At 39.5% G+C, this 57,671-nt stretch carries 58 protein-coding genes, 4 tRNA genes and 3 pseudogenes (1 of these 65 running past the window's edge); 14 read left to right on the top strand and 51 right to left on the bottom strand.

Annotation, left to right across the window (positions count from 1 at the left end; translation table 11 throughout):
• The 5 genes from DXB43_RS07785 to DXB43_RS07765 form a co-directional block, all read right to left on the bottom strand.
• Positions 1-157 carry the 5' portion of an ATP-binding cassette domain-containing protein gene (locus tag DXB43_RS07785; protein WP_117698866.1) on the bottom strand. It extends 488 nt beyond the left edge of the window, so the window shows 157 of its 645 coding nt (coding positions 1-157); its start codon is at positions 155-157; its stop codon lies beyond the left edge, outside the window.
• A 2-nt stretch (positions 158-159) separates the two neighbouring features.
• Entirely contained in the window at positions 160-1,002 is an 843-nt protein-coding gene (locus tag DXB43_RS07780; protein ID WP_117698865.1) for a hypothetical protein, read from the bottom strand.
• Complete coding sequence (locus tag DXB43_RS07775) at positions 999-1,796, bottom strand: hypothetical protein (protein ID WP_117947278.1); 798 nt, start codon at positions 1,794-1,796, stop codon at positions 999-1,001. The genes DXB43_RS07780 and DXB43_RS07775 overlap by 4 nt, the downstream gene beginning before the upstream one ends.
• A 4-nt stretch (positions 1,797-1,800) precedes the next feature.
• Positions 1,801-2,985, bottom strand: a complete 1,185-nt coding sequence (locus tag DXB43_RS07770) for a hypothetical protein (RefSeq protein WP_147343679.1) — start codon at positions 2,983-2,985, stop codon at positions 1,801-1,803.
• Positions 2,986-3,638: 653 nt separating this feature from the next.
• Entirely contained in the window at positions 3,639-3,848 is a 210-nt protein-coding gene (locus DXB43_RS07765) for a DUF1858 domain-containing protein (protein ID WP_117699346.1), read from the bottom strand.
• Positions 3,849-4,065: 217 nt separating this feature from the next.
• On the opposite strand from DXB43_RS07765, the gene DXB43_RS07760 reads away from it, so the two are divergent.
• Positions 4,066-4,236 (top strand): DUF362 domain-containing protein, encoded by a 171-nt coding sequence (locus DXB43_RS07760; protein WP_022242564.1) that lies wholly within the window; start codon positions 4,066-4,068, stop codon positions 4,234-4,236.
• A 109-nt stretch (positions 4,237-4,345) separates the two neighbouring features.
• Here DXB43_RS07760 and DXB43_RS07755 read toward each other — a convergent pair whose 3' ends face one another.
• A complete protein-coding gene (locus DXB43_RS07755; protein WP_117947276.1) occupies positions 4,346-4,924 on the bottom strand; it encodes a MerR family transcriptional regulator in 579 nt (192 codons plus the stop codon).
• Between the two features lie 391 nt (positions 4,925-5,315).
• Between DXB43_RS07755 and DXB43_RS15775 the strand changes: the two genes are divergently transcribed.
• From DXB43_RS15775 to DXB43_RS07730, 5 genes are all read left to right on the top strand, one after another.
• On the top strand, positions 5,316-5,432 hold the full coding sequence (locus DXB43_RS15775; protein ID WP_334294170.1) for a hypothetical protein: 117 nt from the start codon (positions 5,316-5,318) through the stop codon (positions 5,430-5,432).
• 103 nt (positions 5,433-5,535) lie between these two features.
• Positions 5,536-5,727 (top strand): hypothetical protein, encoded by a 192-nt coding sequence (locus DXB43_RS15280; RefSeq protein ID WP_117842360.1) that lies wholly within the window; start codon positions 5,536-5,538, stop codon positions 5,725-5,727.
• 234 nt (positions 5,728-5,961) lie between these two features.
• Positions 5,962-6,606, top strand: coding sequence for a hypothetical protein (locus tag DXB43_RS07740; protein ID WP_117947275.1), 645 nt, complete (start codon positions 5,962-5,964; stop codon positions 6,604-6,606).
• Positions 6,607-6,643: 37 nt separating this feature from the next.
• Positions 6,644-8,278 carry a cytidylyltransferase domain-containing protein gene (locus DXB43_RS07735; RefSeq protein ID WP_117699179.1) on the top strand — a complete coding sequence of 545 codons (1,635 nt, stop codon included), beginning with the start codon at positions 6,644-6,646 and terminating at the stop codon, positions 8,276-8,278.
• A 3-nt stretch (positions 8,279-8,281) separates the two neighbouring features.
• Positions 8,282-9,355 (top strand): N-acetylneuraminate synthase family protein, encoded by a 1,074-nt coding sequence (locus DXB43_RS07730; RefSeq protein WP_117699178.1) that lies wholly within the window; start codon positions 8,282-8,284, stop codon positions 9,353-9,355.
• Positions 9,356-9,452: 97 nt separating this feature from the next.
• On the opposite strand, the gene DXB43_RS15015 is transcribed toward DXB43_RS07730, so the two are convergent.
• The 24 genes from DXB43_RS15015 to DXB43_RS07610 form a co-directional block, all read right to left on the bottom strand.
• Positions 9,453-9,635 (bottom strand): hypothetical protein, encoded by a 183-nt coding sequence (locus DXB43_RS15015; RefSeq protein ID WP_147343897.1) that lies wholly within the window; start codon positions 9,633-9,635, stop codon positions 9,453-9,455.
• A gap of 213 nt (positions 9,636-9,848) precedes the next feature.
• Positions 9,849-11,180: a replicative DNA helicase gene (gene dnaB / locus DXB43_RS07720; protein WP_117699176.1), complete on the bottom strand. Its 1,332-nt coding sequence runs from the start codon at positions 11,178-11,180 to the stop codon at positions 9,849-9,851.
• 16 nt (positions 11,181-11,196) lie between these two features.
• Entirely contained in the window at positions 11,197-11,643 is a 447-nt protein-coding gene (gene rplI / locus DXB43_RS07715) for a 50S ribosomal protein L9 (protein ID WP_117842217.1), read from the bottom strand.
• The gene (locus DXB43_RS07710) at positions 11,640-13,691 is read right to left on the bottom strand and encodes a DHH family phosphoesterase (protein ID WP_117947274.1); all 2,052 of its coding nucleotides are present in this window, start codon (positions 13,689-13,691) and stop codon (positions 11,640-11,642) included. Before DXB43_RS07710 ends, rplI begins: the two co-directional genes overlap by 4 nt.
• Before the next feature lie 90 nt (positions 13,692-13,781).
• Complete coding sequence (locus tag DXB43_RS15105; RefSeq protein ID WP_158564748.1) at positions 13,782-13,958, bottom strand: hypothetical protein; 177 nt, start codon at positions 13,956-13,958, stop codon at positions 13,782-13,784.
• Positions 13,959-14,072: 114 nt separating this feature from the next.
• Positions 14,073-15,473: an alanine/glycine:cation symporter family protein gene (locus tag DXB43_RS07700; protein ID WP_117842215.1), complete on the bottom strand. Its 1,401-nt coding sequence runs from the start codon at positions 15,471-15,473 to the stop codon at positions 14,073-14,075.
• Between the two features lie 172 nt (positions 15,474-15,645).
• A complete protein-coding gene (locus DXB43_RS07695) occupies positions 15,646-16,434 on the bottom strand; it encodes a polysaccharide deacetylase family protein (protein ID WP_243006658.1) in 789 nt (262 codons plus the stop codon).
• Complete coding sequence (pgmB, locus tag DXB43_RS07690) at positions 16,431-17,072, bottom strand: beta-phosphoglucomutase (protein WP_117947272.1); 642 nt, start codon at positions 17,070-17,072, stop codon at positions 16,431-16,433. Before pgmB ends, DXB43_RS07695 begins: the two co-directional genes overlap by 4 nt.
• A gap of 1 nt (position 17,073) precedes the next feature.
• A complete protein-coding gene (locus tag DXB43_RS07685) occupies positions 17,074-17,895 on the bottom strand; it encodes an alpha/beta hydrolase (protein WP_117947271.1) in 822 nt (273 codons plus the stop codon).
• 28 nt (positions 17,896-17,923) lie between these two features.
• Positions 17,924-20,233, bottom strand: a complete 2,310-nt coding sequence (locus DXB43_RS07680; RefSeq protein WP_117947270.1) for a glycoside hydrolase family 65 protein — start codon at positions 20,231-20,233, stop codon at positions 17,924-17,926.
• Between the two features lie 15 nt (positions 20,234-20,248).
• The gene (locus tag DXB43_RS07675; RefSeq protein WP_117842211.1) at positions 20,249-21,097 is read right to left on the bottom strand and encodes a carbohydrate ABC transporter permease; all 849 of its coding nucleotides are present in this window, start codon (positions 21,095-21,097) and stop codon (positions 20,249-20,251) included.
• Positions 21,097-21,966 (bottom strand): carbohydrate ABC transporter permease, encoded by an 870-nt coding sequence (locus tag DXB43_RS07670; protein WP_117947269.1) that lies wholly within the window; start codon positions 21,964-21,966, stop codon positions 21,097-21,099. Before DXB43_RS07670 ends, DXB43_RS07675 begins: the two co-directional genes overlap by 1 nt.
• A 65-nt stretch (positions 21,967-22,031) precedes the next feature.
• Positions 22,032-23,294: an ABC transporter substrate-binding protein gene (locus DXB43_RS07665; protein ID WP_117842209.1), complete on the bottom strand. Its 1,263-nt coding sequence runs from the start codon at positions 23,292-23,294 to the stop codon at positions 22,032-22,034.
• A gap of 327 nt (positions 23,295-23,621) precedes the next feature.
• Positions 23,622-24,578 carry a LacI family DNA-binding transcriptional regulator gene (locus DXB43_RS07660; RefSeq protein WP_117947268.1) on the bottom strand — a complete coding sequence of 319 codons (957 nt, stop codon included), beginning with the start codon at positions 24,576-24,578 and terminating at the stop codon, positions 23,622-23,624.
• Between the two features lie 277 nt (positions 24,579-24,855).
• On the bottom strand, positions 24,856-25,851 hold the full coding sequence (locus DXB43_RS07655; RefSeq protein ID WP_117947267.1) for a LuxR C-terminal-related transcriptional regulator: 996 nt from the start codon (positions 25,849-25,851) through the stop codon (positions 24,856-24,858).
• 342 nt (positions 25,852-26,193) lie between these two features.
• The gene (locus tag DXB43_RS07650; protein ID WP_055237874.1) at positions 26,194-26,394 is read right to left on the bottom strand and encodes a hypothetical protein; all 201 of its coding nucleotides are present in this window, start codon (positions 26,392-26,394) and stop codon (positions 26,194-26,196) included.
• A 112-nt stretch (positions 26,395-26,506) separates the two neighbouring features.
• Complete coding sequence (locus DXB43_RS07645; protein WP_117691176.1) at positions 26,507-26,701, bottom strand: hypothetical protein; 195 nt, start codon at positions 26,699-26,701, stop codon at positions 26,507-26,509.
• Between the two features lie 69 nt (positions 26,702-26,770).
• On the bottom strand, positions 26,771-27,199 hold the full coding sequence (locus tag DXB43_RS07640) for a hypothetical protein (RefSeq protein ID WP_055291182.1): 429 nt from the start codon (positions 27,197-27,199) through the stop codon (positions 26,771-26,773).
• Between the two features lie 182 nt (positions 27,200-27,381).
• The gene (locus tag DXB43_RS07635) at positions 27,382-27,570 is read right to left on the bottom strand and encodes a hypothetical protein (RefSeq protein WP_117699007.1); all 189 of its coding nucleotides are present in this window, start codon (positions 27,568-27,570) and stop codon (positions 27,382-27,384) included.
• A gap of 251 nt (positions 27,571-27,821) precedes the next feature.
• A complete protein-coding gene (locus DXB43_RS07630; protein ID WP_117699006.1) occupies positions 27,822-28,133 on the bottom strand; it encodes a hypothetical protein in 312 nt (103 codons plus the stop codon).
• Positions 28,133-28,531, bottom strand: coding sequence for a hypothetical protein (locus DXB43_RS07625; protein ID WP_117947266.1), 399 nt, complete (start codon positions 28,529-28,531; stop codon positions 28,133-28,135). Before DXB43_RS07625 ends, DXB43_RS07630 begins: the two co-directional genes overlap by 1 nt.
• Before the next feature lie 57 nt (positions 28,532-28,588).
• On the bottom strand, positions 28,589-29,695 hold the full coding sequence (locus DXB43_RS07620) for a lysylphosphatidylglycerol synthase transmembrane domain-containing protein (RefSeq protein WP_117947265.1): 1,107 nt from the start codon (positions 29,693-29,695) through the stop codon (positions 28,589-28,591).
• Positions 29,637-30,188: a hypothetical protein gene (locus DXB43_RS07615; RefSeq protein ID WP_117947264.1), complete on the bottom strand. Its 552-nt coding sequence runs from the start codon at positions 30,186-30,188 to the stop codon at positions 29,637-29,639. The genes DXB43_RS07620 and DXB43_RS07615 overlap by 59 nt, the downstream gene beginning before the upstream one ends.
• A gap of 92 nt (positions 30,189-30,280) precedes the next feature.
• A complete protein-coding gene (locus tag DXB43_RS07610; RefSeq protein WP_117947263.1) occupies positions 30,281-31,306 on the bottom strand; it encodes a glycosyltransferase family 2 protein in 1,026 nt (341 codons plus the stop codon).
• Positions 31,307-31,964: 658 nt separating this feature from the next.
• Between DXB43_RS07610 and tyrS the strand changes: the two genes are divergently transcribed.
• Positions 31,965-33,191: a tyrosine--tRNA ligase gene (gene tyrS, locus DXB43_RS07605; protein ID WP_117947262.1), complete on the top strand. Its 1,227-nt coding sequence runs from the start codon at positions 31,965-31,967 to the stop codon at positions 33,189-33,191.
• A 106-nt stretch (positions 33,192-33,297) separates the two neighbouring features.
• Here tyrS and DXB43_RS07600 read toward each other — a convergent pair whose 3' ends face one another.
• The 13 genes and pseudogenes from DXB43_RS07600 to DXB43_RS07540 form a co-directional block, all read right to left on the bottom strand.
• On the bottom strand, positions 33,298-34,197 hold the full coding sequence (locus DXB43_RS07600; protein WP_117947261.1) for an Rpn family recombination-promoting nuclease/putative transposase: 900 nt from the start codon (positions 34,195-34,197) through the stop codon (positions 33,298-33,300).
• A 323-nt stretch (positions 34,198-34,520) separates the two neighbouring features.
• A complete protein-coding gene (locus DXB43_RS07595; protein ID WP_158567206.1) occupies positions 34,521-35,279 on the bottom strand; it encodes a putative ABC transporter permease in 759 nt (252 codons plus the stop codon).
• On the bottom strand, positions 35,273-35,743 hold the full coding sequence (locus DXB43_RS07590) for a phosphohydrolase (RefSeq protein WP_117947259.1): 471 nt from the start codon (positions 35,741-35,743) through the stop codon (positions 35,273-35,275). Before DXB43_RS07590 ends, DXB43_RS07595 begins: the two co-directional genes overlap by 7 nt.
• 128 nt (positions 35,744-35,871) lie before the next feature.
• Positions 35,872-36,120, bottom strand: a pseudogene (locus tag DXB43_RS07585) (Gfo/Idh/MocA family protein); the annotation flags it as partial.
• A 156-nt stretch (positions 36,121-36,276) separates the two neighbouring features.
• On the bottom strand, positions 36,277-37,503 hold the full coding sequence (locus tag DXB43_RS07580; RefSeq protein WP_117947258.1) for a hypothetical protein: 1,227 nt from the start codon (positions 37,501-37,503) through the stop codon (positions 36,277-36,279).
• Complete coding sequence (locus tag DXB43_RS07575; RefSeq protein ID WP_117947257.1) at positions 37,493-37,975, bottom strand: RNA polymerase sigma factor; 483 nt, start codon at positions 37,973-37,975, stop codon at positions 37,493-37,495. Before DXB43_RS07575 ends, DXB43_RS07580 begins: the two co-directional genes overlap by 11 nt.
• Positions 37,976-38,121: 146 nt before the next feature.
• On the bottom strand, positions 38,122-39,090 hold the full coding sequence (locus DXB43_RS07570) for a PfkB family carbohydrate kinase (protein ID WP_117947256.1): 969 nt from the start codon (positions 39,088-39,090) through the stop codon (positions 38,122-38,124).
• Between the two features lie 119 nt (positions 39,091-39,209).
• Positions 39,210-40,691, bottom strand: a complete 1,482-nt coding sequence (locus DXB43_RS07565; protein ID WP_117947255.1) for a glycoside hydrolase family 32 protein — start codon at positions 40,689-40,691, stop codon at positions 39,210-39,212.
• 24 nt (positions 40,692-40,715) lie between these two features.
• Positions 40,716-41,822 (bottom strand): glycoside hydrolase family 172 protein, encoded by a 1,107-nt coding sequence (locus DXB43_RS07560; RefSeq protein WP_117947327.1) that lies wholly within the window; start codon positions 41,820-41,822, stop codon positions 40,716-40,718.
• Positions 41,823-41,842: 20 nt separating this feature from the next.
• Positions 41,843-42,670, bottom strand: coding sequence for a carbohydrate ABC transporter permease (locus DXB43_RS07555; RefSeq protein ID WP_117947254.1), 828 nt, complete (start codon positions 42,668-42,670; stop codon positions 41,843-41,845).
• Positions 42,667-43,599, bottom strand: coding sequence for a carbohydrate ABC transporter permease (locus DXB43_RS07550; RefSeq protein ID WP_117947253.1), 933 nt, complete (start codon positions 43,597-43,599; stop codon positions 42,667-42,669). The genes DXB43_RS07555 and DXB43_RS07550 overlap by 4 nt, the downstream gene beginning before the upstream one ends.
• An 87-nt stretch (positions 43,600-43,686) precedes the next feature.
• Positions 43,687-44,976 (bottom strand): ABC transporter substrate-binding protein, encoded by a 1,290-nt coding sequence (locus DXB43_RS07545; protein WP_117947252.1) that lies wholly within the window; start codon positions 44,974-44,976, stop codon positions 43,687-43,689.
• A 1-nt stretch (position 44,977) separates the two neighbouring features.
• Positions 44,978-46,438, bottom strand: a complete 1,461-nt coding sequence (locus DXB43_RS07540) for a glycoside hydrolase family 32 protein (RefSeq protein WP_117947251.1) — start codon at positions 46,436-46,438, stop codon at positions 44,978-44,980.
• A 260-nt stretch (positions 46,439-46,698) separates the two neighbouring features.
• On the opposite strand from DXB43_RS07540, the gene DXB43_RS07535 reads away from it, so the two are divergent.
• Positions 46,699-47,748, top strand: a complete 1,050-nt coding sequence (locus DXB43_RS07535; protein WP_117947250.1) for a LacI family DNA-binding transcriptional regulator — start codon at positions 46,699-46,701, stop codon at positions 47,746-47,748.
• Positions 47,749-47,774: 26 nt separating this feature from the next.
• Positions 47,775-48,041, top strand: a pseudogene (locus DXB43_RS15895) (DUF624 domain-containing protein); the annotation flags it as partial.
• A gap of 125 nt (positions 48,042-48,166) precedes the next feature.
• On the opposite strand, the gene DXB43_RS15450 reads toward DXB43_RS15895, so the two are convergent.
• Positions 48,167-48,367: a hypothetical protein gene (locus DXB43_RS15450; RefSeq protein ID WP_118542276.1), complete on the bottom strand. Its 201-nt coding sequence runs from the start codon at positions 48,365-48,367 to the stop codon at positions 48,167-48,169.
• A 48-nt stretch (positions 48,368-48,415) separates the two neighbouring features.
• Positions 48,416-48,486: transfer RNA gene (locus DXB43_RS07525), tRNA-Cys, on the bottom strand.
• A 189-nt stretch (positions 48,487-48,675) separates the two neighbouring features.
• Here DXB43_RS07525 and DXB43_RS07520 point away from each other — a divergent pair.
• Positions 48,676-49,245 (top strand): hypothetical protein, encoded by a 570-nt coding sequence (locus DXB43_RS07520; RefSeq protein ID WP_117947249.1) that lies wholly within the window; start codon positions 48,676-48,678, stop codon positions 49,243-49,245.
• 76 nt (positions 49,246-49,321) lie between these two features.
• Here DXB43_RS07520 and DXB43_RS07515 read toward each other — a convergent pair whose 3' ends face one another.
• The 3 genes from DXB43_RS07515 to DXB43_RS07505 are packed head-to-tail and all read right to left on the bottom strand — an operon-like array spanning position 49,322 to position 52,987.
• Positions 49,322-50,704 (bottom strand): NCS2 family permease, encoded by a 1,383-nt coding sequence (locus DXB43_RS07515; protein WP_117699227.1) that lies wholly within the window; start codon positions 50,702-50,704, stop codon positions 49,322-49,324.
• A gap of 26 nt (positions 50,705-50,730) precedes the next feature.
• On the bottom strand, positions 50,731-52,437 hold the full coding sequence (locus tag DXB43_RS07510) for an adenine deaminase C-terminal domain-containing protein (protein WP_117947248.1): 1,707 nt from the start codon (positions 52,435-52,437) through the stop codon (positions 50,731-50,733).
• Entirely contained in the window at positions 52,421-52,987 is a 567-nt protein-coding gene (locus DXB43_RS07505) for a phosphoribosyltransferase family protein (protein ID WP_117947247.1), read from the bottom strand. The genes DXB43_RS07510 and DXB43_RS07505 overlap by 17 nt, the downstream gene beginning before the upstream one ends.
• A gap of 675 nt (positions 52,988-53,662) precedes the next feature.
• On the opposite strand from DXB43_RS07505, the gene DXB43_RS07500 reads away from it, so the two are divergent.
• Entirely contained in the window at positions 53,663-54,541 is an 879-nt protein-coding gene (locus tag DXB43_RS07500; protein ID WP_117842179.1) for a LysR family transcriptional regulator, read from the top strand.
• Positions 54,542-54,679: 138 nt separating this feature from the next.
• Here DXB43_RS07500 and DXB43_RS07495 read toward each other — a convergent pair.
• A tRNA-Cys gene (locus DXB43_RS07495) sits at positions 54,680-54,750 on the bottom strand.
• A 69-nt stretch (positions 54,751-54,819) separates the two neighbouring features.
• Positions 54,820-54,891, bottom strand: a tRNA-Glu gene (locus DXB43_RS07490).
• A 246-nt stretch (positions 54,892-55,137) separates the two neighbouring features.
• On the opposite strand from DXB43_RS07490, the gene DXB43_RS07485 reads away from it, so the two are divergent.
• From DXB43_RS07485 to DXB43_RS15890, 3 genes and pseudogenes are all read left to right on the top strand, one after another.
• Positions 55,138-56,031, top strand: a complete 894-nt coding sequence (locus DXB43_RS07485; protein ID WP_117947246.1) for an ABC transporter ATP-binding protein — start codon at positions 55,138-55,140, stop codon at positions 56,029-56,031.
• A 1-nt stretch (position 56,032) separates the two neighbouring features.
• Entirely contained in the window at positions 56,033-56,827 is a 795-nt protein-coding gene (locus DXB43_RS07480) for an ABC transporter permease (RefSeq protein WP_117947245.1), read from the top strand.
• 282 nt (positions 56,828-57,109) lie between these two features.
• Positions 57,110-57,280 (top strand): annotated as a pseudogene (locus DXB43_RS15890) (IS91 family transposase); the annotation flags it as partial.
• A 211-nt stretch (positions 57,281-57,491) separates the two neighbouring features.
• On the opposite strand, the gene DXB43_RS07470 reads toward DXB43_RS15890, so the two are convergent.
• Positions 57,492-57,564 (bottom strand) — tRNA-Asn (locus tag DXB43_RS07470).
• Between the last annotated feature and the right edge of the window lie 107 nt (positions 57,565-57,671).

Below are 57,671 nucleotides of genomic sequence, written 5' to 3'. Positions count from 1 at the left end.
ATCCACTAATGCACTTAAAAAGTACTGATTTTCCTGAACCATTATACCCTACAATTCCATATATTTTTCCACTTTCACAAGTCAATGATACATCCTTTAATACTTTATGCTTTTTAAAAGATTTCTCAATATGTTCTACTTTAATAACCTCTGCCATAGCTATTCCTCCCTGCTTATCCAGTCTATTCTCTGAATCTGTCTCTGACCTGCAACCACCAGCAGAAACAGAATCAGAAAATAACCTACATAGATATATACAAAATTTGGTTTACTCAAATCATATCCATATCTCCAATTTCCCACATTTTCCCATGAAAATGGTGAAAAATATATAAGTCCTAATTTTGCACCGGCATCCAGATAGTTTACCATTGTAGAAAAGAAAATAAGCAGAATAGTGACTATATATGCACCTACTCTTCTAACATAAAGACTCAATGTATATAATAGCATTCCAATTACTGCAAATGCTAATATATCCATTAAAATTACATGCCCTATCATCTGGTAGGGTGTAAATGCTGACATTACTTTTGTATCCACAATCAGCGGAATCTGATATTTTTCCATACCATAAACAGAAACCGTCCTGTACAGACTTCCCCATGAATTGCTAAAATCAACTGCCGGAAAGTTCAATAAAATGCTTAATAATACCAGTATTACAGCTAATAAAATACTGCTTCCGAAAATATAAAAAATATTTCGACTTCCCCACCGCTTTTTTCCTATACGCTGTACAAAATATAATTCATTTCTCTCCATAAATGGAGCATTCGAATAAAAACATAACACACTTAAAAGTACAACCTTCATAAAGAAATCATCATTTTGAATAAAAGGTAATATTGCAAAACTGTCTTTTACGTTCAATTCCATTGCAAGATTCCGGTAGAGTCTTAACATATCATCTACCATAAATCCCCAAATGATAAGTAATGTCAAAAAACGCATGGACTTCATTCTACAATAAAGATTCTGTATTTTTGACTGCAAATTCACATACTTTCCCCCCTTATCTCTTTTGTTACTCTGGCTGCAATTAAATTACCCAATACGATAACACAAAGTATTGTCATTAAGAATATGTATCCAAGACTTATCCATGCATTTCCAAATACATCTGTAGAAAACATAAACAGAGAATTCCAATCCCAAATACCACCTTGTGGAAATAATACGCCAAGATATGTAACTATAAAATAATAACCAGCCATAGGAATGCAAATTGCAAACATCTGATTCTTAGCCAATAGAGACAGCAGCATGGATACCAAACACAGAATGCCTCCTAACAATCCAAATATAATTGCAGAAAAAACCAAATATAATATTGGCATTCCATGCATTGCAAACCATCCAAAACAATTTCCACGCAAATCGACACCATTTGCTGTAAAAAATTCATCCTCTAACATCAGCAGGGGATGCCAAAAACTATCCTGCTGAAAAAAGAGTAACTGTCCTGCGAAAACAGTAATATCTGCTGCCAGAAATCCGCTTAATACTTTTGACCATATATAACTCTTTAAATCTCCACGCAAAATTTCATTCTGCCAAAAATGATGTTCCTGATCTTCTCTTAATGCATTTCCATATGCAAAGCTGCTAAATGCAAATATTGCAATTGTAACACTCTGAAATTTCATAACTTTATATCTGCTAATAACATCTATTGCCGGTTGTCCAACCTTCGCCATTAGATTCATCGTAATATATACCCCTATCACTCCAAGCCAAAATGGTGCTGAAGTAAATACCCTGTATAAATCCATTTTTAAATATTTTTTCAGCATATTACTACTCTACCTCCAGTTCAACCATCTCTTCTCCTGTGACAGCATTAATTGGTATATAATTATATGATTCATTCCGTCCTTCTCCCTGATATTTCCCAATCTGACATATCCATACCGGCACCATATCATATACCCCGTTCTTCTTTTGTAATGGATACATTACAAGCTGACATTTCCGAACAGTTATTGGTTCTTCCGTAATAACACTTCCATAGTTCTTTTCTAAAACCTCTGCAATTTTATCAAAAGAAACCAGTGATAACTTCTTTTTTTCTAATTTGCAGGAATATAAAACAGGAATCTGAAGTTCCCCTAATCCATCTTTCATTACATACACCTGCATATCACCATACATTCCCGGATAATCCCTGATATTTTCATACCGGAAAATTTCGATTCCCTGTAAAGTCTGAGAAAAATAGAATAAATAACCCTCCTCGTCCTTTGACCAGCTTTCTTTTGCATCCTGTGCAGATAAACTGCCATCCTTTAATAATCTTTGCGTCTGCTCCTCTAAATCTTCTATGTGCATACAATAACTTTCCTTGTATTGTAAATTACCTTCCTCTATTCCAAGCTGATTCATTTGTTCACATGCGCTTTCCCACGCCTGCGTTCTGTCAAAACCAGATAAATCATCTGCATCCCTAAATACAGCCTCATTATCCATTGGATCCTCTGCCCCATATTCACCATTCATATGCAGTACCTGCACTAAATATCTCATTAACGGTTCTTTCCAGTAAAGTCCCTGTTCGGCATCTAAACGTAAAAATCCCTCTAATTCATTATCGTAAACTTCGGCATTCAACCTATCCCCATTTCGGCTTTCTGTTTCAAAACAGCTTTCTTCATAGTTTAAATTATCCTTTAAGAACATTGTTTTCCACTTATCCGCATCCGGATAAACAATGCTTGCTGTTGATGCATATAAATTTTCATAATCAATATTTTCCCCTGTAATTATCTTTGCATCAAACGCAAAACTATCGTTCACTGTTTTTTTATATTCTTCCGGAAAAGATACTGAACTCTGTTCCTTTTCTGTGTCATTTTCCGCTATCTTCTGATATTCTGTTCGTTCATATGGCAGATGAGCCTGCTGCCATAAAATTGCTATGCATATTATTACTACTGTATAAAAGGCAATTATTTTAATAACTTTTTTGCAGTTATTTATTTTCATATCTACTCCTTTTACAGGTGGGGCTAACCCCACCTGCAATATATATAAGTTCTTTCCATTCTTTAAGATGTGTACCTTCCAGATATTGTTATGGTATGAGAATGTGCTGCGCGCCTGTGATTCATTTTTTACAGAAACAGCAAACGGACTTGCATCATTTGTCAATTTCCAATATTTTGGAAATAAATTTAAATATCACAAAATAGAATTCTCTTTTCTTTACTTAAAGAACCGGAATCCTCTGCTTACATTTCTCTATATGATTTTATTCTGGAAAATTTGATATCCAAGACTTTGAATATCAAATATAGCGATAACCGCAACTAAGAATTTTCTTGTCATCATAACTCCCTCTCCTCTTGTTTTCAATAATTATTAAAAGCTTAGTATTTTTCATTTTTTCTGTCAATATCAATTATTATCAAAACGAATTATAAATATTTGTATATTTTATACAATCTTACCTGTATATTTTAACTTCAAAACTCACTTTTTCTATCACACTATTTCTGTATCATTATAATCTGCAGAACCTGTCACTGACAGCTTCTTACGGATGCACGACTACAAAAAAAGACCAGAACGCACGATATCTTCAAGCCTTACGGCATTCGATTATCGGACTGTTCTGGTCTTTTATTTGTCTCTATTTCTTACTTGCCGTCTTTTGCAAGGAAATCATTGATTTCATCAACTAAAGACTGTGGCTCGATTCCATGAACCATTGCTGCCTGTTCAATTGTCTCCATCTGTGAAGATGGGCATCCTAAACAATGCATTCCTATGTTTAAAAGAATCGGTGCAATATTCTCATCGATCTGAAGTAATTCACCAATCATGGTATCCTTATTAATCTGTGCCATATTTTTTTCCTCCTTCTTGTTTTCAATGGTGTTATTATAATCCCTCCCGGCAAAATATGCAATTAGTTTTCCCTTTTGTCCACGATTATATACACGATTGCTTTTTCTTTAGTACATGATGGAGAAGTATTGTAAATCGCAATTTTTTGTATTAAAATAATTGCAAGCTAGATTCTAGCCTATACATTGTTTATTATTTTTAAAGGAGGACGATAAAATGGCATATGTAATTTCTGATTCATGTGTAAGCTGCGGTACTTGCGAAGGCGAATGCCCAGTTGGAGCTATCTCTGCAGGAGATGGAAAATACGAAATCGCTGCTGATACTTGCATCGAGTGTGGAACTTGTGCAGGTGCTTGCCCTACAGGAGCTATCAGCCAGGAATAATTTTCGTACTTAATTCAAAAGAAGCTGTTGGTTTTGCCACACAGCTTCTTTTTTTACGCGGGAAACTCGCAAAGCGAGAATCTCGTAGTTATGCCCTCATTTGTGAAGGCTATGCTTCATTCGGTTTCCATTCCTGTTTCTTACGAAACAGCTTCTTCTCTTTCTTTCCCTTTGCCTTCAGGCTCTGGCGAATCAGCTCGTCCAGTTTCTTATAGCGTTCCTCTTCTGCCTCATCCTGCTCACGCATTAGATAATTCATTTCTTTCAGTACATAATCTCTTACCCTCTCACTGACTTCTTTGCCAAGTGCCTGATTATTTTCTGCAATCGCACCCTTTACAATCTGCGACATCATATGCTGAAACTGTTCCAGCCGCCTTGTGTTGTCCTCTACCTCCGTGGAAAGGGTCTGCTTTGCCGGCTCCGATGCTGCTGCCGCCAAAAGCTCCGGTGCATCTTCCCTGCCACCATTATGTATCAGAAGCTTGATTGCTTTTAACTGATATCCCTGCTCTTTCCATTCTTTTATCTTCATGAATTGCTCAATATTTTCTTTTGTATAATAACGGTGTCCCATTTCGTTGCGGGGTACCGTAAGTTCTAACTCTTCTTCCCAGTATCTAAGTACATGGGATTCTACATTTACAAGTGCTGCAGCATCTGAAATCATATACCGTTGCTTGTCCATAATTGCTCCTCCTTTGCCACTGCTTCTTCCTTAAAATTATAACGCTGCGGCTTTTGTCAGTGCAATTATTTTCCATCGTATTATTCCGACATATTGTGCGTATTGAATGGCTTCTCCTACGCCGTTATGGTCATTATCTGCAGTTACAAGTTTATATCATTCTTTTATCTCTTCACCGGCATTCTGCTAAATGATTAAGCTCGATTGCCTCTTCTTTCATATTTTATCTTCTTTTTACGCTACACTGATGGCAGATTTTTTAAATTCCTTAAATGAAAAACTCATTGCAAAATCGGAAGGTTTTCCAATACATTAATCATTGTATTTTCAGTTTTCGCAGTATTTTATGTGATATAATACGATTAAAACTGTTGAAAAAGTGATTGTAGCAATGGATTTGTTTGGTCAACCAGCTGATCATATAGAATTAAGAAATATAGCTAATCCATATGGAATGAAGATATTAGAAGATGGCGCACAAGGATTACGTTCATTAAGTGTACATTGAAAAGGAAATATGATAATATAAGAATTGGTGTAAATTCAAGATTAGATACTATTCAAACAGCAATATTATTAATTAAATTAGAGGCTTTTAAAAAGTATGAGATGTGTTACAAGAAGTTTTAAAGCAGAATGAAAATGAATATAATAGAGATGTTTGCGGATGCAGAAAGGAGTTTTGGACATTAAAAATAAAAAGGGGAGAACATATAGGACAAGCACATCCGGATCATAATTTGGAAATGTCATTTAAAGAAAAGCAAGAGTGGGCTTTACGTTTTAGTGAATTCTTTGTTTAGGCACCCTCTAGTAAGATTTAGAAAAGATATAGGGAGAAGATGTCTTGCCTATTCTGATTATATGGAAATTAAGCGTTTGATAAATTTGAAAAAAAGACATTTTTTTATGAAGAAGAAAAAACATAGTAAAAAGGCAGGTGGCTATTCTAAATAAGAAGTTGGGTACAGATTTAACTGACGCAGAGGTTATAGATTGTATTAATAGAAGTCTAACGGGCTATTTTACATATTATAATGAATATACAGTATAATATTCCCCAAAAAGATAATTTTATTCCTGATGAAGTGCTTACATTTGGAGAATATTGGAACCAGACAACCTGTTATCCGGGGAAAATGGTGGCGATAGGAAATCCCCATCTTGAGGAATGTGTTACTACAATGAAAACAATAAAGTATTTCCCAACTATTTTAATTCTTTCTCAAGGGCCAGTAGGAGAAGCATTGGTTAAATTAGCAATAGAATTAAAAAATTTAGTTAGAAAAAAAGGAATTCCTGCAAGAATTATTTATAAATTACATCCAAATGAATATATAAGTTGGAAAAAAATATATCCAGAATTAGTTGGTTCAGAAATAGAAGTGGTTGATAATAATGAAAAAGATCTGTATTACTATTTCTCAATATCCACGCATCAAATAGGGGTATTTAGCACAGCTATTTATGAAGGAATGGCATTTGGTGTGAAAACAATTATATATAAGGCATATCGGTATGAAACAATGAAAGACATTATTGAAGCTGGTTATGCTAAACTTGCTGATGATGGAAATTCTGTGCTAAATGAAATCATGAACAAGGAAGAACAAAAAGTCCCAACAGAGATGATATGGAAGTCTAATGCATTGAGTAATCTGAAGAAAGAACTGATGGGGTAATATATCAAAATATTAGATTGGAAAGAGAGGAAGGACAATGGTCTTGGCAGTAATACCGGCTCGTGGCGGCTCAAAAGGAATACCACGGAAAAATGTCCGTTTGATGAATGGAAAACCACTTATTTATTATGCAATTCATAATGCAAAGAATTGTCCGAGCATTGATGATGTTGTAGTTTCATCGGATGATGAAGAGATTTTGAAAATAGCTTCTTCTTATGGTGTAGAGACCATGACCAGAGATAGTGAACTGGCAAAGGATGCCGTGACATTAGACCCGGTTATCTATGATGCAGTCTGCACTATGGAAAAGAAGAAAGGGATTCAGTATGATGTGGTAATTACCTTACAGGTAACATCACCGTTACTTTCTTCTGATACCTTGGACAAGGCGTTGGAAAGCTTTTTGGCTTCTTCCGATGATACTTATATCAGTGTGGTAAATAAGCCACATTTATCCTGGACGAAGAAGGATGGCTGCTATGTACCGAATTATGAGAAACGTCTGAACCGTCAGCAGTTACCGCCGAACTATCTTGAGACAGGTGCATTTCTGATTACAAGAAGAGAATGTATGGAGGTAAACAGCCGTATTGGAAAGAAGGTTTCTGTCTATGAGATGCCGGAGCGTGAGGCGGTGGATATTGATGCAGCTTCCGACTGGGTATTGTGTGAGCATGAACTGAAAAAGAAACGGATTATTCTTCGGGCAGACGGATACAAAGAGCTTGGAATGGGACATATTTATCATTGTCTGACACTGGCATATAATCTGACTGGACAGGAGCTTCTCTTTGTAACAAAAGAGCAGCATGAGCCGGGACTGAAGAAACTGCAGGAAGCAAATATGCCGGTACATACCATTAAGAGTGACGAAGAATTCATGGAATTCGTGCAGGAATGGAAGCCGGATGTTGTAGTAAATGACTGCCTGAATACCGAAGCAGATTATATCAAAGAATTAAAAAAATATGTGAAACGTGTCGTAACCATAGAAGACCTTGGAGAGGGCGCCGATTTTGCAGATGCAGTGATCAATGCGCTGTATGAAGACCATACCAGAGGAGATAATTATTATTGGGGAGCCAATTATGTATGCCTCCGGGATGAATTTTTCTGTGCTGCACCATCTGTATTTCATGAGCAGGTGCAGAATGTAGTGGTTATCTTCGGTGGAACAGACCCATCGAACTTTACCAAGAGAATCTATGAAATGGCAAAACGGATTCATAAGGATTATCCGGAGATTAAATTCCATTTTGCACTGGGTGTAGGATATGACCAGAAAGCAAATCAGATTGAAACAGACGAGGCAGCAGGCATCTATGTAGAACAGAATTTAAAACACATCAGCGACCTGTTTGGTAAGGCAGACCTGGCATTTACTTCTCAGGGCAGAACCGTCTATGAGCTTGCAACCATGGGCGTACCTGCAGTGGTTATGGCTCAGAATGAGCGTGAGATGAAGCACACCTTTGCACAGATGAACAATGGTTTCTTAAATCTTGGACTTGGAATCAATGTGGCAGATGAAACCATTGAGACAACCTTCCGCTGGCTGGTTGAGACACCGCAGATTCGAAAGGAAATGCAAAGCCTGATGATGCGTCATGATTTGAAGTCCGGTATTAAGCGGGTAATTGGATTGATTTTAGAGGATGAGGAGATATAATTTATGAGCAAAATTATCGAACGTGCTCTGGCACATAAAGTAGTACTGATTGCAGAAATTGGTGTAAATTATTATGACATTGCAAAGAAAATGAACATTTCCAATATGGAAGCTGCAAAGTTAATGATCAAAGAAGCAAAGGATGCTGGAATTCATGCGGTAAAATTCCAGACCTATAAAGCTGATACGCTGGCAGCAAAGGATTCTCCATCTTACTGGGATACCACGGAAGAGACAACAACATCCCAGCATGAGTTATTTCAGAAATTTGACCAGTTTGGTGAAGAAGAATATCAGGAACTGAAAGATTATAGCGATGAGATTGGAATTGAATTCTTATCCACAGCATTCGATATCGAATCCGCAGATTATCTTGATAAGATGATGGATGTTTATAAAGTATCTTCATCCGATATGAACAACCTTCCGTTTGTGGAATATCAGGCAAAAAAGAATAAGCCAATGCTTATTTCGGTAGGTGCAGCCAATGAAGATGAGATTGACCGTATGATAGCAACAATCCGTAAGGTAAATAACCAGCCACTCTGTATTCTGCATTGTGTACTGGAATATCCAACACCATATGAGCATGCCAATCTGAATAAGATAGCAAGTCTGAAAGAGAAGTATCAGGATTTGATGATCGGATATTCAGACCATACGAAGCCGGATGTTTGTGCAGATGTGATTAAGACAGCATATAATCTGGGCGCAGTAGTAATAGAGAAGCATTTTACACTGGACAAGACTTTAAAAGGAAATGACCATTATCATGCCATGGACCCGGATGATGCAAGAAAGATTCTTGCTGGACTTGAATTTATTGATACCATCCGTGGTAAAGGTGATTTATGCTGCTTAGAGACAGAACAGATTGCCAGAAAGAATGCAAGACGTTCTCTGGTAACGACCTGTGATATCGCAAAAGGAACTGTGATCACAAGAGAAATGCTGACCTTCAAGAGACCGGGAACTGGAATTTCACCGGAACGGATGGAAGAAATTATCGGACGCACACTGACGGTGGATGTGGCAGAGGATACGATTTTACAATGGAGTATGATGAAAAACGACTAGAAATAGAAAGGGATAACTATTATTTTACCTTCTTTTTACGCTACCCTGATGGTAGATTTTTCTTAACTTTAATATTGTAATTGCATCAATTCATTATTCAAAGAAGTGTTTTTATGAGAAATCCAAATCTTTGCAGATATATCATGCTCATTTTTATTATGCTGGGTTTAATACTTTCAGGAATTTCCGGACTGATATTCGGAATAAAGACCCTGCATCCCCTTTTTATTATCGGTATTCTTATTTCTTTTGTATCTCTTATTTTTGGTATTCTTAGCATCCGCTGTCCCATCTGCCATCGGCAGTTACATTTAACGGGTATTACGCCGGATGATTTCTGTCCATTCTGTGGGGAAAAGCTGTAAATTAATTTCTATATGTACTTGTTTTTTGCCGATGAAAACAAAAAACTACGAGAAACATGCCTTGTGTGTTTCCCGCTACTCGTATAAAAACCCCGGATGCTGCTTTTTCAGGCAACACCCGGGAATGCTTATTTCTCCATATTGGCAAATCTCGTGTACTGAGGCAGCCATACCAGGTTGACGGTTCCGATAGGACCGTTTCTTTGCTTGGCTACGATGATTTCGGAGATTCCTTTCATTTCACTGTCTTTGTTGTAATAATCATCACGGTAAATGAACATTACAACGTCGGCATCCTGCTCGATAGCTCCGGACTCTCGAAGGTCGGATAACATTGGTCGATGGTCAGGACGCTGTTCTACGGCTCGGCTCAACTGGGACAGTGCCACTACCGGCACATTCAGCTCACGGGCCAGCGCTTTTAAGGAACGGGAAATATCTGAGATTTCCTGCTGACGGGATTCGGAATGTCTGCCGGAGCCGGACATCAACTGTAAGTAGTCGATGATGATTAATTTCAAATCGTGCTCTAATTTATATTTACGGCATTTACTTCTAAGCTCGGATATGGAAATACCCGGCGTATCATCAATGATTAATTTGGAACGGCCCACGTTGCCTGCTCCTTCAATCAGCATTTCCCAGTCTGCATCCGTCAGGTTACCGGAACGCAGCTTCTGGGCATCTACTCTTGATTCCAGAGAAAACATACGGTTTACCAACTGTTCCTTACTCATTTCCAGAGAGAATATTGCTGTTGTCTGCTGGGAATGAATGGCTACATACTGTGCGATATTTAATACAAACGCCGTTTTACCCATGGAAGGACGGGCTGCAATCAGAATCAAATCGGAAGGCTGCAGACCTGCCATCTGATAATCCAGATCCACGAAGCCGGTAGCAATTCCGGTTACGGAGCCTTTTTGCTTGGATGCTTTTTCAATCTTATCCAGCGCATTGATTACGACCTGCTTAATCGGGACATAATCTCCACCGCCACGATTCTGCACCAGATTAAAAATACTCTTCTCGGTATCTGCCAGAATATCTTCAACACTTTCTTTTCCAAGATAACATTCATCTTCAATGGACTGGGTGGTCTTAATGAGCTTACGCAGAACTGCCTTCTCTTTGACGATATTGGCATAATATTTTACATTGGCGGATGTCGGTACGGATGTTACTAAGTCTCTTACAAATTCCAGGCTGCTGATTTCCGCCGGCACATCCTTTTCTTTTAACTTATTCTGCAATGTAATCAGGTCAACCGGTTCTCCTGCATTAAACAAATCCAGCATGGATTCAAACAGAATTCCATACTGCTTGTGATAGAAATCCTCTTCAATGAGAATCTCTCCGGCTGTCATAATTGCTTCTTTATCCATAATCATGGAACCGATAACTGACTGCTCGGCTTCCAGACTGTTTGGCATAATCCGCTTTACCAGTGCCTCTTCCATGGAGGTTCCTCCTAATCTACTCTTCCGTTACTTTTACACGTAATGTTGCAGTTACCTTTGGATGAACCTTAACCGGCACTTCATATACACCAAATGATTTGATGGCTTCTTTTAACTGCATTTTCTTCTTGTCTAACTCAAGACCCAGCTGATCATGCGTTGCCTGGGAAATCTCTTTGGTGGATACAGAACCAAAGGTTCTTCCGCCTTCTCCGGCTTTCATTTTCACTTCTACGGTCTTATCCTTTATCTCATCTGCCAGCTTTAATGCTGCCTGATAATTCTCTTCTGCAACCTTATCTGCATGTTTGTTCTGCAGCTTTAAGTCATTTAAGGTCTTGTTGTTTGCCTCAACTCCCAATTTCTTCGGAATTAACTGATTTCTTGCGTAAGCATCACTTACATTTACTACCTCACCTTTTTTTCCAAGGGATTTTACATCTGCTAATAAAATTACTTTCATTCTTCTATATCTCCTTCCTCAAGCATTTCGTCTATGGTGTCTTCTATGATGCGTTTTGCCTGGGACACGGTACAGTCACGAAGCTGGCAGCCCGCCATGTTCAGATGTCCGCCGCCCCCAAGACGTTCCATGATTTTCTGCACATTGATTTCATCAATGGAACGGGAACTTACATATATTTTGCCCTGATATTCGGTTAATACAAAGGACGCTTTGATTCCGACAATATTTAACAGCTCATCTGCCGCCTGGGCTCCTACGATGGTAGGGCTTTCAATCTTATCTGCCGGACAGATGGAAATGGCAAATGCACCGCGGTATACTTCCGCATGGCGGACCACTTCTGCTCTGGCTTTGTAGGCATCCATATCATTTCGAAGCATTTTTCTTACACGGGTTACTTCCGCTCCGCAACGTTTCAGATAAGCAGCTGCTTCAAAGGTACGGACACCGGTCTTAGTCATAAAGTTGCTGGTATCGATTAAGATTCCCGCATAAATACAGTCTGCTTCGTGGGGTGCCAGCTTGATATTTTCTGTAAAATACTGCAACACCTCTGCTACCATTTCACAGGTAGAAGATGCATACGGCTCAATATAGGAAAGTACCGGATTGGAAATGACCTCACTGCTCTGGCGGTGATGGTCAAATACTACGATACTGTCGGTCCGCTTCAAAAGACCCGGACACTCCGTATGGCTCGGACGGTTTACATCCACCACCATAACCAGTGTGTTATAATCCGTCAGCTCCAGCGCACGTTCACTGGAAACAAACATATCCGGCGGATAACCCTTCTCTGTGGTAAAACCTTCCTTCAACGGACGAAGGGAGGAAGTTACCTGGTCTAAAACAATCTGCGCTTTCTTTCCTAATACTCTTGCGGCGCAGTAGATTCCGATTGCCGCACCAAAAGCATCCGTATCGGAAATGGAATGTCCCATAATCATAACATGCTCACGGCTCTCGATAATCTCCCGCAACGCATGGGCTTTGACCCTTGCTTTTACACGGGTGTTCTTCTCTACCTGCTTGCTGTTTCCACCATAGTAGACAACATTTTCACCCTCTTTAACCACAACCTGGTCACCACCACGGCCCAGTGCCAGATCGATTGCCATACGGGAATATTCATAATTCTGATTATAAGTATCACCGCCGACACCGATTCCGATACTTAAAGTCACCGCCATTTCATTTCCGACTTTGACGGTCTTAACATCTTCAATCAGGCTGAACCGGTCGCTCTGCAGCTCCGCAAGATATTTATGCTGGAATACCACAAAGTATTTATCCTTCTCAATCTTACGCACCAGCGCATCCATTTTCGTAAAATACTGGTTTACCTTCCGGTCAATCAATGCCACTAAAAGTGAACGTTTTACGTCTTCAATACTGTCTAACGCCTCGTCATAGTTGTCTATGTATACAAGACCTGCCACCAGCTTCTGTTCTTCATTTTCACGGATGTAATTATAAAGCTCTGTCTCATCAAAAAGGTACAGCGCTGTCAGATACTGTTCATCCTCTTCAATAGATACAATGCTGCTGTTTTCCGCCATTTCCTCAAAATAAATCTTGCTCATTTCAATACGGAAATTATGCTCCTGCCAGACCATATTTACATCTTCCACGAACTGCTCCTGCTGAATCAGCTCTCTGGTAATGCCCGGGAAAATGCTGGTGATGGATTTATGGAAATTCTTGGTCTTTCCGGTAATCTCCGTAAATTTCTCATTGACCCAGAGAACCTTTCCGTTATAGTCCAAAAGTGCATACGGTATTTCGAATTCATTGAGCAGCTTCTTCTGCACCGTTCCGTACTGAGTGGCAAAATTAATCAGCTCATTCACCAGCACCGGTTTATTAACATTATAAGATATCACCACAACAATGAGATAAATCCCAAGGAAAATGGATACCAGTAACGCTGCCCCTTCATTTACAAAATACATCGGCACGTTCATGCATGCCAGCAAAATAGTAAGCATCAGCGGCCAGTACATATAATTTTTCAGATGACCCTTCAGCTTGATTTTTTTCTTCATAAATTTCTCCTATATAAATGCGGATATTTTTACACAATTGTTACGACCACATACATATACAGAGTGTATTATAGCATTGTTTTATCTGTTTTACAATTCGCTTCCGGCATGAATCTTCTTTTCGTAGGATAAAAGCAGGTTTTCTATCTGTAATGCAACGCTTTCCGGGAAAGTTCCGGCATACTTCAGTGGTATTTTTATCCAGAAATCAAGATTCTGATAACGTTTCTGTCCTCTGGTATTCGCCCTGTCCTGTTTTGCTGCCACCCGGATTTTCACCTGCGCCCGTTTCTGCTCCAGCAGCGGCACCAGAATATAATAAAGCCGGTCATCTTTTAATGAAAGATAACCGGCTGCCTCGCTGGACTGCTTCTTTATTTCTTATTGGCTTACTTCTTCTTTGCCATCAAAATAATCTTTTACCATCTTCACTACGACACCGGACAATAAGAATACGGCAATCAGGTTCGGGATTACCATAAGTCCGTTAAAGGTCTCTGCTATACTCCACATCAGTCCCAGATTCATAGTTGCACCCACGATGGCAACCAGTGAATAAAGGAGCATAAATGGCTTATTGGCTCTGCTTCCAAACAGGAATTCTATACAGCGGGTTCCGTAAAGTCCCCAGCCGATAATCGTTGAAAATGCAAAACAGCACATGGCAACTGCAGTAAAAATAGACACCCAGCCGCCATATACAGAAGTAAATCCACTGATGGTAAGTTCTGCGCCTGCTGCCGCACCATATCCAACCGGAACTCCACTGCAAAGAATGACAAGTGCAGTTAAAGTACAGATTACAATGGTATCTACAAATACTTCAAAAATTCCAAAGAAGCCCTGTTTTACCGGTTTTCTGGTGTCTGCACAGGCATGTGCAATAGAGCCGGTACCAAGTCCTGCTTCATTGGAAAAGATTCCACGGGATACTCCTTTTTTCATACTCATAAAGAAACTTCCCACTGCACCGCCTGTTACGGCTGCCGGGTCAAATGCGCCCCGTATAATAGAAGAAAATACGGTCGGAATGCTTCCTATATGTACTACTACGACACCTACTGCCAGCAGAATATACATAATTGCCATAAATGGCACCAGTTTCTCTGTCACCTGTCCGATTCTCTTGATTCCGCCCAGGAGAATCAGTGCAATCAGAACCGCCAGTACGATTCCGATAACAAGATTTAAGGTTGCTGCTCCATCTTCTGAGAGTAGATTATAATTATATAATGCAGAATCAATTGCTGTTGTAATGGTATTGACCTGTGTGGCATTACCGGTTCCGAATACCGTCAGCACACCAAATGCAGAAAACAGATATGCCAGCCAGTGCCAGTGTTTCTTTAATCCATTTTTGATGTAATACATTGGTCCGCCAACGTAATCGCCCTCTTTATTTCTTTCCCGGAAATGCACCGCAAGGGTTACTTCCGAGAATTTGGTACACATTCCCAGCAATGCGGATATCCACATCCAGAATACAGCTCCCGGTCCACCAATGGCTATCGCACCTGCCACGCCGGCTACATTTCCGGTTCCTACTGTTGCCGCCAGTGCCGTACAGACTGCCTGGAATGGAGTCAGTGCTCCGTCAGAGGCTTCTCTTTTCTTGAGCATCCGCCCTAATGTAATTTTCATCGCATATGGGAATTTACGAATCTGTAGAAAGTTGGTCCGGATACTCAAATAAAGTCCGACCCCGATAATGCAGATCATGGCTGGAACGCCCCAGATGAAATTATTCACTGCACTGTTGATGGATTCAATCATTGCTAACATTATGTGTTCCCCTTTTATCTTATTTTCCGGTGGGATGGAGGGGGAAAAACATATCCGGAGAGAAGATTATGAAAATCAGGTTTTCGGATGTCTCCTTTCCACCCTTCATCCCACCTGTAAAGTCAGTGTAACGCATGAATTATAGCATAATTTTTCTCAATTTACCATGACTTTAAACAGAATATAAGCCCGGGTGAATGCAGATTTTCTCTCCGTTGCGGAGAAGATAAATATCCTGTCCGCTTCCGTTAAATAATATTTTTTCATCCACGCTGGTATATACGCTTTTTACTGCCATAAGATAATGGCAGACCTCTGCATTGGTAGCATACCAGATATCTTCCCTGCCGCCTGTCATTTTGCAGAATTCTTCTATCACATCCCAGTTCTTATCCCGGTCAAATTCATAGCTGTGTCCCCAGACATAGAAAAGATACTGGAACTGTGGCAGATCAAAGGCAAGAAATTCTTTCGCATGTTCGAGCAGTCTGTTGTTATGGTGACAGGTAGGATTCCATTCATAGAAATCCTGCGGATGCGTGTATTTTCCGCTGTCCGTTGCTGTTCTGGCATAATGGATGCCAAGGGAGGGAAGAAGTGTTTTTATTTCATGGCTGTAGGAACCATTCGGATAAGCATGACCGCAGACGATTTTTCCGGTCAGTTCTTCCAATGCCTCGCGGTCTTTTAATATTTCTTTTACTACATCTGTCATAGGACAGCGGGCTATGGTCAGATGTTCCACGCCATGGGTTGCAACTTCATGTCCCTTATAAAGCTCTGCTATCCTGTCTTTTCCAATTCTTCTCTCTTCCTGCATACAGCCGGAATTCAGGTTGAAGGTTCCCCGGATTCCATAACGGTTGCATATTTCCAGTAAATGCACATCTGACCATAAGCCATCATCATAGCTTATGGTCAGTGCTTTATTCCGGAAACCCGGATATGTATAATAAATCACAATGCAATTTCCTTAAGATCAGCAAATGTTGTCATCGGATAATCCGTTTTCTCATAGAAAGCGGCATCTCCGATTCCGGCAGCCTTCATTCCACCGCATTTTGCTGCTTCAATTCCGGCAACTGCATCCTCAACTACCAGACACTCTTCTGGTGGAAGTCCGATATACTCTGCCGCTTTTAAGAATACTTCCGGGTCAGGTTTGGATTTTGTAATATTGGTGCCGTCAGAAACTGCATCAAATACATCATCCAGTCCTACCTGTTTTAAAATAAATTTGGTATTCTTGCTGGAAGAACCAATCGCAACTTTTATGCCTGCTGCCTTTAATGCAGCTAAGGTCTCCCGGACTTCACCTGTTACATCATCCGGTGTCATGCTCTTTAATTCTTCTTTATAGTAATTATTTTTTTCTTCTGCCAGTGCTTCCTTTTCTTTCTGGGAAAGTGCCGGTCCATGGTAGTTTCTTAAAATAATTTCAAGGCTTTCCATTCTGCTTACACCCCGCAGCAGATTGTTAATCTCTTCATTAAAGAGAATGCCGCATTCATCAGCTATTTTCTTCCATGCACGATAATGGAGCTTATCGGTATGAACCAGTACTCCATCCAGGTCAAATAAAATTCCTTTAAATTTCATCTTATCCCTCCAAATCTGCCACCCATTTTCCAGCTAATTTTATCCAGTCCTGACAACGTTTCTGAATACCGAATCCTGTCTCCGTAATCTGCGTTTCTTCATTGGCAAGCGAAAGTCCATGCAGTCCTTCCGGGAAAATGTGAGCTTCCACGGAAACCTGATTCTTTACCAGTGCTTCCGTAAACATCAGTGTATTCTGGATTGGCACCGACTGGTCCGTTAAGGTATGCCAGATAAACACCGGCGGCACCTGCTTTCCTACCTGATGCTCCAGACTTAAAAGCTCTTCTAATTCTTTGCTCTTTTTCGTTCCCATCAGGTTTTCAATGCTGCCGTGATGTGCATATGTTCCAGATGTAATTACCGGATAAGAAAGCAGTAATCCATTTGGTCGCATCTGCTCTGCGGTAAGTCCTGTTTCTTTTGCAAGCCAGTCTTTGTCCCAGAACACACCAAGGCTTGCTGCCAGATGACCGCCTGCTGAGAAACCGGCTACGATAATCTTATCTTCTTTGATGCCATATTCCCCGGCATGTTCTCTTAAATATGCAACGCTCCATGCCAGTTCGCATAAGGACTGTGGAAATTCTGCCGGTGCCACGCTGTAACGCAGGACACAGGCATGAAATCCTCTGGCAATATACTGCACCGCAACTGCCTCGGCTTCACGGTCAGAAGTAAATTCATAGCCGCCGCCCGGGCAGATAAGTACCAGCGGGCGGGTACGATTGCTGTCAATCTCTTCAAAATTATCTAAAATATAAGTATACAATTTTGCATCGGTCGCCTTTGGCGTCTGAACCGGTATTACGTTATATTTCATAACTTCACCTTCTTTTTTCTATTCTTTACTAATTCTCCTGATAAGATAATTCTGCCTTCCGGCTGCCTGCATCCATCGTATACTCCTGTCCATAGATGCAAAGTGAAACCGCTTCGCCTTCTAACAGTTCTACACTGCAGGTTTCTTTATTTACGCATATCTCTAACAGGCTTCCATGATAACGGACACGGAAATGATATCCCTGCCACTTTTCCGGTATAGATGGTGCTAAGAAAAGTGTCTCTTCTTCTGCCCGTAATCCGGCAAATCCATTGACAATTGCCATATAGCTTCCACCCATATTTGCTGCATGTATTCCATCCTTGCTGTTCTTGTGGGTATTCAAAAGGTCCATCTTGGCAGAGTCGCCAAAGTAATAGTATGCCTTATCCTTTAAGCCCAGTCGGGATGCCATGATACTGAATACACAGGTGGAAAGGGATGAATCATGGGTTGTAATTTTCTCATAATAGCGGAAAGAGTTCTCTTCTGTTTCTTTGTCCTGATAATCCGGAAAAAGATAATGTGCTAACACTGTATCTGCCTGTTTACATACCTGATAACGGTATAAATGTAACGGATGATAATGCAGTAACAGAGGGAATTCTTCCTGTGGTGTGTGCTCTAAATCCCAGATTGGTTTCTGCAAGAAGGAGTCATCCTGCGGATTGATGCCAAGGGTTTCATCATATGGAAGATACATTTTCTCCTGCGCTTCTTCCATTGCCTCGATTTCCTGCTCTGTCAGGTCATTTTCTTTACAAAATTCCTGATAAGCTTCTTTTTCTTCTGCCAGCCGTTTTGCAAATTTCAAAAACCACTGCATGCTGTATTTTGCGCTGGCATTGGTATAATAATTGTTGTTTACAATACAGGTATATTCATCCGGTCCGGTTACATCATTGATTACAAAGCGGTCTTTATAGTAGTTTCCTACATCAAGCCACAGCCGGTTGGTCTCTAAGAGAATCTTTAAACCCATTTCCTTGATGAATTCCCAGTCACCGCTGGTCTTATAATATAAAATAACTGCGTATGCAATATCTCCATCAATATGATACTGGGCTGTTCCGGATGGGAAATAACCGGAACATTCTTTGCCGGTAATGGTACGCCATGGATAGAGTGCACCTTTTTTATGTCCTAATAAAGCCGCATTTTCTTTGGCTTTTCCCAATGTCTTATAGCGGTATTCCAAAAGCTTTCTAGCGATTGCCGGATTGGTCATGGCAAAATACGGTACCATAAACATTTCCGTATCCCAGAAATAATGTCCTTCGTAGCCTTCACCACTTAAGCCTTTCGCCGCAATGCTGGAATATCCGTCGTAACCGGCTGACTGCAGAAGCTGATACATATTAAAGCAGAGGGATTCATTTAAGTCTCTGTCTCCCACGATTTCCATGGAAGAGTTGTTCCAGAACTCTTTTAAATATTCCTGCTGTTTTTTATAATAAGAAGCAATTCCCTGCTCCACTACTTTGGAAAGCTTCTCGTCTGCGGCTTTTCTGCAATCCTCTTCCCGGATAGAATCTGTAAAAATACTGTATTTTATGATTCTTACTTCATCTCCCGGCCGTATATCAAAGCGGTAGCTTACGTCCATTGCATGTGCGGTCTCATCATAGGTTACTACTTCTGATGGCTGGCGCTTCTGGTTAACAGTGACTATATTTGCCACTGCACTTGCCACCTTAAGATGGCTCTCTACGGTAGAACTTACGAGACATGCACAGGATTCACATATGTGAACATCTTCTTTTTTCAAATGATTGTGGCTTTCCCCTGCCAGTCTTGGGTCCTTTGGATTAAAATAATTTCTGACCAGTCCGAAATGTCTGGAATGTATTTCTACCGTTCCGGAAAAATCAATGGACTGGAAGCAGTAATCAATGGTAAAAAGGGAACGTTCTTCAAAGGAAGCCATTCTTGTAATATTAAAATGAAGCTGCTTTCCTTCCTTGTTGCTCCAGTCTACTTCACGTCTGGTAATTCCTTTTTCCATATCCAGTGTTCTTACATAACGGCAGTCTGCGTCATCCGCCATGGAAAATTTCTGCCCGTCAAAGGACACCTCTATGGTCTGGGTATCTGCCACATTCAGCATGCTCTCTTTATCTTCCACGAGATTGCACAGTTTTTCCGCCTGCTTCATAGGTGCAATATCATAAAAGCCATTAATATATATGCCCCGCATGGTGTCGAAATCTGCCGGAACGCCTTCTTCCAGAGTGCCGCGTACTCCGATATAGCCATTGGCATTATGAAAAATGGTTTCCTGCAGCTGCAGGTTCTTCTCATTTAATCCAATTCCTGTTACCTGATAAACTTTATTCATAAGTGCTCCCTTTCCTTAACCCTTTACTGCACCGGCTGCTACACCTTTGATAATATGCTTTTGGCAAAGCAGATAGAAAATGATAACCGGAATAATGGTAAATGTCAGTGCCGCCATTGCCATATTCCACTCGATGGTATACTGTCCGAAGAACAGTGACATTGCCAGCGGAATGGTCTTATTTTTGATACTGGTCAGTGTCAGTGATGGTAATAAGTAGTCGTTCCAGATCCAGATAACATCCAGAATAATTACGGTTACGGTAATGGATTTTAAAATCGGGAATACAATTCTCCAGAATAGCTGCCAGGTATTACATCCATCAATAATTGCGGCTTCTTCTAAGGATACCGGAACGGAGGATTTGATAAATCCATGAAATAAGAACACACCCATGCCGGCACCAAAGCCTACATACATAAAGATTAATCCACCTAAGGAATCTTTAAACGGAATTCCGAAGAATTTGCCGAACTGGTTCATTTCCTGCATCAATGGCATCATGATGGTCTGGAAAGGAATCAGCATGGTAAGAATCAGTACGCCATATAAGAATTTGCTCAATTTATTATTAGAGCGGACAAACATCCATGCTGTCATGGCACTCAGTAATACGATAATTCCTACTGCAATTACAGTTACAATAATGGAATTTTTAAATGCCATTAAAAAATCCATTTTCTTTAAAGCGCCCTGAAAATATTCCAGTGTAAAATGCTTTGGAAATGCAAAGATATTTTCATATAATTCTGCACGGCTCTTGAAGGCATTTACGATTACCATATATACCGGAACCAGCCATACGCAGCACAACAATATTACCAGAACATTTACGATTACTTTTCCAACTGGTCTTTTCTTCATTATGCTGACACCTCCTTATCTCCGGTAATCTTAACCTGAATTAATGTAATCAATGCAATGATGACAAAGAATACGATTGCTTTTGCCTGCCCATATCCGAAATGGCTCTTGGTAAAGATTTCATTAAAAATATTCATGGATACCATTTCTGTTGAGTTGTTTGGTCCACCGCCTGTCAGGGAAACGTTTACATCATAAATCTTGAAACAGTTGGATAATGTTAAGAACAGACATATTGTAATGGATGACATAATCAGCGGAAGCTTAATGTTGATTAAAGTTCTCCAGAAGCCTGCCCCGTCAACCTCTGCAGCTTCGATTACATCATCGGAAATTGCTTCTAATCCTGCGATATATACAATCATCATATATCCTGCCATCTGCCATGTAGATACTACAATCATGGCACAGAAAGCCATTTTCTTATTTACAAGCCAGTTAAAAAATATGTTTGTTAATCCGGTCATATTTCCGATCGTACTCATGGCGTCTCCAAGAACGTACTGCCAGATATAACCTAAAATCAATCCACCAATCAGGTATGGTAAGAATAACATGGTTCTTGCCACATTACGCACCTTCAGTTTGGTTGTTACCAGTACTGCAAATGCCAGTGCCAGTACATTGACAATTACTACGGTAATTAATGTAAATGCTGTTGTTCTTACTAATGATGTCAGAAATTGTTTATCCGAAAAAATCTTTGCATAGTTTGATAATCCTACAAACACCTTTTCACTTTTTGCCAGTCCATCCCAGGATACAAGGGAATAACCCATTCCCGTAAAAAACGGAATGATTACTATAATGCAAAACATAATCATCAATGGAGCGGTAAATAATGCATACCAGCCTTTTTTTATCTTCATCTTTGTCCCTCATTCCTTTTCTAATGTGAACAGGTGCTGCCAGAGACAGCACCTGCAATTAATGTTTACTCATTTGCTGCTGTTACGAATGAATCATTTAATGCTTTTAAAAATTCATCCGTTGTCATATCCGAGGAGAAATATTCCTCTGCGTTCTGTACCAGGTAAGTTGTGATGATACCTGCAGGCCACTCTTCGTTGAATGTCCAAGGAATGATGTTGCCTTCAGCGATTGCATCAGATACTGCCTGTGATAATGGGTCTAAGTTATCAGCTTCCATACCATCTACTACCGGAATAAATCCGAATTTGTTTGTAAGGTAATCAGCTCCTGTTTCACTTGTGTATAACCAGTTTAAGAAATCTTTTGCCAGCTGTTTGTCACTGTCGCTTGCATCTGTATTTACACACCATACAGAAGGAACACCGACTGCGATGGATTTGTTGCCTGCAATTGGTAATGGAGCAATTCCCATATCAAAATCTACATCATAGGATGAGAATAAGGAGTAGCACCAGTTACCCTGATGGATCATCTCTGTCTTGCCGGTTGCGAAGTCACCACAGTTGTCATCATAAGATACTTCCAGCGGATTCTTCTGGTTCTCTTTGATTGCTTCAAAAATCTTTCCAAGTTCCTGGAACTCTTCTACATCAGCGATATTTACTTTTCCATCGTATACATCCTGGCAGAACTGTGCCGGATCATCCTGTAATGCGAATGGAGTATTTAAAATCTGTCCGATTAAGAAGTAAGCTTCCTGTGAAAGTCCAAGTCCTGTCTCACCATCTGCTGTTGCATCTTTGATAGTCTGAACCAATGCATCGGTTGTATTAATCTGGTCTTCACTGATTAAGTTTTTGTTATAAACCAGTCCGAAGCCTTCTGCTGTCATCGGAACTCCGACTGTCTTATCATCGCTCTTTGCAATGAGGTCATCATTAATCTTGTCTAAGAAGCTTAAATCACTTAAGTCCTCTAAGTAAGCTGACATCTCAGCAATCTCTGTACTGGATGAAAGTGAGAATACGGTAGGACCGGATTCACTGGACATATATGTCTTTAAGTTCTGGTAATAATCATCTCCGGAAATCTGCCATACTTCAACTTCAACACCGGTTTCTTTTTCGTAGTCAACTGCCAGTTCTTTTAACTGATCATAAATCTCTGTCTTCTGCTGGAAGATTGTAATCTTTCCGCTGCTCTTTCCACTTGCGCCCTCTGTATTGGAAGCATCGGATCCTCCGTTAGAACCACATCCTCCTAATACCATGGAAGCACTTAATACAGTTGCCAATACTAATGATACGATTTTTCTCTTTTTCATTTTGTACCCTCCTTGTATTGCTTTGTTTTTGATAACTATACTTTACATAAATTTTACTAATTCGTCAATCCTCTTCGTTATTTTTCTACCTTTTTCACTGTTTTTGTATGGTTTTGTTGTGTAAAACGACTGTTTTTAGACTTGCATTTAGTAAATTTAGTAAATATTTACCTTTTCTTTAGTAAAACAAATAATATTATTATAGTAAATTTTCGGTACTCGCACAAACTACACGAAACACGCTTTGCGAATTTCTCGCTACTCGCGAAAAAAGAAGAACCCTCTGTACCAGAAGATTCCTCCATGTCCTGTTTTTTATCTTATTTTCTATCGTGTGGTCTTTCTCCAGTGAACCTTTGCGGCAATCTTAAAGGTATCAAAGCTGCAGCTTCCCGCAATGTTCTGAAGCAGGAACTGGGCTGCCAGATAGCCTCTCTCATAATCCGGGATATCTACAGTGGTAAGTCCCATCAGTTCTGACATCTCGGTTCCATCGAATCCGGTTACTGCTATATCATCCGGAATCTTAAGGCCTTCCTGCCGCAGTGCCTTCATTGCTCCGATTGCCATATTGTCGTTGGCACAGACCAGCACTTCCGGAATATTATCCGATAACAGCATCAGTCTGGCTGACTGATAGCCACTCTTCTCATAATAATCACCCAGAAAGTAATTTTCCCTGCTGAATGAAATTCCATTTTTCTGCAGCACATCCTTTAATGCCTGATAACGCTCCTGGTTATCCAGTGTATCTATTCCTGCAATATATCCAAAGCGGCGATAACCTTTATCTACCAGCCCCTGCACCAGTTCTGACATTGGTGCATAATTATTGACTACCACGCTCTTAATATTCGGCACATCCATAATCCGGTCCAGCGCCACAATGGGATAACCTTCATTAGCTTTCTGAATTAAAGTAGAATTCTTACATTTCATATCCAGCATAATGGTTCCACAAGTCAATGCCGGGTCCATAAATTTTTCACAGGATTTATTGGTACATATCATTAAATCATATCCTCTGGAATACACATAGTCACTGATTCCATGAATGATTTTCAGATAAAAGTTACGCTCATAATCACTGAAATTAAAAAGAATGGTGTTTGTATCTTCTGCCGGCTTCCTATTTTTCCCCTTGTTAATATCATAGCCATTTTCCTTGCAAATCTCTAAGATCCGCTGCCTTGTCTCTTCCCCAACATTATTCCGGTGATTCAGTACATTGGATACGGTTGCCGGCGATACATTCGCCAGCTTTGCAATTTCTTTTACTGTCATACGCTTCCTCACTTTACTTTCTGCTCCCAAAGTAAATAATTACCTTTGTTTAATACCTCTTTAGTAAACGTATCACAATTTTTATATAAATTCAACTGAATGTTATAACAAAAAATGTGCCTTGGCACATTCCCGCGCCTGCGGCGGTCGCCTGCGACATCTACCTTATACGCCGCAGTGCGCATCCTCGCAGAGCGTTTTTTACTTTACAGGAAAGCAATTTCCTGTAAAATAAAAACGGGAAGCCCGCTAAGCGTACTTCCCTCAATATGACTATTTATCTCAACGAGACCAGGCGGTTCTCTTTTGCTACCCGTACTGCCTGTCTTCTCGTCCTGACCCGGAGCTTCGCAAATATATTTTTTCTGTGAAACTTTACGGTATTGATGCTGATTCCCATGAAATCTGCAATTTCCTGATTAGAACGCTCATCTGCTATCAGCCGGTCAAATCGTCTTTCTTTTACAATCGGAAGCAGCTCATCTATAAGCTGAAATGCATCCTCTTTCCGGTCACTTAAGAAATAGCTGACTGCACATAAAAGATTCATTTCACATAAATCCATGACACGGTCACCCTTTCGCAGCGGCTCCCTCAAATACTCTGCCAGCGAAAGCATTGCCAGGTATTTTTCTTCCAGAATATATGCCCGCATCTTTATCATATATTTATAGGTATCCAGCATATTCAGTTCTCCAAATTCGCTGGGCGCCTCATTTTCCATCCATTCCGTTACTGTATCCACATCACCATCATACAACAGTCCCCAGGCTTTCATTGCTCCGAAATTCTCTAAAAGCCATCTGCTCTGTTCCTTATGAAGTCTCTGATATATCTCTTCCAGGATCGGATATACCACCGCTATCTGTTCGGTTGCTATCATAATCCGCATCTGAAGGCTCAAAGCAATAAACAGAACAGCAATTTCGCCTTCTTTTTCTATAAATGGAATAATTCCAACTAATGTAGTAATTGCTTCAAAACATTCATCTCTCTGATAGCATACTTCTGCATAAGTTATTTCTGCAATTCCAAGGGAACTGTCTCCATAGAAGCATTTTACCCAGTCCTTTAGCTGTTCCTTCCGGTCATGCACATAATTTCCATACATGGTCATATCCCGGAATCCGTTTATCATGGTAATTCTGCCTGCTGCCAGAGGAAGATTCGGCAAAATGCCATAATTATTATATATTTCAGCCAGCTTAAGCAATGCAGCTCTTGCCCTCTCCCGGTCAGTTCCCGGAATAATTACATCAAGATGCAGCTTCATCAGACGTTCATCCCCTACATATGAAGCATATTTCTCCGCCTTTTCCAGATTCCCGTAAATAGCCTGAATAACAGCTTCTGCTGCCGCAAGTGTTGGTGTTTTCCTGATTTCCTCTTTTGAAAACTCCCTTTTTACAAAAGTGTGTCTGATGCATACTAACTCATAATTATACGAAACACCACTCTTTTATTCATTTTTCTATTCACTTCTTACTAATGGGTATTCATTTTTACTTTAAGTTGTCGTGCAATTTATTAGAATGGAATTTTTGAAAGAGCCAGCACCTTGAATGGGCTGACTCTTTCAATGTCACTTGTAATTGACAAACTGAAATTTGTCTATTTAATACAAAATATTAGTAATTTCATTATATTCCTCATCGGTTAATACTTTGACCCATAAGCAGGGCTGAACATCTACAAATCCTGCTTTAAGCATTGTTTCTTGATCTGGACTATCAATATAATATAATGCAGGTTTATCTTCTCCCATAACACGATATGTGGCGAGATTACATAAAACTCCTTTGTAATGTACTTTCATAGAAAATTACCTCTTACCTCAGCCTTGTTCCTCTACGCAAAATTCAAAGCTTCGCGAGCTTTGTACTTTCTTTAATTTTCTCAGTATTACTGAAAGTTTCAAGTGGAAATTATCAAATCAATTTTTTCGCATTATCTGCATTCAATTCAACATATCCACATTTTGGACATACATAACATGAAACAGTACTATTCTTTTCATTCTCAAAGATACCGTTTTTCTTATTAGTTAAATAAACAACCGTACCTACTGCATCTCCTTTTAATTTTGCTTTAATCATTTCCTCTTTACATCTTAAACAATCCATCTTTATTCCTCCATAAACTTCAAATCTTCACGTGACTACAGACTCAACAGAAGCCTGTAATTTGTCGCTTTAATACCCGTGGTCAACATGTTCCCAATTCCCACTGTCATTCCTAATTAGAATCCATTTCCAATCATCATATGTTGAATCCGGATTAAGCGAACCATCCCCGCCTGATGAGTCTACATCGAAAGATGATAATATTACGATTGCTTCATCCGCGTCATATTGTTCAGCCCATTCATCAAATTCATCGGCGTATGTATCTCCGGGATAGGACAGTTTTGTCAGTGTGCAGCCGTCAAATTCGTTGCCGAAATAGTCTTTTACTGTTTGGAAAGCCGCCTCAATATCACTGTCTGAATATATTTCCGATGGTTTCCAATCAGGAATTTGAACATTGTCAATATTCCCACCACTATTCTTTCCACTACAGCCGGCAAGAACAAAAATCATTATCAAAGCTGTCAGAAAACAGAATAAAGTTTTCCTATTCATTTTTCGATACCTCCTACGAATTCAAATTTGTATAACAGTAGTCTAACACACGTTGTTTAAAAATACTACAGCCAAGCCAATGTCTGTAATTTGCCCTAAAATTTCATTTTATGGAATTTGGACTACTTGATTTTCTAATTGCTTACGCAATTCGTGAAATGTATAATTATACTGTTGATACATCAGACACACAAATGTAAATAGGGACTTTGAAAAAACTTCGAGATATTTTCTACATGCTTAAATCCATTCAGACAGCACGGACAGGCAAAAATCCTGCTCATCTTATCCCGAAGAGTTTCATAATCTCTCTTTTCTACCAGTTCATCCAGTTCTTCTTCTCTGAAAAATTCATTATCCCGGTTTTTCATGCATTCCCCTCCGACACGATTCGACACTTTTTATCTGTTTTTATAATAATTACGAATAACCTGCCTGTAAACTACCCGAAAGTGTAGGTTTTTCATTTACCCGGGAATTTTTTAAAACAGGGAATTTAAAACACTTGACCGGAAGATAAGTTCAAGTGCAAGAATTGCACTGCACAGTAAAACAGCAAGAGTCAGCTATTGCAAACTCTTGCTGTTTGAATATACCTTAAAAAAAGGGACTATTAATATTTCTATTTTCTCTGTAACCGCTTCTGCAGCACGCCCTTTGGATCTTTGATTAAAAACATTACCAGCCAGATGATTAATCCTAAGACTACTACGGATATCCCCAGGAAAAAATCATTCAGCATGTCCACCGGTTCCGGTGTAAAATACGCTGCCTTTAATTCTATGTACTCAACTACCGCATCTACCAGCCACATCAGTGTGGCGCCCCAGTACATAAGACTTAAGGCTCCTATTCGCATCTCGTTGGTGCCGTCCTTAAAATACCATACCAAAGTTACAATCACTGCCGCAATGGCTGCCGTAAGCAAAGTCATTACTGAACCTCCTTACCTGCACCGATAACCGGGCGCTTCTCAATTACATTGGATACTGCCACCATACCAACCCACACTGCCGTAACAAGTACTGCCATGGCAACACCGGTTGTTGCCATCTCATGGAGCATTGCCATCGCATCCTCCGGATTTCCTGCTGCTGTTAAAAATGGGAACCATGGTGTCACTTCGCCATGCCAGATATGTTCAAATGCCAGAAGTGCAGAACCGCCCCAAAGCATATGATTTAACCATTTTAATTTATGAGAAAATGGTGTCTTGCTGTTCTCACTTAAGGTAAGCTCCTCTTTATTTGCGCGTTCCTCTTTCCCCTTTACCACATGCTCTGCAATTGTGGTAACTGCAGCTTCCGTTGCCGGAACTAAAAAACATGCCATATTTATATCCTCCTTATAAAACTGATACTTTTATTATATGAGGGAATTTTCTCAAAGTCAATTGTATTCTGCTGTTTCTGCGGGTTTCTTTCTGTTGCGCTTCCTTTCCAGGATATATACAATCACCGTAAGAATTGCGGAAGTTATCAACAAAAAGTAGAAATTTATTCCACGGGACACACACATGGATGCCGTAAGAAAAGTTCCCGGAAATACCCCGGCGAAAATGCTCTTATACATCAGCTCCGTAATTCCCTGTGCCCCCGGCAATGGCAGCATATCCACGGCAATATAGACGGATGCCTGGAGCATCATGACCGTAAGCGCATCTGTGCCCTTTAAATGAAAGCCAAGATATACAAGATAAGTCAGGAAAAATACACTGCATCTTTGCAGCACCGTAAATAATGTGACCGCCACGATTTTTCCCTTATGTCCGGCAAAAAACTGCACCGTCTCACGGTATTTTTCCGCAAATCCGGAGAGTTTTTCGATTCGTTCCTCCGAATGCTTCAGCAGGTGAAACCGTACGCAGAACCGCTCTGCTCCTGTCACAATATTGTGAAACAGCTTTGGCCCGAACATCACGATTAAAAGAAAAATCACCAGCACTGTATTTAACAGAAGTCCCAGATAAAAAAGCCACATATAGCTTCCCAGATAATTCTTTAGCGGATGATAGCCAAACAGCAGCATGAAAAGTCCAATCACCACCAGCACAAATTTGTAAAGCACTGCTACCGTCATTAAGACTACCGTACTTTCCGATATCTTTAACCCATCTTTTTTCATATGATAGAGCTGCATCGGCTGTCCGCCTGTAGCGGACGGTGTGATTCCCGAATAGAAAAATCCGATAAAAGAATATTTGATACACCTGCCTGCTGCAACGGGATTTCCCAGTGCTCGCAGAAGATAGCAGATCATCAGCCCTTCTGCCGATACGAAGAAAATCCCCAGACCCATGGCCCCAAAGAGATACCACGCATCCATTTTTCTTACTGCCTTTGCAACCTCTGTCATATCATTTCCCTTACAGATAGCAGAGAAAGTCAGTGCCGCCAGTAAGAGAAACAGCAGGACACTGATGAGATTCTTTTTATTCTTATGCAATTTCTGTCCGATACTGCTCCATACGGATGAGCTGCTTAAGTTCTCCTTCATAGATGACCTCTTTCTGCTCTAATTCATAAAAATCTTTTGGAGTTACCAATGAAAAATGCTTCGAAAAAAGCTTTAACCCATTTTCCTCTAGCACCCGGGCAATAAAGGAGGAACAGGTATAGCGTTTCTCCCGGAAGAATTCCTTCTGCAATAAAATAAAAGGCAGCCCTGCGATGCAGTAATGATATTTGTAGCGGTTTTCATAGCATTTTTTCAGCTGCTTTCTGATATTTTCCTTCTGCTCCTCCGTGCAGTCTATGGCAAATATCATATAACGCGCCGTTGGAAATGCCCGCATGATTTTCTCCTTTTCTTCCCGCTCGAAGCCCGCCAGAAGCGGTATTGAAGGAAATCTTCTTCCCACACTGTAGCACTCATCCAGCATCTCGTCCATGCCAAGCACCACATGTATGTAATCCTGCCGGATAGCTTTGCGGATCATCCATGCAAACAGCCCCGGCGTATCTACTAATCCGATGTATAATTTTTCCATTTTCTTATCCTCTTGTACTATTCCTGCTGTTTCTTATATTGCTTTCATGCAGCCTTATGCTGTAGTTTTTGCATTGTTGGCTGTCCTGTTTCTTACTGGAACTGGTACATTTTCCGTGCCAGGCGATAGCCGGTCAGGGTCACAAAGCCGCCTGCCGCACCACCCGGCAGATAAGTAAATCCGCTTAATCTCCGGTATTTTAAAATGCTATAAAGCTTTGGATGCAGTGCCTTTATATGCTCCCAGAGATTCTCCCGTTTCGCATAAGCTTCCTTATCTCCAATCAGCAGCAGGTGGATGGAAGAAATTGCCATCATGATAGAGATATTTCTTGTCATATAGGCTGCCAGCTTCGGATAAGTTTTTGACACCTCACCAAGGTTCACGCAGTCTGACACCAGTTTGGTTACCTTAATCTGCTGGTCAATCCGCTTCATTAAGACTTTTTCATTTACGGACTGGTCATCTCTTCCCAGAAAATAGTGATACAAATCCAGATTCAGATAGCAGATATTTTTTACATAAGGTAATGGTTTATATGCAAATATGTTATCCACATAAAAAGTATGCTTCGGCAATTGCAGCCTGCAGTCCCGCAATATCCGGGTGCGGTAAAGCAACGCATGCATCACAAGGTACTGGGACGGCTTAAAATTGCCCATGTCATTCCAGGTACAAAGCTTCTTCTCCGGAAATACATTGGTATAGCGCATTGGCTTTGTCCTGTTCTCATAAAGGTGGTCATAGACGTAATTGCAGACTACCAGATCCACTTCTTTTTCCTGCCATTCCCATTCCCGAAGCTCTGAAAGAAGCTCCTTTAAGCTTTCCTCATCCAGCCAGTCATCAGAATCCACTACTTTAAAATAAGTCCCTGAAGCTGCCTCAAGTCCTGCATTTACGCCGGAACCATGTCCACCGTTTTCTTTATGTATGACTTTCACAATATCCGGATATTCCTTTGCATACTCGTCAGCAATCTCTCCGGTTCTGTCGGTAGAGCCGTCATCTACAATGATAATTTCCCCTTCCTCCTTGCATACCAGAAGGGAATCTATGCAACGTTTCATATAATCCTGTGAATTGTAACAAGGTACTGTAAATGTAATTTTCTTCATTTTCCTAACCTCCTGTATCTCTGTTAACTAAAACGAATGAACTTTCCTTTTGTCTTCAACTTTCTTTTTATGTACTACTCCATTAATACAATTACACTCTTAAGGCATTTTGTCAATTTACATTTCCTTAAGATTTATTAAACAATAAATAGCAAATTTTAAAAGCGGCTTTTAAAATCTTATGTTTGACAAATTTTAAGTTACCCCCTATAATGGGGATAATTAAGGCAGTTACAGGCTTTGATGGGAACAAGTAATAGCAAAGGAAACCTACAGAGAGTCACCGGTTGCTGAGAGGTACAGGGGCAGCTTGTTATGAATACATCCCGGAGCTTCGCACCAAATATTCAATATTTGTCAAATCAAAATTAAACTTTACAAATGAATGGTTTGTGGAAATTTGAATGAGTAGGCTGCGACGGATTAGCACACGTTATCGATGCGTAAGTTGCCGGATATCCTTAAGGCACTGCAGATGGCAGTCCTGTCGGTGACGGACACTTACTGAGGCAGGTTATGCGAATAATCTGTGAAAAAAGGTGGTAACACGAGACTTCGCCCTCGTCCTTTCATAGGACGGGGGCTTTTTTATGCGGGAAACAGGACAAAAACATTTCCCGGAATTTTAAAAATTATATTTTCAGAAAGGATTTTTATTATGACTTTATATGATGAATTAGTTGCCCGTGGCCTGATTGCCCAGGTAACTGATGAAGCCGAGATTAGAGATCTCATCAACAATGGAAAAGCTACTTTTTATATTGGATTTGACCCAACCGCAGACAGCCTTCATGTCGGACATTTCATGGCACTTTGCTTAATGAAACGTCTCCAGATGGCTGGCAACAAGCCAATCGCCCTGATTGGTGGCGGAACCGCCATGGTCGGAGACCCATCCGGACGTACTGACATGCGTCAGATGATGACACCGGAAACCATTCAGCACAACTGTGACTGCTTTAAGAAACAGATGAGCCGCTTTATTGATTTCTCCGATAACAAAGCTCTTATGGTAAATAACGCTGACTGGCTCATGGACTTAAATTACATTGAAGTATTGCGTGAAGTTGGTGCTCATTTTTCTGTAAACCGTATGCTGACCGCAGAATGCTACAAACAGCGTATGGAAAAGGGCTTAAGCTTCTTAGAGTTTAACTACATGATTATGCAGAGCTACGACTTCTATACCTTATACCAGAAATATGGCTGTAATATGCAGTTTGGTGGCGATGACCAGTGGAGCAACATGTTAGGCGGAACCGAGCTGATTCGTCGTAAACTTGGAAAAGATGCTTACGCGATGACTATCAACCTGCTTCTGAATTCCGAAGGTAAGAAAATGGGTAAAACACAGTCTGGTGCCGTATGGCTTGACCCGAATAAGACTTCTCCATTTGACTTCTATCAGTACTGGAGAAATGTTTCCGATGCAGATGTATTAAAATGTCTGCGTATGTTAACCTTCCTGCCATTAGAGCAGATTGACGAAATGGATAAATGGGAAGGCAGCCAGTTGAACCAGGCAAAAGAAATCTTAGCTTACGAACTGACCAATCTGGTTCATGGCGAAGAGGAAGCCAAAAAAGCACAGGAGAGTGCAAGAGCATTATTCTCCGGTGGCAATCATGTAGATATGCCTGCTGCTGAAATTACAGAGGCAGACCTTCGCGATGGCGTTATCGATATCATGGGACTTCTTGTTTCTGCCGGACTTTGTGCTTCCCGTTCCGAGGCACGTCGTGCCGTAGAGCAGGGTGGTGTTACCGTCAACGGCGAAAAAGTAACCGACATCAAGACCACATATGCTCCGGATGATATCAAAAATGCAGAAGAATTTGTTCTGAAACGTGGAAAGAAAAAATTCTGTAAAATTGTAATGAAATAATCTATAAAAATAAGCCAAAAGAGTTGTACCGATTTGTCCTGATGGACGTTACGATACAACTCTTTTTTGTCCTATAACCCGCTATTTCTTTCTGAATCTTATCGCTTTATAAATCCAAAGTCTTTCCATACTTTTCTAATACCTGTTTTGCCTGCTCTTCCGTTATCTGTAATTCTTCCTGCAGCAATGCCAGGATTTCGGCATCTGATTTTCCAAATTTACTACCGAGCTTTATGATTTCTACTTCTTTTCCCTCCTGCAAGCCTTCTTCTAAACCAGCTTTCTTACCTTCTTCCAGTCCGGCTTTTCTTCCTTCTGCTTCGCCTTGTTTTCGAATCCGCTCTTCTCTCTCAAAACTCTTCATATATGCAAGACCTACCTCTCCATCCCGCTTAACTGCCGTTACCATCCGATGTAACTTTTTCAAGTTTTCAGATGGAGCATTCTCTATGGATGAATGCTCCATGTAATGCAGTAGCTGTTTTAATTCCTCCGGCGGATTTCCTTCCCTTCCTCTTGTATACAAGAATATCGTCTGTGCGCCATCCTCATATTCTAATTCCGGTACTTCGATACATCCATTTTTGATTGTATACACCATACGATTCAGTCCAAAGGGATCATAAGTTGTAATAAAGATTACGATGACATTCCGAAGACTCCCATAGGTATCCCCTGCTGTCAGATTTCCTGCGTCAATCTTCGCATGGTAAAACCGAACTCTTCGGGGCAGTGATACGATTTCTTCTTTTCCATCATTCTGGTCTGGTTCTATATCAAAGATTTCTCCGTTCTCTTCATCCAGATATACATCCAGCCGAATGCCGTGAGTCTCTGTATTCTCTCCACAGAAGAAGCGCTGCGGCACTACTGTAAGCTTTCCTATCTGCCGACGCAGAATGCATTCCAAAATGTACCTCGCCGACTGTTCCCCGTAAATTTTGTGGCTGGTCAGGCTGTTTACCAGAAAGTCATCCACCAGATTCAGTTCTTCTAAAGTTTTCATGTTTCCTCCTTTTCCCATAGTGCAAGGAAAAGCAGGATGATATACTTGGCTTTTCGTAAGAACGAATTTTCATATCGTTCAAACTTATTTGTCAGGTACTGTTATCTTAATCTCATTTCCGATTCTAAAATTCCACCTATCCAATGCACTATGCGTTCGTTAATTGTAATTAGAATTTAAAAGCATAGAATTCATTGAATTGATACCAGAAATTTAGATTGGCTTTTGCCACTCGAAAATCAGAATATATGCTTTGTGTTGATTGTAACAAATGCCCTTGAAGAAAACAAGTAAAATATTTATAAAACCGGTACCGAAGGCTTCTACCCCCGGAACCGGTCTTTCACTTTCTCCACATATTGAACACACAGTTCTTTCCGTTCTTCTACAAAACTGCTGCAACGCTCCTTCTTCTCTTCGAAGTAAATTTTACAGTACTCCTTCTGCTCCCCTGCCATATAAAGGTAACATTCTTTCCGGTCCCGCATCTGCCGTGCCAGCTTTTCCATTCTTGCACGGACGGTTTCCATATGTACGGTCGTATAAACCACATCAACTACAAAGAGAATATATAGGAAAAGTACCACTCTGGTGAGCACCAGCTCCGGAATTGCTGCGGTAAGCTGCATGATTACCGGATGAACGAAGCGGAGCAGTATCACGTTTCCGATTCCAAATATGATGCAGCCATAAAGACAGATTCTCCCGTTCAGATTATATCTGTATCTGGTATAATCCCACCAACGTTTGTGGAACATACGCTCCATCGCATAAGAAGTAATATACTCTACTACGCCGGAGGTAAACATGGCTGCCACAAAGATTGCCGGCACATTTCCAATCCAGCCGATGAGCCAGTAATTAAGCACTGCTCCCGCTCCATAAATCGGAATCCACGGACCTCTTAAGTAGCCACGGTTGATAAATTTATGATATTTTATCTGGGAGCAAATGGCAGATTCATAAAGCCATCCTGCTGAACTGTAAATCACAAACCAAAGGAAATAAATTCTGCCGGCTACCAGAAAATGCAGGAACACATTTCCGCATGTGCCCATAAATTCTCTTACCTGTACTAACATACTTCCTCCCTGCATCTGCGCTGTAAGGTCTCTCTGGTAGAACATCTCTTGTCAATCCAGCAGACAATCCAGCTTTCCAAGTATTTCGGCGGCACCAGCGTCAGCGGAAACATATGCTTCTTGATAATGTCATGCTCTATCGGAGTTAATTCCACATCCATGCTGGCATTCCGCAGTGCTACACCCGGATGGAAAAATCCATGCAGATGATGCGGCGTCAGCTGGTTATGCCAGTCATATAAGAAATAATCGTGAAGCAATGCACCCCGGATCAGCTGCTCCATTTCTACCTGAAGCTGATGTTCTTTTGCAAAAAGGTAACTTTCATATGCCACCTGAACGCAATGCTCGTATACCGTGGTGGTTCCATGCTGAATATGCTCCCTGGACTGCAAAATTCTGGTTTCTGCCTCAACCTGCTTTAATATATTCATGAAATAAGTATCTTTACTATAAGCTTCCATTTTCTTTAACTTCCTTACCTCTCATCTTATTCCATCTTAATCAATATCATGTGTCACGTCAATGCCCGGATTCTTACGATTTCCTTAACCTGTAACCATGAGTGTTTTTTATAAATACCTGAAAGCTATAAAAACACCTTTTCACAGCTTATCATTGCCCGCTTTGGCTGCTTGGAATGCATGGAAAGCGCAACTGTTGCCATCTGGTCTGAATCATTTTTTAATAAGATGGTTGCCTGCTCATCTGAACCAGTTGGTGATACCTTTCTCTGGCTCACAACCTCTTCCGGCTTTTTATCCATGAAGCTTCTTACAATAGAAAGTGCATATACGCCAATGTCAAGCATTGCCCCGCCTGCAAGATTCATATTAAAAAAACTTCATCTATGGAATCATAGACCTTTGCAATGCTCTCATTTTTGCCATAATCTTATCATAAGAAAATGCATTTTAAAAGAGGCTGCCACAGCCGGATTTTGGTAAAAAATCTATCCGGTGTAACAACCTCTTTTTATGTCATATCTTTACTAAATTTACTTTATCAAATCGACGCAGTCCGGTTTGATCTGATACAATGCTTCTGTAAGACTGCCGTCTTCATTGCGGAAAACAACGGAAATCCGAAGTGTGGAAGCATCTTCTTTTCCATCGTTTCCTGACATGGTAATCGCATTGACGCTAAAATATTCATCCTCTGCAAGCCAGTTGGAAACTTCGCCGCTTCCGCCATTTGCAACATAATCTTCTTTTTCAATATACTGTGTTCCAAAATCTACCCAGCCATTTTCGTCCGGTGTAGCAGAAAATACCGGATAATCCTTTACGATTTCAAAATAATCCGATAAATTATCTGCTGTAATGCCATCCACGAAATCTCTGACCTGCTGATTCATATAGCCCGCTGCAGCTTCACTTTCTGTTCCGGTGATTATGCTAACTTCTGCTCTGCCGGCAGTTCCTTCCGTATCTGCTGCCTCATCTCCTGTCGCAGCTCCTTCTTCAAGCTTCTTAATGTACTCCTCCGCTGCCGCCGGGTCTGCCTTAGTGGTATCTAATGGCAGGGCGAAAAGTGCAATTGTGCCAGCATAGTCTTCCACTTTACGGTAAAAGCCACTTTCATTGTCCATTCGAAATGCAGCCGTTTCGCTCCCGAAGCTGTCCACGATTCCCAACTGTACGCCACGGTCTGCAAATATTTCCAAATCATCGCATTCTATCAACTCATAAAGAACGCCGTCTTTACAGAACCAGATAAGTGTCTCATCCATGGTTGCTGCATTGGCATCCAAAAAAGACACACCATTGATTAACGGTGCCACAAAGAAATTGCGGTCTTCCATATCCGTTCCGTCACTTTTTGCAATGGCAATGGCTGCATAGGTATGTGATTTGCTGACATTTTCCCGAGTTTCCTGTGGTACACAAAGCTCTAATTTTTCTCCGGACACCAGTCCTAATAAGGTAATATCATAGCCATTGCTCTGCTGTGTCTCATTGACGCTTACCGCATCCTCTCCGGCAAATGCCCGGCTCAATGCTCCATTGTCCGCTACTTCATCCGCAATCTGTGACGGACTTAGGAAATGATACGCTGCATAGGCACTGCTGCCACCTAACAACAATATGGCGCAGGCACTTGCTGCGATTAATTTACGTGTTGGATGAAATTTTCTATTATGATTCATATTGACCTCCAAAGAAATATGTCCGGAGGCATGCAAAGAAGAAAAAGCCTGTTTATATCTTTCTTTATCTGTCATTTTCCCATTCCTCCTTTAATACATTTCTGAGCAGTCTGCGACCACGCGTCAACCTGACCTTCACGTTGCTTTCTGTCACATTCATAATCTTCGCGATTTCCCGGATGGTGTAATCCTCATAATAAAATAAATGTATGACGATTCGATACTTCTCTGGAAGCTTCATGACTTCTGTAAACAGTGTCTGGGCTTCTGGTGTCTCAAATGTCAGTGTCTCCATATATTCTTCTAACGGCACACCCTTCTGCCGCCAGAAAGAAAGATATATATTCTTTGCTTTATTGATTGCCACCCGAATGAGCCATGCTCTGATATGCTGCTCATTTTCAAATTGTCTGTTGGTTGTATGATATTGAAGAAAAGTATCCTGCACCACATCATCGGCATCTGCTGCATTTTTACAGACATTGAAAGCCGCTGCAAATAAATGGTCTTTATACTTTTCCACTAATACCTCAGTTACTATTCTCATGAGTGATCCCTCATATTTCTTTTCTGTTTAAAAGGCCTTTCACTATATATACAAGTGAGGATGGGAAAAGGTTACAAAAAAAGAGCTGACCGACCCAACCTCTGACTGTGCCACAGCTCTTTTTATTGTTCAAATCTTTTTATAAATTATAACATATTCCTTTGAAGCAGTTCTTCTATTTCACTCTTTTTTGGTATTGCACGGATAACACCTTTTCTGGTTGTCACTATAGCTGCCGCTGCATTTGCCAGCTTTAAAAGTTCCTCCAACTGCTTTTCTGTCAAATTATTAAAATCATGTTCCAGAAGATAATTCAGCACACTTCCCATAAACGTATCTCCTGCACCTGTTGTCTCGATTGTCTTTACAGAAAATCCACTACATTCCACACGCATTCCCTTATAATAAGCGCGGCTTCCTTCTTTTCCCATTGTTAAGAGAATGAGTGGTATCTGATATTTTTCCTGAAGGCATCTGATTCCCTCATCATAATCTTCTTTTCCAGTAACAAACTGAATCTCATTATCAGAGATTTTCAATATATCACATTGACTAAATCCATAATTCATCTGTTCTTTGGCTAATTCTAATGAACTCCACAAAGGTTCCCTTAAATTTGGATCAAATGAAATGAGTGCTCCACTCTCCTTTGCCGCTTTAACCGCTTTCTTTGTTGCAGCTCTTACCCTATCCTGTGTCATAGATAACGTTCCAAAATGGAAAATTTTTGCCTGGGAAATAAATGTTGTATTAATTTCATCTTCTGTCAGCATCATATCAGCACCCGGATTACGATAAAAAGAGAACTTACGGTCACCATCCGGAAATGTATGTACAAATGCAAGTGTTGTATTTACAGTACTGTCTGTAAAAAGATTGGAGGTATCAATTCCAATATCATTTAACGTATTTCGAAGCAATTTTCCAAACTGGTCTTTTCCAACTTTGCCAATAAATGCTGTTTTCTTTCCCATTTCATTTAACATTGCCAGAACATTACATGGCGCTCCACCAGGGCATGCTTCAAACAAATCATTCCCCTGTTCACTCTGTCCATTCATCGTAAAATCAATTAATAATTCTCCCAATGCAATAACATCAAAGCTCTTTTTCATATTACGATTCCTCCTATATTTCTTCCTTTTTTTATAGAAATGAAACCAGTTCTTTTCCGAACTGGTTTATCATTTCCTTTTCTTCTATATCATCATACCATGAAATGAAATTCATTTTTTCACGGTTCAATTCCATACACTTCTACATTTTCCAGCACAACACTTCCTTCTACTGCCTGAAAATATATTTTATTTTGTTCATTTCCCGCAAATACATTCATAGAATGATTATTTTGATAATTATCAGTAAATAATTCTAAGGAACTTTGATCAGATAAAATATGAACATCTAATACATCTTTTTCTTTTAAAAAGAGTATACTGTGTGATATCCCTTTACTCCATCCATCTGCCTTATTACGATTTACTTTTAATTCTCCGTTCTTCAAATCAAATATACAAACTGTTTGATTTATTTCATCGCATCTTAATTTTACAAGTAATTGCTGTGCATTGCTCGCTCGTAAATTTATATTAAATTTCAGCTCAAATGCTATTCCATCATCTGATTTTAACTCTTGTTGCGAATCACAAATCACCAACTTGTCCTGAACATATTTACCAGTTTTTTTTCTATATTTTTTTAACTCCCGTATCGGAACAAAACTCAATCTTCCACTTTTGGTCATATTAACTTCGCGCGGAAAATTAAAGAATCCGCACCAGTCTTCCCTGTAAGTCGGTCCCCAGTCTTTAAAAAACGGCATCCATTCCCATTCATTTGCCCATGCAACCATAATTCTTCTTCCATCAGGTGCCTGAAATGATTGTGGTGCATAATAATCAAAACCCCAATCAATTTCTCCTGAAACATCATAATCAAACCTGCCGGTATCATAATCAAACGAACCGGTTAAATACACACAAGTCCTCTCTCCTGCATCAATAGGTGAAAAAGTTAAAACATACCGGTTTCCTATACGAAAGAAATCAGGACATTCCCACATGGTTCCCCATTCTCCCCTGCTTTCTGCTAATACATTTATAAATGTCCAATGTATCAAATCTTCTGAGCGATACAATAACGCCTGTCCTTTTTGATTTTTTGAAGCTCCGCATACCATATAATAGCTGTCTTCGTGTTTCCATACCTTGGGATCCCGGAAGGAATCTGACGAAATCCCTTCCGGTGCTGTTAAAACTGGATTTTTTTCATATTTTTCAAAATGAATACCATCTTCACTATAAGCAACACACTGTGTCTGGACAAATCCATTTCCATGATTCGTTGCTGCTGTGTATATTAAATATAGCTTTCCGTCAAATTCAATTGCACTTCCGGAAAAACATCCACCCTTCAAATGATCTTCATAAGGTTCACTTGGTGCTAATGCAACCGGAAGATACTCCCAATGAATCAAATCATCACTGACAGCATGTCCCCAGTGCATATTTTCCCAAAAACTCTGATATGGATTATACTGATAGAAAAAATGATACTTTCCTTTGAAATATATCAATCCATTTGGATCATTAATCCATCCCGTTTCTGCCATAAAGTGGTATTTCTGCCTCATTTTTCCCTGTGAAACTTTTTCTTTATTCTGATTAATTACTATTTGTGCCCGTTCAATTTCCTGAAGCATTTTTTCCTTTGACATCAATTGACCTTTCTGCTCCCTTTTCTATCTTGGCCATCTTTTTTCTTTCTCAGGAAGCTTTGAAAAAACATTATGTGGTTCCTTCTGATACCAGTATGCAACACTTGACAAATCATCCTGACGTTCAAATAAACCTTTATGTCCAACACCAATCTGTTGCACAGTAACCTTAAGCTCCTCATCAAAAAATACTGGATCCATGACATGCCAGCGATAAAAACCGCGCATTGGTGGACAATCATCATTATGATATAAATTATTTACCAGATCATCATGCCTTGAATAATATGGATATCCAAGAAAAGGAGTTGTATATGTCTGTTCTATCGTTTTTCCGTTTTCATGTCTGGCAAAACTCCAGGAACCTCCAAAATAATCTTCCATTCCGGTTCCACAGATTGTTGGATATTGTTCATCTCCATCAATATAAAACTTTACTTCTCCTTCACCCCACCAATATCTTTGAAGTGTAGACAATGCTATATATGTACCGATATAATGACCACTACCTTTTATTCCATCTGCAATAACATAATCTTTTCCCAGCTCGGTAAGAGCTTCTCTCCTCCAGCTTGCGTGAAAATATTCCGTTTCTTCTGGCAGATAATTGTATAAATTATAATCAATCTGATAAAAAAAAGCCGGAATTGCATTTGCATGCTGATTTTCTAATGTAATAACTGCTCTCTTTTTAAATGGCATCTGAATATAAGAATTTAACCCTCTGGATGGAACAACTGTTATAAGACTGGAATTAATATAACACTCTTTTCCAAATCCACAACAGAAAAAATCCCCTAACGGTGCTTCTACGGATGGATTTTCCTCGCCATCCCAATACATTCTGAGAACCAGGTCCCTAAGAACGAAGCAATCTCCTTCTGACGTTTTATTATCCGTTGTTATCCATATATGATGAATAATTCCCGGACCATCTATTTCTCCTAAAACGACCGTCTCTCCCGGCTGGATATCATTCAAACAAGGACTGCCTTTTCTTGATTTTCCGAGACCGCTGGCTGCCATACCACCTTTTCCCTTTTCTCCCGTCCTGTTTTCAGCATTAATCGCCCTGCTTTTTCCATGTGTCAGATAGGGAAGCATTGCTGCTGTTCCTGGCAGCATAATCATATTTTTATCCATTTTATACCTTATCCTTTCGTTGCACCCATAGTCATTCCAGCTGTTACCCATTTATTTAATGCAAAATAGATTACCAGTGGAGGAAGAATTGAAATTGCTATTGCAGCAAATGTTGAACCCCAGTCCACATTTCCAAATGCTCCGACATAATCTTTTAATCCCATTGCCACTGTCTTGGCTGAAGTATCACTAATAAATGTATTTGCAAAAATAAAGTCATTCCAAATCAGAATACTATACATGGAAGCAATTGTAATAACGGTATTTCTTGCTAATGGGAACACAATCTGAATAAAAGTCCGAAGCGGTGAACACCCATCAACAACCGCTGCCTCTATCAATTCATTCGGAACAAATTCGTAAAAACTTACAAACATCATAACTGATAAAGGTAATGCAAATCCTACCTGTGGTAATATTAAAGAAAAACTTGTATTTAAAATACCTAGTTTACTATAAAAAATAAATAATGGTATTAATGTAATCTGTACTGGAACCATAATTCCAAATGTAAAGAAAGAATAAATTGTTTTTGTTCCTCTTACTTTAAATTTTGACAATGCATATCTTGCAGTAGAACTTAATACTACAATCAGAATCAGCGAAATAACGGTCACCTTTAAACTATTCCACATATACATACCGATTTTACCATCTGATAAAACCTTAGAAAAATTTTCCAGCGTAATACTCTTTGGAAATGCAAATGGAGCTGCTGACAACTCTACGGTTGGTTTCACACTTGCAACAAACAACCATATGACCGGATATATCTGAATGATTAAGAAGAGAATAATCAATACTGCAAATATTATTTTTATTATTTTTTTCTTCAATGATTTCCCCTCCTATTCCTTCTGATGCGTTCTTTTTCAATTCTTTTTTCTTCTTTTTGTTCCTTTGAAGTAAAAATTTTTCTTAAAATATAAACAACTAAAATACTTTCAATAATAATAAACACCGCTAAAGTACTACCATAACCATACTGGTTACTTGAAAACGCCTTTTTATACATATATGTAGACATTAATTCGCTGGCATTTCCCGGTCCACCACTTGTCAATAAAAATGGAATATCAAATCCTCTTAATGCTCCTGTCAAACACATCGTCAAAGTCAGAAGTATAATATCTTTTATCAATGGCATTTTAATTTTAAATAATATCTGCATTTCAGAAGCGCCATCTATTTTGGCAGCCTCATATACAGAAGGATCTAATGAAACCAGTGCAGCATAAAATATAACCATATACATTCCAGTAAATCTCCATCCTTCCGGTATGGATACAGCTGGTAATACAGTACTTACTTTCGCAAGCCAGGACGTTACCATTCCACCTAAACCTACTTTTTGTAATATCTGATTCAATAATCCCATAGGCTCTGTTGAGTACATACTTCTAAAAAGCTGTGTGATAGCAACTGTTGTAATAATACATGGTACATAATACAACGTTTTAACCAGTGTCACATGCTTTGTCATATATGTCAGCAATATTGCAAAAAACAGTCCAATTAATAATTGCATGGAAACTACAATAACAAGGTAAATCAGATTGTTAAAAAATGCCTTATAAAAAACTTCGTCGTGAAACATAGTCACATAATTTTTCAATCCGACAAACTGCTTTTTTCCTATTCCTCCCCATTTCATAAAACTTAATCGAATAGACTCTTCTATTGGATAAAATACTGCCAAAATATAGAACAATAATCCTGGAAGTAAAAATGCCAGAAAGGCCTTTTTGTTTCTTATAACGCCCATTATAACTCCTTCCTTTTCATTTATATAAATCTGTTACGAGATATGTATTACCAATCATGATAATACATATCTCGATATGTCATTTACTTATTTTGTATATTCTGCAATAGAATCATCTACCAGTTTACAAAAATCGTCTACTGATAAATCACCGGATGCCAGCAATAATAAATTATCCTGCATAACGGTATTGGTATTGGAATCAAGGTATGTATCCCAAGGCTTCAGGAAGTTTTCACCTGTAGACTGCATATCTTCCTGAATTTTCAGATAAAGATCTGAGTATTCAACATCATCCGGTAAATCGGTTTTAATTGGAGACATCTGCTGTTTTCCAGCATATAATTTACCATAATTATCAATTACATATAAGATAAAATCTTTTGTTTTTTCATCAAATGTTTCTGCATTAAATGCCATACCAATTCCAGAATTTATACAAAATTCATTTGGCTGTGTTTTTGCACCTTCAGTAGTAGGAAGATAAAAATAATCAATTTTACCCTGCTCATATGCATCCTGCATAGCGCCGATTTCCCAGTCACCAATATAATACATTGCAGATTTTCCATCTAAAAACATTGATTGTGCTGTTGCATAGTCTGTTGCAGCAAATCCATCATTAAAATACTGACCCATTTCTTTCATAAATTCTGCTGCTTCTCTTCCGGTTTCACTGTCCATTTTCTCTTTTCCATCTCTTAAATTAATGATAAAATCATTTCCGGTTTCTCTAAATGGAAGCATTGCTAAGTATCTCTGTACCGGCCATCTGTCAACACCATCTACTGAAATCGGTGTAATTCCATTATCTTTTAAGGTTTTACATACATTCAGCCACTCATCCATGGTAGTTGGTGGTGTCAGATTATACTGTTCAAAAATTTCTTTGTTATACCATGTCATTTCCACATGATATTCTAATGGTAAAGTATACATGGAACCATCTGTAAATTCCTGATATTTTAATGCAATCGGATAGAAATCATCATATCTGTCATTATCTTTTAAAAATTGTTTTACATCTACTAACATTCCTGCATCTACCAGCTCCTGACAATATGGATCGGCATCAATATCAATTATATCCGGCATATTGCCTCCGGCAATTAATGTCTTTAATTTCTGTAAATAGGAAGGTCTGTCCGCTGTTGTTTCAAATTCAATTTTCCACTTTCCGCCTTTTTCTTTACTGTACTGATCTGCAATTTCATGCATTACCTGATCTATTTCACCATCCACAGGTCTTGATGTCATCCACGTAACAGTTACCACATCATCATCATTTTTTGCTTCTTTTTTTGTAGAACCACAGCCTGCAATCAACCCTGTTACCATTGTTGCTAACAATAAAATACTCATCATTCTCTTTTTCATTTTAATCCCTCTCTTTTCTTGTTTTTATCACAAAATTGTTTAATTCCACTTCTCCCTGTACCACATAAACACCGGCATAGCCACCTTTGTGATCATACATTCTGGTAGATAATACAATTTCATCATTAATATACACAATACAGATATCATCTTCTCTTATTATCAGTAAATGATATTCATCTGCATCCGGAAGCCTTCTGGATGTTTCTATCTGGTATGGTACATCACCTTTTATCTGCCACTGATAGATGCCCTTTTCTGAACGTGGCCACATATCCCATGCTACTTCCTTTTTCCGTTGATTCATTCTTAAAAAATAACCCTTTTCCATTTCAGAATCAACATGTAACGCTATTCCGAATTCATGTCCCCGCTTCACACAGACATCCATTTCAATTGAAAAGCAATCTTCCGGAATTTCATAGACACCGGAGCCTAAGGTATCACTTATTACATGAATTCCTTTTTCTGTCTTTATTATCTGGCTATTATAGCCTGCTGCTGGTTTCATATCCTGTACTTCATCATAGAACTCTTTCACACCTGGAATAACCCGGACTTTTAATGTTCCATCTTCCGGATTCTGAATCAATTCATGGAACACCATTGTTCCACCCCATTCCCATGGTCCAAAATCTTTATTTCCATATTTGCTTGCAATCCATCCAAATGCAAATCTTCGCTGTCCATCTGATGCGGTTTTGATTGCATAATCTGATCTGGTGTCAAAGACATCATCTTCAGGAATTTCCCATGGTCCGTTTGGACTTTTTGAAATTCTATAATGTGTAGTAAATTGATCCGAAAAAGTGGAGAAAACCAGATACCAGTAATTTCCCATCTTGAAAATTTCAGGACATTCCATGGTGATATACATGCCAGGGGCATAAAACGGTTTTTCATAGGTCCATTGTTTCAAATCCTTTGACTTACACAATGCAATACAGCCTCCCCTTAATTCACCTCCTCCTTTAATTCTTGAAGCCAGAAGCATGTCATAACATTCATCTTCTTCGTTCCAGTATACAAATGGATCCCGCCAGTCAAATTCTTCATATTGCTTTCCATCAGAAACAAACAAAAATTCTTCTACCGTATTAAGATGTTCTAAATCTGTTCCTACTGCCTGCATTACAGACTGTACACTTTTTCCATTAATTTTTATATCTTCATTATACGCAGTAAAAAATGCATGATAAAGATTTTCTTTGTCTTTTATTACGGAACCAGTGTAAGCATTCTTATTTGGCTTGTCATCTCCTCCTCTCTTGATTGCTTCCCCTTTGTATTCCACATTTACAAAGTCTTTTGTTGTTACAAGATGCCAGGTAGTTTCTTCTGCATACTCCTTGTCTCTGATTCTTGGATCATGCAGATAATAACCATAAAAAGTTCCATTTTCATAATACGGTATTAAATCTCCAACCCATGCATCTTTTGGTCTGTACAATAATTTTTTCATATGCACCTCTCTTTGCACTATTTGCATGTTTTTTCTCGTTCTTTTTATGCTCAAATTTTAGCATATGCACTATTTATTTTCAACATACCCTTCTCAATTTTATCATTTTCTATTTTTTTTACATAATAAAAACTGTTGTTTTATACATGTTATACATCTTTTCATTGTTATTTTGTGCATTTCGTGCATTTTTATTTTTCGCACATTTTCTTCTTCCTTTATTCTTAATAAAGTGTTACAATAAATCTGGAGGTGGAAGTATGAAATGCACGATTAAACAATTAGCCGAAGAATTAAACTTATCCAGAAATACTGTTGCTAAAGCTTTAAAAAACAGTAATGAAGTTTCTTCGAAAACAAAGCAGCGGGTTTTAAATAAAGCCAGAGAACTGAATTACAATAACATAAACAAAGAACTTTTTTCCGAATCGGGAGATGTTACTTCTCCATCTAATGTGAATAATGGTTCTATCCTGTTTCTTACCAAAACCTATGCACCAGACTCTGAATTCTGGACTGCGGTTTTAACAGGTATTGAATCCATCTTATCTAATGCACATTATCATCTTGTAATTGGAATCATGTCTGAAAGTGATTTGAAAAAAATGGATTTTCCTACTGCATTAAAAGATCCTTCCATTAAAGGTATTATTCTTGTGGAAATTTGTGATGGGGCTATCTGCAATGCATTGTTACAATATAATCTTCCAATTATTACTGTTGATTTACCAAAGGATTATAATCCTGCTTTAGATATGATAGATATTGTTACTATGGAAAACAAAAGAAATATTCACCGGATTGTAAATCATTTAATTTCCAAGGGTGCCGAGCGTTTTGCCTTTGTTGGAGATATTTATTCCGCAAATGTCGGACGAGGCTTTCAGGAACGTTTTGATGCATTACAAGAATGTCTTTCTGATAATCACCTGGAACTAGACCGGAAACATTGCTTATTAACAGAAACTTCTGATGAATTTCAGGACTTTCAAATAGTCGTTAAAAAATTACAAAAGATGGCTTCTGTTCCGGATGTATTTATTTGCGGGAATGACCGTACAGCAATCCAATTAATATATGCTCTTCAATTTTTGGGTTATCAGATTCCAAAAGATGTAAGTGTAGTAGGATTTGATGATATTCCTGCTTCTGAAAGGATTACACCTTCTCTCACTACAATACAGACTCCGAAAAAATACCTTGGTATTGCTGCAGCCCGCCAGATGTTAGAGCGGATACAATACCCAAACTCTCCTCATTCATATATGGAATATGAAACAAAACTTATTATCCGGGATTCCACAATATAGAATTAATTTTGAAAGGATATTATACTATGGAAAACTTCTTTTCACTTGATGGTAAATTTTTTCGATTTATCAACAAATTTACCAGTTTAATTGCTTTAAATTTTTTATTCATTATTACATCCCTTCCTATCATTACAATCGGGGTATCCTTTTACGCCCTTTATCAAACAAATTTAAAACTTTCACAAAATACAGAATCCTATATTGCAAGAACTTATTTTTTCTTTTGGAAAAAAAATTTAAAGCAGAATATTCTTCTTTGGTTACCTGTAATGATTTTATTTATATTTTGTCTGATTAACTTATACATTTTACCTTTTATGCCAGAAACCTTTTTCAGGTCTCTCACTCTCTGTATACAATTTCTTATTTTGTTGTTATTGCAGGGATTTCTTATTTATGCATTTTTTCTTCCGGATCAATACAGAACTACTTTAAAACATACCGTAAAAAATGCAGTTATATTGACTTTTAAATATCTTCCAGCTACTTTTTTATGTATTTGCATAAATGCACTACCAGTTTCTATTCCCATATTGTTACCAAAAATAACCGGATATGTGTTAGCAGCTTTTATTATAATAGGCTTTTCCGGAATTTCATTTCTACATACTTTCATATTGCAACTACTATTAAAAAAAGAGAACCTCTTCGGTTCTCTTTAAAAAGGCGTCTGCCGGATTTGAACCGGCGATAAGGGTGTTGCAGACCCGTGCCTTACCACTTGGCTAAGACGCCGCATATTTAATTGTGTCAATTCACACTCATATAGTTTACCAAAGCCGTGCGAATCCGTCAAGAGAGAATTCACAGATTTCTACCTGCTTTTTACACAATTCCATGCAAATTTATTTGCTTTTTTTACATAAGAACAGTATACTTATAATGTTATAAAATATTAAACCATTTTTAGGAGGAACAAATATAATGGAAAAAGGTAAGTTAGGAATCAGATTATCATTTTATGCAGTAGCCGCATTTATCCTTGCATTCTTAGGATACAGCACTGTTCTTGCATTACTGACTGGTTTCGTTCTCATCGTGGAGAAAAATGAATGGGCTTCCCGTCAGGTAATTCAGGCATTTTTCTTATGTATCTTTGCAGATATCGTAAATGGTATTTTAAACATTTTCGATTTCTTATACCAGATACCTCTTATGGGTTCTGTATGGGGAACAGCAATTTCTGTCATCGATGGTATTGTAAGCCTTGTAGTTCTGATTTTCTGTATCATGGCTCTTGTAAACACAGCCAAAGGAAACGAAGCAAACGTTCCTGGATTAAACGGACTTGCAAACTGGGCTTACGGCATTGTAGCTCCAAAGGTAAATCAGGCACAGCAGGCTTATTATGGACAGCAGCAGTTTAACGGACAGCAGCAGTTTAACGGACAGCAGCAGTTCAACGGACAGCAGCAGTTCAACGGACAGTCACAGCAGTTCAATGGTCAGCAGCAGTTCAATGGTCAGCAGCAGAATCCAAATCAGCCACAGTAGAATTATTACATAGCGAAAAAATTTAAGCGCAGAGCATTCATTGCCCTGCGCTTTTCTTATGCAGTTCTTCAAAAGATTATAAGGAAATCATCAGATAACGGATAACAAAGAGTGCGGATAATACTACTGTGATAATATTTAACTCCTTGAACTTTCCGGTAAAGATTTTAATTAATGTATAAGCAATTAATCCAACGGCAATTCCGTTTGCGATGGAGTAGGTAAGCGGCATCATGATTAATGCCAAGTATGCCGGAATTGCTTCAGATACATCATCAAATTCCATATCTTTGATGGCACTTAACAAAAGACCACCTACGAAGATTAATGCCGGTGCTGTTGCACAGGATGGGATGATGCTTACAAACGGAGCAAAGATGATTGCTGCTAAGAACATGATTGCTGTAAATACAGAAGTCAGTCCGGTTCTTCCTCCTACGCTGATTCCGGAGATACATTCACCATAAGTGGTAACGGTGGAAGTACCAAATATAGAACCGCCAACCGTTGCAATTGCATCACAGAGAAGGCTCTTCTTTGCATTTGGAATATTTCCATCTTCATCTAACATATTTGCTGATTTTGCAGTTCCGATTAAGGTTCCGATGGTATCAAACATGTCAACCATGGAGAAAGTGATAATCAGCATGATCAAAGTTAAAATTGCCTGTCCTACCGAGCTTCCCATAAATAATTCTCGGAAACCGCGGAAACATGCGAATAAGGAAACATCTGCAAAATCTTTTACCTGGGCACCAAAGTTAATCTGGAAGCCATCAAATACCGTATTTCCGGTGAAAATTCCAAGAATAGTTACTACAAAAATACTGATTAAAATAGAACCGGTTACTTTTTTCTTATAAAGAACGGTGGTAAGTACGATTCCAAAGAAGGCTAAAATTGCGCCCCAGCAGGCCACCGGATTTTCAGAAAAAGTAGAAAAATCCACCAACGATACCATGGTACTTTCATTTCCTACAATAAGACCAGCATCCTGGAAGCCGATAAATGCAAGGAACAATCCGATACCTACCGATATGGCAACTTTTATATTTTTCGGAATTGCCATTACAATTTTTTCCCGGAAGGAACATAAAGTAATCAGAATAAATAATGCACCGGAAATGAATACCATTGCCAGTGATGCTTCATAGGAATAACCCATGCCAAGCATTACGGTGTAAGTAAAAAATGCGTTCATTCCCATACCAGGTGCCTGGGCAAACGGCAATCTGGCAAGAACTCCCATTAAGAAGGTTCCTAAAAATGCAGACAGACAGGTGGCAAAAAATACGCCGTTGAATACCTTATCATACATATCGGTTCCTTCAAAAGGTGTGGCAAGCATTGCCGGATTTACCATGATGATGTAAGCCATGGTAACAAATGTTGTGATACCTGCAATAAACTCGATTTTTACGCTGGTACCATTTTCTTTCAGTTTGAAAAACTTTTCCATAATAAACGTCCTTTCTTTTGTTTTATCTAAACCAGTTCACAGACTGGAATAAATCGATTATTTATAATATCTAATAATCCCCGGTTGGTAATTGCCATCTCCGGAATGACGGCAAGGGAAATCTGAAGACTCATGGTGAGGATTGGATTCTTAAGGATACAGCCGTGTTTCCATAAATCAGCTAAAAGTCTATCTGTTTCCTCTACAAATGCCTCCATTGGCTTCTGGCTTAATATGCCAAGTACCGGAAGTCCTACAAACTGTTTTTCTTCTCCATCCCTTACATAAGAAAGACCACCCTGTTTTGCAATCACCTGATTAAATGCCAGCGTCATATCCGAAAGAGAAGTTCCAAATGCAATCAGATTCTGGGTATCCTGTCCTACCGAACCGGCAAATGCTCCCTGCAGGGCTCCTGCCTGACTGATGATACCGATTCCGATGGAACCATCTTTCCGGTAACGGTCTACTACTGCACAATACATTAAGTCATCCTCTAAAATGAGTGCACCGTTCTTTACCGGAAGCTTTCTCTCTTCGTGAATTGTCTCTAAGGTTCCGTCCACGATTTTTACAATATTGACTTTTACTTCGCCATCTATGCAGCCTTCCGGCAATGGAATCGTAAGTTCTCCTTCTTTTAAATCATCCCGCTTTATGGAATGGATCACTTCTTTCGGATAATCCATTCTCGGATAGGAAGTTTTTGCGATTTCTCCATTTACAATAACATCCTGCACCTTAAAGTCTGTTAAATCCTTCACAAGTATCATATCTGCACGATATCCCTCTGCAATGACACCTCTGTCTTTTAAGCCATAGGCTGCTGCCGGATAAATCGTTGCAAGCTTGATTGCCTGAAGCGGCTCCACACCTTCTTCCACAATCTGCGCCAGTGCATAGTTCATATGTCCATGCTCTGCCATATCTTTCGCTGTAATACAGCCATCAGTAGAAAGTAAAATATGGTCGCTGTCTCCTGCTTTATCTAAAAATTCTTTTGCACTTGCAGGCTCTTTTAAGGAACCACGGCGGATAATAACATACATTCCCTTATGGAATTTTTCTAACATTTCCTCTACCGTTACACTCTCATGGTCGGAGCTTACGCCTGCTGCAATATAGGTATCCAGATTCTTTCCTATGACACCCGGTGCATGCCCGTCAATTTTTAATTTCTTTTCTTTGCCATAATCTAAAATTTCTTTTAAGGAAGCCTCTTTTGCAATGACCCTGTTATAATCCATGGCTTCTGCAATTCCATACATGCCATATTCTTCCACCATCACTTTGACATCGGAAAGCATCACCTGTCCATAACAGTCTTCATATCCCGGTGCTGACGGAACACAGGGAGATGCCATCCAGACCGGTGTAAGCTCTGTCTCCTTCATCTCTTCCATCAGATATTTTGCACCTTTATGTCCTAAGACATTTACTGCATCATGAGGGTCTAAGACTGCTGCTGTGGTTCCGTTTTGTATCAGTGCCTCTGCAAAAGATGCACTGCTTAACATGCTAAGCTCCACATGGGTATGGGCGTCAATTAATCCCGGCAGGGCAGTAAGCCCTTCCCCATTGATTACCGTAAGATGCTCCTTTTCTTCTATTTCACCGGCATCAATGTGCTCTGCAATTTTCTCAAAACGACCATTTCTGATATAAATATCCCCGGTTTTTATCTCATCTTCCAACACATCTGCAATTGCTGCATGCTTAATCAACAGGCTCATAAGATTCTTTTCCTTTCTGAAATAATGGTAGTTTCTGTAAAAATGTGATATCTGTCCGCTCTGCCGCTTTTCCCTCTGCCAGAATTGCAAGCCTGCTGCAAACTTTACCTCCGGCTTTCTGCACCAGACGCTCTGCCGCAGCCAGGGATTCTCCTTTTGAAATCACATCATCCACAATTGCAACTTTCTTTCCCTTTAACTTCTCTGCATCCGTTTCATCCAGAAAAATGTCCTGATTTCCTTCTGTTGTAATGGAATGCACTGCATCCTGAATAAATGATTTCACATAGGACTTCACGCTTTTCCGGACTACCACAAATTCCTTCATATGAAGCTGCTTTGAAATCTCGTACGCCAGGGCAATTCCCTTTGCTTCAATGGTCAGAATAATTTCCGCTCCATTGGCAAATGCCGCCAGTTCCTTTCCTGCTTTCTCAATCAGCTCTGTATCACTGATTACCACAAAACTTGCATACGCTGTTCCATCCGACAGTTTAACAAAAGGCAGTTCACGTTTCAGACCACATACTTCTAAATCATAATGTTCCATTTTATCTATATCCTCTTATCCATCATTATATATCCATCGGAGAATGTTCTGTCCCCTTCGGATGTATTGTAACTATGAAAAACACGAAAGGTACAACACGTCCCCGTATTGCACCTTTGCTTTACATACATTTGCATTATAATAGAAATCGTTTTATAATAAAAATACTATTTTTACTTGGTTTCTATAATATTTTTATTATATTGTGTGGAGGAAGATTGAAAAAATATTTACTTCAATATAATTAGCCGGTTATGCAGGAAGATTATTTTATCTGATATGAAATGTCTGCAAGGGGCACTAAGAATTTCGACCTATAACTGAATAAGCCTGGCAACCGGCGCAAATTCACATCCATGTTCATATGCGCCTCGCTGGCACTTCCCTGTGCCAGCGTTGCCGAATGCCAGACGAAATTTCAAGTGCCCCTAACAGCCCTTAAAATGCATCCGTACTTCGGCGAACCGGGCAGTTATCATGTCAAACATTGGAAAGACTGTTTTGATAACAGAAAGAAAAACATGTGCTTTAGAACTGCGGCATTTCATATCAAAAATAATCTTCCCTGCATACCCGGAACTATATTGGAAATCCTATATTTTTTACAATCCCCCCTACAAACCACATAAATTATATTTTCAAATGATTCCTACAAAACAAAAGAGGTATTTTATTATGACATTAGACTCCTACCGTAACTTTGTAACCATTGTAGATTGCGGCAGTATCGTAGCGGCTGCCAATAAGCTTCTGATTGCACAGCCTTCTTTGAGTAACCAGCTAAAAAATATTGAGAAAACCTATGGTGCGAAGCTTCTTCTCCGGGGAAACCGTTCCTTAGAGCTGACGGATGCAGGAAGAATCTTTTACAAACGTGCCAAAGAGATTTGCATGATGGAAGAGGGCTTGCGAAATGAATTGCTGAACCAGAAAGCCGGCTTCTCTGAACTGTTGAAGATTTCAATTCCAGCCGGTAACTCTCCTTATTTTCTGCACAAATTTTTTGATGCCTTTATCGCAAAGCACCCGAAAGTAAATTATGACTTTTATGAGATTCCAAGCGAATTTGTTATTCCGAATGTCTTAAATGGAATTACAGAGATTGGGCTGATTCGCTCTGCCGCACCCGGACATGGTGCGCTTACACTTTATCCCTATGAAAGAGAGGATATTGTTGCACTGTTTCCAAAAGACCATCCCCTGGCTAAAATCAAAGGAAAGCTTTCTGTCCCGGACCTTGCCAACTACCCGCTGGCAATTCCTTTTGACTGTCTGGATATTGTTTATGCTTCTTTTGGACACTATCTTCTTTCGCCAAATGTTTCCATGATTACTTCTCCGAAAACCACTGCCATTGAATGGGCGCGTTCTTTTGGAAGTGTAGCCTTAGTCTCCCTGACGAAAGAGGACATACGTGAAATTAAGGATATGTGCATCAAATATATTTCCGATGAAAACCTCTATATTATGAGTGCTTTTATTATCAGCAAAGACCGGCACCTTTCGAAGATTGCGAAGGAATTTTTGCAGGTGCATGGTATTGAAGTTTCTTAAGGTGCTCGCCAACTACGAGAAACACGCTTTGCGAGTTTCTCGAGTTATCGCGGTGCTCGCCAAATCTGCATGCAAGCATGCGATTTTTCTCGCTACTCGCGTAAAAAAAAGAGAATCTATAAAAGATTCTCTTGAAAGAGGCGACAACCAGATTCGAACTGGTGATAAGGGTGTTGCAGACCCGTGCCTTACCACTTGGCTATGTCGCCATATTCTGTTGTAACACTTCCAGTATATGCAGTGGCACATTTTTTATGCCTCATATTCTGTTCGTGTAGTGACTCCGACGGGAATCGAACCCGTGTTACCGCCGTGAAAGGGCGATGTCTTAACCGCTTGACCACGGAGCCAGATAAGTTCCAACGACCGTCAGAACGTGTTTTAGTATACCATAGAGTAGTGGTGATGTAAAGCGTTTTTTACGAATTATTCGTCATAATTTTGCTGGGGTAATTTTGCTCAAAATTTTGCCTCAAAATTATTCTCTTTAAGGGTACACTTCTTTTCTCTTTCTGTCTATCTTTTAAAATTTTCTTCTTGACATTACTGTCTTAGTGTATTATTGTAGTAATACAAATAAAAAAGGAGATATGTTTATGGAAACAATATTGCAAACAACGAATCTTTCCCGGCAATTCGGTAAGAAGATGGCTGTAAATAATGTAAATATGACCATTCACAAAGGTGATATTTACGGATTCATTGGAAAAAACGGTGCCGGAAAAACAACTTTCATGCGCCTTGTTCTAGGTACTGCTTTCCCTACCAAAGGAGAAATCAAATTATTTGACGGCGAGCCTTTCGATAAAGCCAGACGCAAAATCGGTTCTTTAATCGAAGCACCTGGACTTTATAAAAACTGTACCGCCTATGAAAACTTAAAGCAGTTTTCCTTAATTTACGGTGGCACCGATGCAGAGATTAAGGAAATCCTTTCTCTGGTTGGGCTTGCTGATACCGGTAATAAAAAAGCCGGCAAATTTTCCCTTGGAATGCGCCAGCGTCTTGGTATTGCCATTGCACTTCTCGGCAATCCGGAGTTCTTAGTCTTAGATGAGCCGGTAAACGGTCTTGACCCTGCCGGAATGAAGGAAGTCCGTGATTTGATTTTAAAGCTGAATCATGAGAAAAATATTACAATTCTCATTTCCAGCCACTTATTAGATGAGCTGTCCAAAATCGTTACCAGATATGGAATTATCAACGACGGTATGCTGATTGAAGAAGTTACTGCTGCAGAATTAAATGAACGCTGCCAGCACAAACTGATTTTTACAGTAGATGATGTGCAGAAAACAGCCACTATTTTTGCAGAAACTATTCCGGCAGAACAGATTCGCATTGCCGGCAATCAGGTGATTCTCTCCTCACATCTTGAGGAAGCCGCTGAATTAAACAAACGTCTGGTTCAACAGGGCGTTGCGGTAAATAGTTTCTGGGTGCATGCAGAAGGACTTGAACAATACTTTATGAAACGGATAGGTGGTTAATATGGGACAATTATTTAGATTTGAATTTCGAAAATTATTCCGTCAGAAGAGCTTTTACATCTGTGGCTGTGTGTTAATCGGATTAATTCTTCTGACCGCAGTAACATTAAATATGATTTACAGTTTATCACAGGGAAATATGGAAACTGGCGGCGTAACCGTAAGTGCTTCTGATGATGGATTTCTTTATACTGGCATCTATATGCTGGTTGGTGCAGTATCTTCCAGCAACTTTACGATTGTACTGGCTGTATTTCTTTCCCTCTTTGTATGCAGCGACTACACCAATGGCACTTTAAAAAATATCATTGCAAGAGGCTACAGCCGCACCCGCATTTATGCGGTAAAATACATGGTATCCTTAGCTGCCACAACGGTTTATACCATTGTCTGCTGGCTTACCGGATTCCTTGCCGGCACTGCATTCTGGGAAGTTGGAAGCCTTTCCGGTACCACAGGAGATCTGGTTATAACCCTGCTTTTACAGCTTCTTGGTAACTTTGCATATACCTCCCTTTTCTTCCTGATTGCAGTTCTATTTAAGAAAACAGGCGGTTCCATTGCAGTCGGTATCATCGGTCCACTGGTTTTATCCATGATAATCTCACTGGCAGACACCCTGACCCACAAGAAATCCTTTGATTTTGCCGACTACTGGCTGGATAACTGTATGGTTAAAACTGCAACAGACCTTATGGCTTCGAATATGATTACACGCTGCCTCATTTGCTTCCTTATCTATGCGGTACTGTTCTATGTAATCAGTATCTTCGTAGGAAGACGCAATGAAGTGTAACTATATGAAAAACTCTTTATGAGTTATTCACCATAAGAACTTGCTACCGGCAGCTTCTTACGGATGCTAAGCAGCATAAAAAACTCCCGCAGATATGTCATGATATCATGAGCAAAATCAGTTCATCATATCATGATGTTATCTGTGGGCGTTTTTTTGTGCTATTTTTTAACGCTATTCTTCAGTGATACTTATAGTGCTATTTCTTAACGTTACTTCTAATGCTGCTTTTTAACGCCATTTCTTACACCTATGACAATTTCCATTTTTCATTTGCCCTGTAAGCTTGTTGCCTGTGTTCACCGTCATTGTGTTTTCACTATCCCGGAAGAGCTACGTGCTTATTTTCTCAAAGACAGATCTCTCTTAGATTGCTTATTCCATTCTGTCCGCGATGTTGTCCTTCGTATTTTTTCTAAAATGAATAAAACGGAAAACTTCACTCCATTCTTCTCTCTTTCGGATACGACCCTCTCTGTTATTCCGAATGTGGTACTTCTATGTTGGTTTTAGAAGTTTACCACAAAAAAACTGCACTATTTACCATTCGCTCTTTTGTCATGTCATTTTTTATTTCCAGTTTATTATAATACTATTTCTGAGATTTGAGAAATTTCCTGTAAAGTAAAAAACTCGATAGCAAAATCTGCTATCGAGCAATCAGCTCCCCGAGTAGGACTCGAACCTACGACAGCGCGGTTAACAGCCGCGTGCTCTACCAACTGAGCTATCGAGGATTATTAAGTTAAAGAATGACGTTCGCCTGAAATCAGGTAACGTCATTGTTAAAGGTACATACCTTCAAAACTTCATACAGATTGTTTCCGAGTTGCTTTGGTCAAGC

Source organism: Roseburia sp. OM04-10BH (assembly GCF_003462605.1).
GTDB lineage: Bacteria > Bacillota > Clostridia > Lachnospirales > Lachnospiraceae > Roseburia_C > Roseburia_C amylophila.
The sequence above is the reverse complement of the archived record's forward strand: the minus strand, read 5'-3'. Positions and strand labels throughout refer to the sequence as shown.

What these genes read in the sequence shown, in the direction of transcription:
- DXB43_RS07775 (WP_117947278.1), bottom strand. Translation starts at nt 1,796, where the DNA reads ATGCTGAAAAAATATTTAAAAATGGATTTATACAGGGTATTTACTTCA.
- DXB43_RS07770 (WP_147343679.1), bottom strand. Translation starts at nt 2,985, where the DNA reads ATGAAAATAAATAACTGCAAAAAAGTTATTAAAATAATTGCCTTTTAT.
- DXB43_RS07765 (WP_117699346.1), bottom strand. Translation starts at nt 3,848, where the DNA reads ATGGCACAGATTAATAAGGATACCATGATTGGTGAATTACTTCAGATC.
- DXB43_RS07760 (WP_022242564.1), top strand. Translation starts at nt 4,066, where the DNA reads ATGGCATATGTAATTTCTGATTCATGTGTAAGCTGCGGTACTTGCGAA.
- DXB43_RS07755 (WP_117947276.1), bottom strand. Translation starts at nt 4,924, where the DNA reads ATGGACAAGCAACGGTATATGATTTCAGATGCTGCAGCACTTGTAAAT.
- DXB43_RS15775 (WP_334294170.1), top strand. Translation starts at nt 5,316, where the DNA reads ATGGATTTGTTTGGTCAACCAGCTGATCATATAGAATTAAGAAATATA.
- DXB43_RS07740 (WP_117947275.1), top strand. Translation starts at nt 5,962, where the DNA reads ATGAATATACAGTATAATATTCCCCAAAAAGATAATTTTATTCCTGAT.
- DXB43_RS07735 (WP_117699179.1), top strand. Translation starts at nt 6,644, where the DNA reads ATGGTCTTGGCAGTAATACCGGCTCGTGGCGGCTCAAAAGGAATACCA.
- DXB43_RS07730 (WP_117699178.1), top strand. Translation starts at nt 8,282, where the DNA reads ATGAGCAAAATTATCGAACGTGCTCTGGCACATAAAGTAGTACTGATT.
- DXB43_RS15015 (WP_147343897.1), bottom strand. Translation starts at nt 9,635, where the DNA reads ATGCTAAGAATACCAAAAATAAGAGATACAAAAGAAATAAGAATACCG.
- dnaB (WP_117699176.1), bottom strand. Translation starts at nt 11,180, where the DNA reads ATGGAAGAGGCACTGGTAAAGCGGATTATGCCAAACAGTCTGGAAGCC.
- rplI (WP_117842217.1), bottom strand. Translation starts at nt 11,643, where the DNA reads ATGAAAGTAATTTTATTAGCAGATGTAAAATCCCTTGGAAAAAAAGGT.
- DXB43_RS07710 (WP_117947274.1), bottom strand. Translation starts at nt 13,691, where the DNA reads ATGAAGAAAAAAATCAAGCTGAAGGGTCATCTGAAAAATTATATGTAC.
- DXB43_RS07700 (WP_117842215.1), bottom strand. Translation starts at nt 15,473, where the DNA reads ATGTTAGCAATGATTGAATCCATCAACAGTGCAGTGAATAATTTCATC.
- pgmB (WP_117947272.1), bottom strand. Translation starts at nt 17,072, where the DNA reads ATGAAATTTAAAGGAATTTTATTTGACCTGGATGGAGTACTGGTTCAT.
- DXB43_RS07685 (WP_117947271.1), bottom strand. Translation starts at nt 17,895, where the DNA reads ATGAAATATAACGTAATACCGGTTCAGACGCCAAAGGCGACCGATGCA.
- DXB43_RS07680 (WP_117947270.1), bottom strand. Translation starts at nt 20,233, where the DNA reads ATGAATAAAGTTTATCAGGTAACAGGAATTGGATTAAATGAGAAGAAC.
- DXB43_RS07675 (WP_117842211.1), bottom strand. Translation starts at nt 21,097, where the DNA reads ATGAAGAAAAGACCAGTTGGAAAAGTAATCGTAAATGTTCTGGTAATA.
- DXB43_RS07670 (WP_117947269.1), bottom strand. Translation starts at nt 21,966, where the DNA reads ATGAAGATAAAAAAAGGCTGGTATGCATTATTTACCGCTCCATTGATG.
- DXB43_RS07665 (WP_117842209.1), bottom strand. Translation starts at nt 23,294, where the DNA reads ATGAAAAAGAGAAAAATCGTATCATTAGTATTGGCAACTGTATTAAGT.
- DXB43_RS07660 (WP_117947268.1), bottom strand. Translation starts at nt 24,578, where the DNA reads ATGACAGTAAAAGAAATTGCAAAGCTGGCGAATGTATCGCCGGCAACC.
- DXB43_RS07655 (WP_117947267.1), bottom strand. Translation starts at nt 25,851, where the DNA reads ATGAAGCTGCATCTTGATGTAATTATTCCGGGAACTGACCGGGAGAGG.
- DXB43_RS07650 (WP_055237874.1), bottom strand. Translation starts at nt 26,394, where the DNA reads ATGAAAGTACATTACAAAGGAGTTTTATGTAATCTCGCCACATATCGT.
- DXB43_RS07645 (WP_117691176.1), bottom strand. Translation starts at nt 26,701, where the DNA reads ATGGATTGTTTAAGATGTAAAGAGGAAATGATTAAAGCAAAATTAAAA.
- DXB43_RS07640 (WP_055291182.1), bottom strand. Translation starts at nt 27,199, where the DNA reads ATGAATAGGAAAACTTTATTCTGTTTTCTGACAGCTTTGATAATGATT.
- DXB43_RS07635 (WP_117699007.1), bottom strand. Translation starts at nt 27,570, where the DNA reads ATGAAAAACCGGGATAATGAATTTTTCAGAGAAGAAGAACTGGATGAA.
- DXB43_RS07630 (WP_117699006.1), bottom strand. Translation starts at nt 28,133, where the DNA reads ATGACTTTGCTTACGGCAGCCATTGCGGCAGTGATTGTAACTTTGGTA.
- DXB43_RS07625 (WP_117947266.1), bottom strand. Translation starts at nt 28,531, where the DNA reads ATGGCATGTTTTTTAGTTCCGGCAACGGAAGCTGCAGTTACCACAATT.
- DXB43_RS07620 (WP_117947265.1), bottom strand. Translation starts at nt 29,695, where the DNA reads ATGAAGGAGAACTTAAGCAGCTCATCCGTATGGAGCAGTATCGGACAG.
- DXB43_RS07615 (WP_117947264.1), bottom strand. Translation starts at nt 30,188, where the DNA reads ATGGAAAAATTATACATCGGATTAGTAGATACGCCGGGGCTGTTTGCA.
- DXB43_RS07610 (WP_117947263.1), bottom strand. Translation starts at nt 31,306, where the DNA reads ATGAAGAAAATTACATTTACAGTACCTTGTTACAATTCACAGGATTAT.
- tyrS (WP_117947262.1), top strand. Translation starts at nt 31,965, where the DNA reads ATGACTTTATATGATGAATTAGTTGCCCGTGGCCTGATTGCCCAGGTA.
- DXB43_RS07600 (WP_117947261.1), bottom strand. Translation starts at nt 34,197, where the DNA reads ATGAAAACTTTAGAAGAACTGAATCTGGTGGATGACTTTCTGGTAAAC.
- DXB43_RS07595 (WP_158567206.1), bottom strand. Translation starts at nt 35,279, where the DNA reads ATGTTAGTACAGGTAAGAGAATTTATGGGCACATGCGGAAATGTGTTC.
- DXB43_RS07590 (WP_117947259.1), bottom strand. Translation starts at nt 35,743, where the DNA reads ATGGAAGCTTATAGTAAAGATACTTATTTCATGAATATATTAAAGCAG.
- DXB43_RS07580 (WP_117947258.1), bottom strand. Translation starts at nt 37,503, where the DNA reads ATGACAGATAAAGAAAGATATAAACAGGCTTTTTCTTCTTTGCATGCC.
- DXB43_RS07575 (WP_117947257.1), bottom strand. Translation starts at nt 37,975, where the DNA reads ATGAGAATAGTAACTGAGGTATTAGTGGAAAAGTATAAAGACCATTTA.
- DXB43_RS07570 (WP_117947256.1), bottom strand. Translation starts at nt 39,090, where the DNA reads ATGAAAAAGAGCTTTGATGTTATTGCATTGGGAGAATTATTAATTGAT.
- DXB43_RS07565 (WP_117947255.1), bottom strand. Translation starts at nt 40,691, where the DNA reads ATGTCAAAGGAAAAAATGCTTCAGGAAATTGAACGGGCACAAATAGTA.
- DXB43_RS07560 (WP_117947327.1), bottom strand. Translation starts at nt 41,822, where the DNA reads ATGATTATGCTGCCAGGAACAGCAGCAATGCTTCCCTATCTGACACAT.
- DXB43_RS07550 (WP_117947253.1), bottom strand. Translation starts at nt 43,599, where the DNA reads ATGGGCGTTATAAGAAACAAAAAGGCCTTTCTGGCATTTTTACTTCCA.
- DXB43_RS07545 (WP_117947252.1), bottom strand. Translation starts at nt 44,976, where the DNA reads ATGAAAAAGAGAATGATGAGTATTTTATTGTTAGCAACAATGGTAACA.
- DXB43_RS07540 (WP_117947251.1), bottom strand. Translation starts at nt 46,438, where the DNA reads ATGAAAAAATTATTGTACAGACCAAAAGATGCATGGGTTGGAGATTTA.
- DXB43_RS07535 (WP_117947250.1), top strand. Translation starts at nt 46,699, where the DNA reads ATGAAATGCACGATTAAACAATTAGCCGAAGAATTAAACTTATCCAGA.
- DXB43_RS15450 (WP_118542276.1), bottom strand. Translation starts at nt 48,367, where the DNA reads ATGAAAGTATGTAGAAATGAAATTCCGGAAAAGCCTATTATAATAAAA.
- DXB43_RS07520 (WP_117947249.1), top strand. Translation starts at nt 48,676, where the DNA reads ATGGAAAAAGGTAAGTTAGGAATCAGATTATCATTTTATGCAGTAGCC.
- DXB43_RS07515 (WP_117699227.1), bottom strand. Translation starts at nt 50,704, where the DNA reads ATGGAAAAGTTTTTCAAACTGAAAGAAAATGGTACCAGCGTAAAAATC.
- DXB43_RS07510 (WP_117947248.1), bottom strand. Translation starts at nt 52,437, where the DNA reads ATGAGCCTGTTGATTAAGCATGCAGCAATTGCAGATGTGTTGGAAGAT.
- DXB43_RS07505 (WP_117947247.1), bottom strand. Translation starts at nt 52,987, where the DNA reads ATGGAACATTATGATTTAGAAGTATGTGGTCTGAAACGTGAACTGCCT.
- DXB43_RS07500 (WP_117842179.1), top strand. Translation starts at nt 53,663, where the DNA reads ATGACATTAGACTCCTACCGTAACTTTGTAACCATTGTAGATTGCGGC.
- DXB43_RS07485 (WP_117947246.1), top strand. Translation starts at nt 55,138, where the DNA reads ATGGAAACAATATTGCAAACAACGAATCTTTCCCGGCAATTCGGTAAG.
- DXB43_RS07480 (WP_117947245.1), top strand. Translation starts at nt 56,033, where the DNA reads ATGGGACAATTATTTAGATTTGAATTTCGAAAATTATTCCGTCAGAAG.